Annotated in this window: 63 protein-coding genes; 31 read left to right on the plus strand and 32 right to left on the minus strand. The window is 52.6% G+C overall.

What is annotated here, in order from left to right; genetic code table 11:
* Nucleotides 1–198: 198 nt before the first annotated feature.
* Nucleotides 199–1257: an MraY family glycosyltransferase gene (locus H6G13_RS10910; protein ID WP_190483373.1), complete on the minus strand. Its 1059-nt coding sequence runs from the start codon at nt 1255–1257 to the stop codon at nt 199–201.
* Between the two features lie 310 nt (nt 1258–1567).
* On the minus strand, nt 1568–2851 hold the full coding sequence (glyA, locus tag H6G13_RS10915; protein ID WP_190483248.1) for a serine hydroxymethyltransferase: 1284 nt from the start codon (nt 2849–2851) through the stop codon (nt 1568–1570).
* Between the two features lie 331 nt (nt 2852–3182).
* On the opposite strand from glyA, the gene pds reads away from it, so the two are divergent.
* Nucleotides 3183–4607, plus strand: coding sequence for a 15-cis-phytoene desaturase (gene pds, locus H6G13_RS10920; RefSeq protein ID WP_190483249.1), 1425 nt, complete (start codon nt 3183–3185; stop codon nt 4605–4607).
* Between the two features lie 182 nt (nt 4608–4789).
* A complete protein-coding gene (gene crtB / locus H6G13_RS10925; RefSeq protein WP_190483250.1) occupies nt 4790–5719 on the plus strand; it encodes a 15-cis-phytoene synthase CrtB in 930 nt (309 codons plus the stop codon).
* A 113-nt stretch (nt 5720–5832) separates the two neighbouring features.
* Here the strand turns inward: crtB and H6G13_RS10930 are convergent, their stop codons facing one another.
* From H6G13_RS10930 to H6G13_RS11010, 17 genes are all read right to left on the minus strand, one after another.
* Nucleotides 5833–6303 carry an RNA-binding protein gene (locus tag H6G13_RS10930; RefSeq protein WP_190483251.1) on the minus strand — a complete coding sequence of 157 codons (471 nt, stop codon included), beginning with the start codon at nt 6301–6303 and terminating at the stop codon, nt 5833–5835.
* A 696-nt stretch (nt 6304–6999) separates the two neighbouring features.
* Nucleotides 7000–9528 (minus strand): M48 family metalloprotease, encoded by a 2529-nt coding sequence (locus H6G13_RS10935; RefSeq protein ID WP_190483252.1) that lies wholly within the window; start codon nt 9526–9528, stop codon nt 7000–7002.
* A gap of 132 nt (nt 9529–9660) precedes the next feature.
* Nucleotides 9661–10932, minus strand: coding sequence for an exonuclease SbcCD subunit D (locus H6G13_RS10940; protein WP_190483253.1), 1272 nt, complete (start codon nt 10930–10932; stop codon nt 9661–9663).
* Between the two features lie 97 nt (nt 10933–11029).
* Nucleotides 11030–12130, minus strand: a complete 1101-nt coding sequence (gene prfA / locus H6G13_RS10945; RefSeq protein WP_190483254.1) for a peptide chain release factor 1 — start codon at nt 12128–12130, stop codon at nt 11030–11032.
* 82 nt (nt 12131–12212) lie between these two features.
* Nucleotides 12213–12455, minus strand: coding sequence for a 50S ribosomal protein L31 (gene rpmE, locus H6G13_RS10950; protein WP_190483255.1), 243 nt, complete (start codon nt 12453–12455; stop codon nt 12213–12215).
* Nucleotides 12456–12619: 164 nt separating this feature from the next.
* Nucleotides 12620–13033, minus strand: coding sequence for a 30S ribosomal protein S9 (gene rpsI / locus H6G13_RS10955; RefSeq protein WP_190483256.1), 414 nt, complete (start codon nt 13031–13033; stop codon nt 12620–12622).
* A complete protein-coding gene (gene rplM / locus H6G13_RS10960; protein WP_190483257.1) occupies nt 13033–13491 on the minus strand; it encodes a 50S ribosomal protein L13 in 459 nt (152 codons plus the stop codon). The genes rpsI and rplM overlap by 1 nt, the downstream gene beginning before the upstream one ends.
* 77 nt (nt 13492–13568) lie before the next feature.
* Nucleotides 13569–14450, minus strand: a complete 882-nt coding sequence (gene truA / locus H6G13_RS10965) for a tRNA pseudouridine(38-40) synthase TruA (protein ID WP_190483258.1) — start codon at nt 14448–14450, stop codon at nt 13569–13571.
* A gap of 31 nt (nt 14451–14481) precedes the next feature.
* A complete protein-coding gene (gene rplQ / locus H6G13_RS10970; protein ID WP_190483259.1) occupies nt 14482–14832 on the minus strand; it encodes a 50S ribosomal protein L17 in 351 nt (116 codons plus the stop codon).
* A 97-nt stretch (nt 14833–14929) separates the two neighbouring features.
* Nucleotides 14930–15877 carry a DNA-directed RNA polymerase subunit alpha gene (locus tag H6G13_RS10975; RefSeq protein WP_190483260.1) on the minus strand — a complete coding sequence of 316 codons (948 nt, stop codon included), beginning with the start codon at nt 15875–15877 and terminating at the stop codon, nt 14930–14932.
* A gap of 50 nt (nt 15878–15927) precedes the next feature.
* Nucleotides 15928–16320, minus strand: a complete 393-nt coding sequence (gene rpsK / locus H6G13_RS10980) for a 30S ribosomal protein S11 (protein ID WP_190483261.1) — start codon at nt 16318–16320, stop codon at nt 15928–15930.
* A gap of 176 nt (nt 16321–16496) precedes the next feature.
* Entirely contained in the window at nt 16497–16877 is a 381-nt protein-coding gene (gene rpsM, locus H6G13_RS10985) for a 30S ribosomal protein S13 (protein WP_190483262.1), read from the minus strand.
* A gap of 128 nt (nt 16878–17005) precedes the next feature.
* Nucleotides 17006–17119, minus strand: a complete 114-nt coding sequence (rpmJ, locus tag H6G13_RS10990) for a 50S ribosomal protein L36 (protein WP_190342481.1) — start codon at nt 17117–17119, stop codon at nt 17006–17008.
* 207 nt (nt 17120–17326) lie between these two features.
* The gene (gene psb27, locus H6G13_RS10995) at nt 17327–17728 is read right to left on the minus strand and encodes a photosystem II protein Psb27 (protein ID WP_190483263.1); all 402 of its coding nucleotides are present in this window, start codon (nt 17726–17728) and stop codon (nt 17327–17329) included.
* A gap of 179 nt (nt 17729–17907) precedes the next feature.
* Nucleotides 17908–19662: a R3H domain-containing nucleic acid-binding protein gene (locus H6G13_RS11000; protein WP_242028272.1), complete on the minus strand. Its 1755-nt coding sequence runs from the start codon at nt 19660–19662 to the stop codon at nt 17908–17910.
* Nucleotides 19663–19779: 117 nt separating this feature from the next.
* The gene (locus tag H6G13_RS11005) at nt 19780–21102 is read right to left on the minus strand and encodes an LdpA C-terminal domain-containing domain (RefSeq protein ID WP_190483265.1); all 1323 of its coding nucleotides are present in this window, start codon (nt 21100–21102) and stop codon (nt 19780–19782) included.
* A gap of 116 nt (nt 21103–21218) precedes the next feature.
* Nucleotides 21219–21695, minus strand: a complete 477-nt coding sequence (locus H6G13_RS11010; RefSeq protein ID WP_190483266.1) for an NAD(P)H-quinone oxidoreductase subunit N — start codon at nt 21693–21695, stop codon at nt 21219–21221.
* 563 nt (nt 21696–22258) lie between these two features.
* On the opposite strand from H6G13_RS11010, the gene rplC reads away from it, so the two are divergent.
* The 21 genes from rplC to infA all read left to right on the plus strand — a co-directional run bounded on the left by rplC (nt 22259) and on the right by infA (nt 33682).
* Entirely contained in the window at nt 22259–22894 is a 636-nt protein-coding gene (rplC, locus tag H6G13_RS11015; protein WP_190483267.1) for a 50S ribosomal protein L3, read from the plus strand.
* A gap of 73 nt (nt 22895–22967) precedes the next feature.
* Nucleotides 22968–23600, plus strand: coding sequence for a 50S ribosomal protein L4 (gene rplD / locus H6G13_RS11020; RefSeq protein WP_190483268.1), 633 nt, complete (start codon nt 22968–22970; stop codon nt 23598–23600).
* Nucleotides 23593–23898 carry a 50S ribosomal protein L23 gene (locus tag H6G13_RS11025; RefSeq protein ID WP_190483269.1) on the plus strand — a complete coding sequence of 102 codons (306 nt, stop codon included), beginning with the start codon at nt 23593–23595 and terminating at the stop codon, nt 23896–23898. Before rplD ends, H6G13_RS11025 begins: the two co-directional genes overlap by 8 nt.
* A gap of 78 nt (nt 23899–23976) precedes the next feature.
* Nucleotides 23977–24840 carry a 50S ribosomal protein L2 gene (rplB, locus tag H6G13_RS11030; protein ID WP_190483270.1) on the plus strand — a complete coding sequence of 288 codons (864 nt, stop codon included), beginning with the start codon at nt 23977–23979 and terminating at the stop codon, nt 24838–24840.
* 62 nt (nt 24841–24902) lie between these two features.
* On the plus strand, nt 24903–25184 hold the full coding sequence (gene rpsS / locus H6G13_RS11035) for a 30S ribosomal protein S19 (protein WP_190483271.1): 282 nt from the start codon (nt 24903–24905) through the stop codon (nt 25182–25184).
* 29 nt (nt 25185–25213) lie between these two features.
* A complete protein-coding gene (gene rplV, locus H6G13_RS11040) occupies nt 25214–25576 on the plus strand; it encodes a 50S ribosomal protein L22 (protein WP_190483272.1) in 363 nt (120 codons plus the stop codon).
* A 62-nt stretch (nt 25577–25638) separates the two neighbouring features.
* Nucleotides 25639–26370 carry a 30S ribosomal protein S3 gene (gene rpsC / locus H6G13_RS11045; RefSeq protein ID WP_190483273.1) on the plus strand — a complete coding sequence of 244 codons (732 nt, stop codon included), beginning with the start codon at nt 25639–25641 and terminating at the stop codon, nt 26368–26370.
* Between the two features lie 52 nt (nt 26371–26422).
* The gene (rplP, locus tag H6G13_RS11050; protein ID WP_190483274.1) at nt 26423–26839 is read left to right on the plus strand and encodes a 50S ribosomal protein L16; all 417 of its coding nucleotides are present in this window, start codon (nt 26423–26425) and stop codon (nt 26837–26839) included.
* Nucleotides 26840–26842: 3 nt separating this feature from the next.
* Entirely contained in the window at nt 26843–27088 is a 246-nt protein-coding gene (gene rpmC, locus H6G13_RS11055; RefSeq protein WP_190483275.1) for a 50S ribosomal protein L29, read from the plus strand.
* A gap of 61 nt (nt 27089–27149) precedes the next feature.
* Nucleotides 27150–27401, plus strand: coding sequence for a 30S ribosomal protein S17 (gene rpsQ, locus H6G13_RS11060; RefSeq protein WP_190483276.1), 252 nt, complete (start codon nt 27150–27152; stop codon nt 27399–27401).
* Nucleotides 27402–27419: 18 nt separating this feature from the next.
* On the plus strand, nt 27420–27785 hold the full coding sequence (rplN, locus tag H6G13_RS11065) for a 50S ribosomal protein L14 (RefSeq protein WP_190483277.1): 366 nt from the start codon (nt 27420–27422) through the stop codon (nt 27783–27785).
* Nucleotides 27785–28132, plus strand: a complete 348-nt coding sequence (rplX, locus tag H6G13_RS11070) for a 50S ribosomal protein L24 (RefSeq protein ID WP_347277465.1) — start codon at nt 27785–27787, stop codon at nt 28130–28132. Before rplN ends, rplX begins: the two co-directional genes overlap by 1 nt.
* An 89-nt stretch (nt 28133–28221) precedes the next feature.
* Nucleotides 28222–28767, plus strand: a complete 546-nt coding sequence (gene rplE, locus H6G13_RS11075) for a 50S ribosomal protein L5 (RefSeq protein WP_190483278.1) — start codon at nt 28222–28224, stop codon at nt 28765–28767.
* 26 nt (nt 28768–28793) lie between these two features.
* Nucleotides 28794–29195 carry a 30S ribosomal protein S8 gene (rpsH, locus tag H6G13_RS11080; RefSeq protein WP_190483279.1) on the plus strand — a complete coding sequence of 134 codons (402 nt, stop codon included), beginning with the start codon at nt 28794–28796 and terminating at the stop codon, nt 29193–29195.
* A gap of 77 nt (nt 29196–29272) precedes the next feature.
* The gene (gene rplF, locus H6G13_RS11085) at nt 29273–29812 is read left to right on the plus strand and encodes a 50S ribosomal protein L6 (protein ID WP_190483280.1); all 540 of its coding nucleotides are present in this window, start codon (nt 29273–29275) and stop codon (nt 29810–29812) included.
* 3 nt (nt 29813–29815) lie between these two features.
* Entirely contained in the window at nt 29816–30175 is a 360-nt protein-coding gene (gene rplR / locus H6G13_RS11090) for a 50S ribosomal protein L18 (RefSeq protein WP_190483281.1), read from the plus strand.
* Between the two features lie 124 nt (nt 30176–30299).
* Nucleotides 30300–30821 carry a 30S ribosomal protein S5 gene (gene rpsE, locus H6G13_RS11095; protein ID WP_190483282.1) on the plus strand — a complete coding sequence of 174 codons (522 nt, stop codon included), beginning with the start codon at nt 30300–30302 and terminating at the stop codon, nt 30819–30821.
* Between the two features lie 25 nt (nt 30822–30846).
* Nucleotides 30847–31293 carry a 50S ribosomal protein L15 gene (rplO, locus tag H6G13_RS11100; protein ID WP_190483283.1) on the plus strand — a complete coding sequence of 149 codons (447 nt, stop codon included), beginning with the start codon at nt 30847–30849 and terminating at the stop codon, nt 31291–31293.
* A 94-nt stretch (nt 31294–31387) separates the two neighbouring features.
* On the plus strand, nt 31388–32701 hold the full coding sequence (secY, locus tag H6G13_RS11105) for a preprotein translocase subunit SecY (protein WP_190483284.1): 1314 nt from the start codon (nt 31388–31390) through the stop codon (nt 32699–32701).
* On the plus strand, nt 32701–33255 hold the full coding sequence (locus tag H6G13_RS11110) for an adenylate kinase (RefSeq protein ID WP_190483285.1): 555 nt from the start codon (nt 32701–32703) through the stop codon (nt 33253–33255). The genes secY and H6G13_RS11110 overlap by 1 nt, the downstream gene beginning before the upstream one ends.
* 202 nt (nt 33256–33457) lie before the next feature.
* Nucleotides 33458–33682 (plus strand): translation initiation factor IF-1, encoded by a 225-nt coding sequence (gene infA / locus H6G13_RS11115; protein ID WP_006276978.1) that lies wholly within the window; start codon nt 33458–33460, stop codon nt 33680–33682.
* Between the two features lie 13 nt (nt 33683–33695).
* On the opposite strand, the gene H6G13_RS11120 is transcribed toward infA, so the two are convergent.
* From H6G13_RS11120 to H6G13_RS11130, 3 genes are read right to left on the minus strand one after another with little or no spacing between them, the layout of a single operon-like run.
* Nucleotides 33696–34745 carry a DUF1611 domain-containing protein gene (locus H6G13_RS11120; protein WP_190483286.1) on the minus strand — a complete coding sequence of 350 codons (1050 nt, stop codon included), beginning with the start codon at nt 34743–34745 and terminating at the stop codon, nt 33696–33698.
* The gene (locus H6G13_RS11125) at nt 34732–35784 is read right to left on the minus strand and encodes a dipeptide epimerase (RefSeq protein ID WP_190483287.1); all 1053 of its coding nucleotides are present in this window, start codon (nt 35782–35784) and stop codon (nt 34732–34734) included. Before H6G13_RS11125 ends, H6G13_RS11120 begins: the two co-directional genes overlap by 14 nt.
* A 19-nt stretch (nt 35785–35803) precedes the next feature.
* Nucleotides 35804–37042, minus strand: a complete 1239-nt coding sequence (locus H6G13_RS11130) for a VWA domain-containing protein (RefSeq protein WP_190483288.1) — start codon at nt 37040–37042, stop codon at nt 35804–35806.
* A gap of 291 nt (nt 37043–37333) precedes the next feature.
* On the opposite strand from H6G13_RS11130, the gene H6G13_RS11135 reads away from it, so the two are divergent.
* From H6G13_RS11135 to H6G13_RS11145, 3 genes are all read left to right on the plus strand, one after another.
* Nucleotides 37334–38020, plus strand: coding sequence for an ATP-dependent Clp protease proteolytic subunit (locus H6G13_RS11135; RefSeq protein WP_190483289.1), 687 nt, complete (start codon nt 37334–37336; stop codon nt 38018–38020).
* Between the two features lie 67 nt (nt 38021–38087).
* Nucleotides 38088–38717: an ATP-dependent Clp protease proteolytic subunit gene (locus tag H6G13_RS11140; protein ID WP_190483290.1), complete on the plus strand. Its 630-nt coding sequence runs from the start codon at nt 38088–38090 to the stop codon at nt 38715–38717.
* A gap of 100 nt (nt 38718–38817) precedes the next feature.
* Nucleotides 38818–39468 carry a DnaJ domain-containing protein gene (locus tag H6G13_RS11145; protein WP_190483291.1) on the plus strand — a complete coding sequence of 217 codons (651 nt, stop codon included), beginning with the start codon at nt 38818–38820 and terminating at the stop codon, nt 39466–39468.
* Between the two features lie 22 nt (nt 39469–39490).
* On the opposite strand, the gene H6G13_RS11150 is transcribed toward H6G13_RS11145, so the two are convergent.
* From H6G13_RS11150 to H6G13_RS11160, 3 genes are all read right to left on the minus strand, one after another.
* A complete protein-coding gene (locus tag H6G13_RS11150; RefSeq protein ID WP_190483292.1) occupies nt 39491–40573 on the minus strand; it encodes a glycosyltransferase family 4 protein in 1083 nt (360 codons plus the stop codon).
* Between the two features lie 14 nt (nt 40574–40587).
* A complete protein-coding gene (locus H6G13_RS11155) occupies nt 40588–42051 on the minus strand; it encodes a peptidoglycan-binding protein (protein ID WP_190483293.1) in 1464 nt (487 codons plus the stop codon).
* A 461-nt stretch (nt 42052–42512) separates the two neighbouring features.
* The gene (locus H6G13_RS11160; protein ID WP_190483294.1) at nt 42513–43523 is read right to left on the minus strand and encodes an EamA family transporter; all 1011 of its coding nucleotides are present in this window, start codon (nt 43521–43523) and stop codon (nt 42513–42515) included.
* A 339-nt stretch (nt 43524–43862) separates the two neighbouring features.
* On the opposite strand from H6G13_RS11160, the gene sppA reads away from it, so the two are divergent.
* Together sppA and aroH are read left to right on the plus strand one after the other, a co-directional pair.
* On the plus strand, nt 43863–44753 hold the full coding sequence (gene sppA, locus H6G13_RS11165; protein WP_190483295.1) for a signal peptide peptidase SppA: 891 nt from the start codon (nt 43863–43865) through the stop codon (nt 44751–44753).
* Between the two features lie 304 nt (nt 44754–45057).
* Nucleotides 45058–45441 (plus strand): chorismate mutase, encoded by a 384-nt coding sequence (gene aroH / locus H6G13_RS11170; protein ID WP_190483296.1) that lies wholly within the window; start codon nt 45058–45060, stop codon nt 45439–45441.
* Nucleotides 45442–45538: 97 nt separating this feature from the next.
* On the opposite strand, the gene H6G13_RS11175 is transcribed toward aroH, so the two are convergent.
* Nucleotides 45539–45766 carry a hypothetical protein gene (locus H6G13_RS11175; RefSeq protein ID WP_190483297.1) on the minus strand — a complete coding sequence of 76 codons (228 nt, stop codon included), beginning with the start codon at nt 45764–45766 and terminating at the stop codon, nt 45539–45541.
* A 270-nt stretch (nt 45767–46036) separates the two neighbouring features.
* Complete coding sequence (crtR, locus tag H6G13_RS11180; protein ID WP_190483298.1) at nt 46037–46927, minus strand: beta-carotene hydroxylase; 891 nt, start codon at nt 46925–46927, stop codon at nt 46037–46039.
* A 289-nt stretch (nt 46928–47216) separates the two neighbouring features.
* Between crtR and pyk the strand changes: the two genes are divergently transcribed.
* Together pyk and H6G13_RS11190 are read left to right on the plus strand one after the other, a co-directional pair.
* Nucleotides 47217–49004 carry a pyruvate kinase gene (pyk, locus tag H6G13_RS11185; RefSeq protein WP_190483299.1) on the plus strand — a complete coding sequence of 596 codons (1788 nt, stop codon included), beginning with the start codon at nt 47217–47219 and terminating at the stop codon, nt 49002–49004.
* 275 nt (nt 49005–49279) lie between these two features.
* Nucleotides 49280–50032 (plus strand): metallophosphoesterase family protein, encoded by a 753-nt coding sequence (locus tag H6G13_RS11190; protein ID WP_190483300.1) that lies wholly within the window; start codon nt 49280–49282, stop codon nt 50030–50032.
* Here H6G13_RS11190 and H6G13_RS11195 read toward each other — a convergent pair.
* The 3 genes from H6G13_RS11195 to bcp all read right to left on the minus strand — a co-directional run bounded on the left by H6G13_RS11195 (nt 49998) and on the right by bcp (nt 51862).
* The gene (locus H6G13_RS11195) at nt 49998–50870 is read right to left on the minus strand and encodes an alpha/beta hydrolase (RefSeq protein ID WP_190483301.1); all 873 of its coding nucleotides are present in this window, start codon (nt 50868–50870) and stop codon (nt 49998–50000) included. The genes H6G13_RS11190 and H6G13_RS11195 overlap by 35 nt on opposite strands.
* A 64-nt stretch (nt 50871–50934) precedes the next feature.
* Complete coding sequence (locus H6G13_RS11200) at nt 50935–51390, minus strand: NUDIX hydrolase (RefSeq protein WP_190483302.1); 456 nt, start codon at nt 51388–51390, stop codon at nt 50935–50937.
* Nucleotides 51391–51397: 7 nt separating this feature from the next.
* Nucleotides 51398–51862, minus strand: coding sequence for a thioredoxin-dependent thiol peroxidase (bcp, locus tag H6G13_RS11205; RefSeq protein WP_190483303.1), 465 nt, complete (start codon nt 51860–51862; stop codon nt 51398–51400).
* Between the two features lie 236 nt (nt 51863–52098).
* Here bcp and H6G13_RS11210 point away from each other — a divergent pair, with 236 nt between their 5' ends.
* Entirely contained in the window at nt 52099–53136 is a 1038-nt protein-coding gene (locus H6G13_RS11210; protein ID WP_190483375.1) for a hemolysin family protein, read from the plus strand.
* Between the two features lie 88 nt (nt 53137–53224).
* On the opposite strand, the gene H6G13_RS11215 is transcribed toward H6G13_RS11210, so the two are convergent.
* Both H6G13_RS11215 and H6G13_RS11220 read right to left on the minus strand, forming a co-directional pair.
* On the minus strand, nt 53225–54043 hold the full coding sequence (locus H6G13_RS11215; RefSeq protein WP_190483304.1) for an inositol monophosphatase family protein: 819 nt from the start codon (nt 54041–54043) through the stop codon (nt 53225–53227).
* 14 nt (nt 54044–54057) lie between these two features.
* Complete coding sequence (locus H6G13_RS11220; protein WP_199305854.1) at nt 54058–55524, minus strand: BCD family MFS transporter; 1467 nt, start codon at nt 55522–55524, stop codon at nt 54058–54060.
* Nucleotides 55525–55657: the final 133 nt, after the last annotated feature.

Below are 55657 nucleotides of genomic sequence, written 5' to 3' on the forward strand. Positions count from 1 at the left end.
ATGACCCTGGAGCGGTTCCATGAGCAGCCTGAAATCACCGACAGCTACCGGGAAAACTTTGCAGCAATAGAAGAGATCGCCGCTATTCCCATTACCCGAGGCGGGGCCGAGACAGAGGTCTTTCATGTGTACCGGGCGACGCAGTTTCTCCAGCCCTATCAATATCCCTACTGAGCCAGGAATTTTGAGCCAGGGATTCTAACGGGAGTGTTGTTTGACGCGCCAGCCGGTGTAGCTCAGCAATACCGTTGCCCCTAGAGCATAGGCTACGCCGCTGGGCATGCCAGAAAACGCCAGAGCCAGACTGCCCACCCACAGCGTCAGCACGTAGATGAAGAGAACCGTCACCCGGTGGGATAGCCCGGCCTGAAGCAGGCGGTGATGCAGGTGCCGCTTGTCAGCTACAAAGGGAGAGGCCCCGCAGCGTATGCGGTCAAAAATAACCGCTGACATATCCAAAATTGGCACTGCCAGGATCAGGTAAGGCAAAAAAACAGCCGCCGTGGTGACGCTCTTAACCAGGCCAATAATGCCTACCCCCGCTAAGGTAAAGCCCATAAAGTAGGCCCCCCCATCACCCATGAAAATTTGGGCTGGGTTGAAGTTGTAGCGCAAAAAGCCCAAAGCGCCGCCAGCTAGGGCTGCAGCAATCAGGGCCGCAGCAGGCTGATTCATAAACAGAGTCGCTACCAGCATGATGATGGCAGCAATGCCAGAAACGCCTGCGGCCAGTCCATCTAGTCCATCGATCCAGTTGATGGCGTTGGCCATGCCGACCAGCCAGACAATTGTGACGGGCAGGCTGACCCAGACCGGCAATGAAACCAGGCCATAGAAGGGAATCGTTAGAAAATCGATGCTGACCCCGACGTGCCATGCGATCGCAGCCACCGCCGCCTGCATAAAGAGACGACTAAACGGAGACAGGCCAAATAGGTCATCCATTAGGCCGATTAGAAAAAAGGCCAACCCCCCAATGGTGACGCCCCAAATGGCAAATTCCTCCGGCGGAGCCAAATGCTGGCCGGTGGCATCAATGAAGCCGCCCGTGGCCCAAACTATCATTAGTGCAGTCAGCGTGCCCAGAAAAATCGACACGCCTCCCAGCCGCACCATTGGCTTGTTGTGTACCTTGCGGCCTCCCGGTAAATCGACTCGTCCACTCCTCAACCCGATTCGTCTCACAATGGGTGTACTAGAGAGCACCACTATTGCTGAAACGACAAAGGCGAGGAAATGATAGAGATGAGATGGCATCAGGACTCCCATGGCAAATGGAGGGTTTTGGGCATCAGTCAAGCTGGTATTTCAGGAGAGGATTGAGGATTGATGTATCAAAGCCGATCTAGCGAACTTGCTTTGACAGGGCCAATCGCTTCCTGACGACCTGAAAAGCTATTTTTTTCAGGCTGCCAAAAAATCCCAATGGATGTTACTACAAAAACTCCATGCAGATTATCACAGATTCTTAAGCACTCGGCTTAAATCTCCTGTTCAATCCCATGGAGTTTGTGAGGTCCTAATCCTTTACAAGGACCTTGAACCTAAATCCTGATCAGAATTTGCGCTAAACCATTGCGGGCACTAAACCGCCTAGGTGGGGATAAAGGGGAAACTGTTGGCAGAGCGCTGCCACTCGCTGACGGCAGGTTTGTGCCACTCCCTCATCTTCTGGAGACAGCAGACGCTCGGCAATAATGTCGGCAATTTCAGTAAAGTCGCTGGTGCCCAACCCGCGCGTGGTCATAGCTGGTGAACCCAACCGCAAACCGCTGGTGACAAAAGGCGACTCCGGATCAAACGGCACCGTATTTTTGTTAGCGGTAATGTTGACCTCACTGACTAGCTGATCGGCCCGTTTGCCGGTGAGGCCAATGGAGCGCAAATCAACCAGCACCAGGTGATTGTCAGTGCCGCCCGAAACCACCTTGCAGCCCCGCACCTGAAGCTGAGCCGCCAGCGCTTTAGCGTTCTCAATTACCTGGGCAGAGTAGGTTTTGAAGTCTGGCTTGAGGGCTTCTCCAAAGGCCACAGCCTTAGCGGCAATGACATGCTCTAGAGGGCCACCTTGGTTGCCGGGGAAGACAGCTTTGTCGAACTTTTTGCCCAGCTCAGCATCACGAGTCAAAATCAAACCGCCTCGGGGTCCGCGCAGCGTTTTGTGCGTGGTGGTGGTCACCACATCGCAGTAGGGCAGCGGATTGGGATGATGGCCTGTGGCCACTAATCCCGCAATGTGGGCAATATCAGCCAGCAGGTAAGCGCCTACTTCGTCTGCAATTTGCCTAAACCGGTCAAAGTGAATTGTGCGTGAGTAGGCTGAATAGCCACAGATCAGCAGTTTAGGACGATGCTGCAGGGCCAGCTCTCGAATTTCGTCGAAGTCTAGCTGCTCTGTTTCACGGTTAACGCCGTAGTGCTGGACGTTGAACCACTTGCCAGAGACGTTGACTGGGGAACCGTGGGTTAAGTGACCTCCGTGGGAGAGATCCATGCCCATGATCGTGTCTCCGGGCTGGAGCAGGGCGAGAAAGACGGCAAAGTTGGCCTGTGCGCCTGAGTGAGGTTGAACATTGGCATGGGCAGCGCCAAAGAGTTCTTTGGCGCGATCAATAGCCAGTTGTTCTGCCTGATCAACAAATTCGCACCCCCCGTAATAGCGCTTTCCGGGTAGGCCTTCTGCGTATTTGTTGGTGAGGACTGAGCCCTGAGCTGCCATCACCGCAGGAGAGGTGAAGTTTTCGCTGGCAATCAGTTCTAGGTGATCCTGCTGGCGCTGCAGTTCGCGGTGCAAAATATCAGCAACTAGCGGATCCGATTGAGCTAAAAAGTCAGAATTAGTCTTAGTCACAACTATGGCCCCTAGCAATCGCGGTAATATCGTGGGCTAGCCAAACGCAGTTAGACGCAAGCTGACTCAGACCCACTTAACTGCGCAGCGTACTGAGTCGCTAGCCACTTCCAGAATCCATTATTCTACTGCTTTACCAGGTGCGCTGCGACGTTCCCTGAGGCTTCTAGGTCACAGCTTTTCTGGCACAGGCTGGGAAAGCGGAGATGGATTTAGGGTCTTTGGCAGAACCGAAATAAATAATGAGGCAAATGTAACGGATTGCAACATATAATTGTTGGAACGTGGAATTTTGATGAAGCTGTTCAGCAATTAAGGGGTTGGGCGAGTCATGCGAGTTGCGATCGCAGGTGCAGGTCTGGCTGGGCTAGCCTGTGCAAAATACTTAGTTGATGCAGGCCACACGCCTGTTGTCCTGGAGAGCCGGGACGTTTTAGGAGGGTTGGTGGCTGCCTGGAAAGATCAAGATGGAGACTGGTATGAAACCGGCCTGCATGTCTTTTTTGGTGCCTATCCCAACATGCTTCAACTCTTCAAAGAGCTGGGAATTGAAGATCGGCTGCAGTGGAAAGAGCACACGCTGATTTTTAACCAACCAGACAAACCAGGAGTGTTGTCACGCTTTGACGTGCCTGACATCCCATCCCCTTTCAACGTCATCATGTCCATCCTGCGGAACAATGACATGTTGACCTGGGAGCAAAAGATTCGCTTCGCTGTAGGCCTGCTGCCTGCTATTGTTCGGGGACAGCAGTACGTCGAAACGATGGATCAGTACTCGCTGCTAGACTGGCTCCGCCTTCAGGGTATTGATGAGCGGGTCAATTCAGATATCTTCATCGCTGCTTCCAAAGCTCTGACCTTCATCAATCCGGAAGACGTCTCGGCCACAGTTCCCCTTACCGCTCTAAACCGCTTTCTGCAGGAGCGCTACGGCTCCAAGATCGCCTTCCTCGATGGCTCTCCTACAGAACGTCTGTGTCAGCCTATTGTCGACTACGTCACTGAGCGAGGTGGCGAAGTTCACCTCAAGAAGCCGCTGAAGCAAATTCTTCTGCACGAAGACGGTTCAGTTAAAGGATTTATGATGCGGGGTCTAGACGGTGCAGCTGACGAAGTTGTGACCGCAGATGCCTATGTATCGGCAATGTCAGTAGACGTGGTCAAGGTTTTAATGCCAGACCTCTGGAAGAAAGACGAGTTTTTCCAGAAGCTAGAGAACCTAGAGGGCGTGCCTGTGATCAACCTGCATCTGTGGTTTGATCGCAAGCTGACCGACATCGATCAGCTGCTGTTTTCACGGTCGTCGCTGCTAAGCGTGTATGCCGACATGAGCAACACCTGCAAGGAATACGCCAGCGCCGATCGCTCCATGCTAGAACTGGTGCTTGCACCCGCAAAAGACTGGATTGATAAATCGGAGTCAGAGATTCTAGATGCCACTATGAAGGAACTGGAGAGGCTCTTTCCGCAGCACTTCCAGGGCGAGAATCCTGCTAAATTACTCAAGTCGAAGGTCGTCAAAACCCCTCGCTCTGTCTACACAGCTGCTCCAGGACGGCAGGCTAGTCGCCCCACCCAGGCGACACCCGTGGCCAACTTCTTCTTAGCAGGCAGCTACACAATGCAGCGCTACCTAGGCAGCATGGAAGGGGCCGTTCTCTCTGGTAAACTTGCTGCGCAAGCGATTGCCGAAAGTAAGATACCAAGAGTCGATGAAACGCCCCAACTACCTCTGCAGGAAGTGCCTGCCTAACGGTTCTGGCCAGGTTGTGAGGGTTGCTGTCGCAAGAGCAACATTGATTAGGTGTAATCTTGGATGGGCAACACTTGCATACACGTGATGATTTGCTTAACTCTCTGGGTTCTAGCTATCGTCTTTCGCCAGTGAACCTGCTGTCTGTTTAGGACATCCTAGATTCTCCAACCTGGTCATTGATGCTGCAATTGTCTGACTCTCCCCCTGCAAAACCCCTGGCTTCTGTCGAAGATTCTTATGAGCTTTGCCGCCAAATTACGGCAAAGTACTCAAAGACTTTTTACATGGGTACCTTGCTCATGTCGCCGCTTAAACGACGAGCAATCTGGGCCATCTACGTCTGGTGTCGCCGGACTGATGAACTGGTGGATGGTCCCCAGGCTCAATACACCAATGAAGCCACCCTGGATCGGTGGGAGGCCCATCTAGAGTCCTTGTTTGGGGGCAATCCTCAAGACGATGCTGATGTGGCGATAGTCGATACGCTTGAGCAGTTTCCCCTAGAGATTCAGCCATTCCGGGACATGATTGCAGGCCAACGGATGGACTTGTATCGCTCCCGTTACGAGACTTTTGAGGAGCTAGAGCTTTACTGCTACCGGGTAGCGGGTACGGTCGGTCTCATGTCGACTACTGTCATGGGCATCGACACGCAGCAGCATACAGCTCCCTGGCATCCTAAAGATGCTTCACCTAATCCAATCCAGGAGGCTATTGCACTGGGCATTGCCAATCAGTTGACTAACATTTTGCGCGATGTTGGAGAAGACGCTCGCCGGGGCCGAATTTATCTGCCGCTTGAAGATCTAGCTCTCTTTCGGTACAGCGAAGACGACTTAATGCGGGGTGTGATTGACGACCGCTGGCGATCGCTAATGCAGTTCCAAATCCAGCGAGCCCGCAAATTTTATGCAGAGGCAGAAAGGGGAATTAGTGTACTCAGCCCTGATGCTCGCTGGCCAGTGTGGGCTGCCTTGATGCTCTACCGCAAAATTCTAGACGTGATCGAAGAGAATCAATACGATGTCTTTAATCAGCGGGCTTATGTTCCCTCTTTGCGTAAGCTGTCTTGCTTGCCCGAAGCTTTACTTAAGGCCCGAGTTTTTTAGGGGGTTTTCTCCTCCTAAAAAAACGTGAGCACAAAAAAGGATTTAGCAACTTTGCTAAATCCTTTTTTGTGCTCACGTGAGCTGTCTTCTACGAATGCTTCTAGTAAAGAAACTTACGAAGACGTCGTTTGAGTCGCTAGAAGCTGTTTTAGTTTCTCCAGTTCGCCAGCCCAACGGGGATCGGGTTGAGCGGCTGCGGTTGAATCACCTACCGCTGCAGGGCTCTTCCGCGCGCCTCCGCCTCCCTTGCCGCCACCACTAGGAGCGGTAGTGGTGCGACGACGAGGACTGCTGGTTTCAGAAGCTTCGGGAGCTCCTTCAGGCTTACTCTTGCTGCGAGGCAGCGCCTTCTCAACCTTAAGTACAGCATCGCTGAGCTCATAGCCATTAAACTGCTCGACTAGCTCATCTGCTTTTTCGTCAGTTTTGACCGTGACAAATCCAAAGCCCCGGCACTTGCCCGTTTTTTTGTCAGCAATCAGCTTGACTGACACCAAATCTTCAGAGTGTTCTGAAAAAAGAGCTTCTAACTCTTCACGCTCAAGTTCCTTGGGGAGATTGCCTACATATAGACGAATTGACATTTAGATACCTCTAACTCTCTCAGCTAAACATAAAGATGCTTTTTTATGATTTCCTAAACGCTTTGCCCACAAGCTTCCACAGAAGTCATATCAAGGGAATAAAAATATTCTTTAGGGGTTTAACGTGAGATTAGCCCAAAAAACTGTGGAGTGTAGCAAAAAGCATTAGCAGCATGAATGATGAATTGATACTCTTCAAGCCTATTCTCAAACTATCTTGATAAGGCCATTTTTCGAGATTTTCTTCTCAAGGCTCTTGACACTCTTTTGCGAAGGATTAAATTCACTCTCGAATTACGCCCTCGAATCGTGCTGCGTTTATTCCCTATCTGTAGACTAATCCCTGCGCTTGAAGACGGTAATCTACTTTAAGTAGGAAGGTTTCGCATACTCAGACCATTAATTAAGGTAACACGGTATCTGAAGTGGGGGTAGCCTGAGCCTCTTTTTTCCAAGGAAATATTCAAAATCTTTAAGATAAAACCAGCCGTCAAGCGGCTGGTCAATTTGCTGTGTTGAGAGTAGGAGAACCTGATACCTATAACCTGCAAAGCAGGGTAGCTCAGCCGCCCAAAAGAGCAGCCAGATTAGGCTTACTGGAACTCTGTAAACTAATGTAACACTTCTGGCGAAAATGTTGCAATATTTCTTTACCAAGACAATGGTCTTGGGCAATATCAGGCTATACCCTCTACTTCAGTAGCCTCTAAAGAGGATATAAACTCCCCAAGCGCAGCATGCAAGGCTTAAGAGAGTTGCCCAGAGAGGATGATTGGCAATCTGCAGGATTTTTCCCGATTGCTGGAGTCGATCCACGTCTACCCACAGAGTCGCTCCTCGACGAACCCACCCGATGACGCCTCCTGTGCGATCGCGCCAGGTGGTTGGATGGGTTATTGGAGAGAAGAAGTTACCAATCGGGCCAAGCGTACTCAGAATGTGCAGACGCACTAGGCCAGACGAAGTCTTTAGCATGACGTCTTGACAGAGCCAGTTAGCGATGCCTCTGCGCCCAATTAGGGTGCCCTGAAGCTGAACAGGCTGGCTGTCTGTGGGCAGTGCTAGCGGGTTTTTCAGCAAATTTTCTAAGCTGGGGTTGGTTAGGACATTTCCCGACCGGATATCTGGGAACAGGCGGTTGACGGGCAGCATGAGGCCAATACCCAAACCTAGAAAGGCGATTCCCTTTAGAACGCTGACGTCCCGGTAAAGCCAGCTGAGAAACCAGCCATCAAAAGCCTCCATGACCCCGCCCAAAAACCATAGAAACATAGCCACAATCAGCCCGATCAGTAGCCCAACCAAAGGCGCTCCCTGAGCTAGCAGGGTAGGTAAGTACTGGCCCCCCGTCGGCTTACTCCCAATCTGGATTCGGGTTGATGCGGCGTCGGCGGGTAGTAAACCTAAGGACGCTCCGGCCTGTTCTAGGGCGGCTAACCGTTCTCCTAGTAAAGCTTGGGGAATATTCCAGGATAGCCACTGACGATAGGGGTTTTGCCGGTCCCAGGCAGTCAAGGAAGCTAAGTTGGTTGAGCTTAAGCAGCTACCGGGACTGAGCGCTAGCTGGTGACTGAGTGGGGTCAGCAAGTCCAAGCTTTCTAGCAGGGCGGGAGTATAGCCCTGCTGCTCGATATGGGTAGCAATGCCTTGGGTTAATTTGAGCAGACTTTGGCTATAGCCTGCTGGATTATGGGTCAGCTCTACGGCGGTGCGATCGCAATACAGGCTACGCAGCCGAGATAGCCAGAGGCCGACCTTTCGCAGCAGCCAAAAAAGCGCATAGCAGAGGGACGCAAAAAGCCCAAGCAGCGCGCGCAAAAATGGCTGTCTTTGGCGGTCGCCCCACTGGGCAGTCTGCCAATAGCCTTGATAAACCAGAAATAAGAGAGTGCCTAGGCCAGACATGACCGGCAAATCCCAACATCTCATGTGACCCAGTTCATAGGCGTACAAAGTCGCCAACTCTGAGTCCTCCATCTGATCAATTAGGCCTTGGCTCACAACAATCCGCATATTGCTAGGCAGCCAGCCATAGCTGAAGCAGAGCGGGGCCTCCGTTGGCAGCAGCTGCAGTTCTGGCAGCGTCCAACCCCACCGCAAGCAGGTCTGTCTGACCGTTCTTAAGGCTTCTGGGTAGTTGGCTTTGAACTGTCGGGGTGAAAGCGGTGTCTGCCGGTAAAGCCGCCTGAGCAAAAAGTCCATTACCCAGGGACTAGCCAGCAGCAGCGCGATCAGAAAAACGCCAACAGCAACGGCATAGCTATCTTGGAAGGAAATGAGGGGAGCCTGTGGCGTCAGCTGGTAAAGCCTTCGAGACAGGCTGCTGATCAGGCCCAGTGAGCTGACTAAAACGGCATTCACAACCCACAGCAGCGCTACAAAGGTTAGTCCTATAACGAACCATAGCTTGAGGAGTGGCAGGGGCGGCAGCGATCTGACGCCAGTGCTGGTACCAACAGTTCCTGAGGCAACCCCCTCAGTCGGCTCAACGAATTCAGAGGCTAGCGGTATTGTCTCCTGGGGCGGCTCTAGCGAAGGAGAACTCGAACTGAGCCTGTTTGGTGGCTCGGGGCCAGTATCGTTACTGTTTAACTGCTGGTAGTGAAATAGGGAAGCGGTTGGAGAATCGTTATCAGAGGGATTGAGAGGTGAGATTTGAGAGTCATTCATGCGAGCGGCGGCAGATGAGCTGGCTTGATCCTCTGACGCTGTAGTGAGGTGTGAGGTTTCAGGGGCCGATGAAGCCAGAACCGGAGGGGAGGAAATCGAGCCGGAGGTGGAGGGTTTGGAAGAAATTGGAGTAAAGCCGCTAAGATCGGCAGCTAATGGACCGACCTCAGGGGCTGCTGTTGATGGATCAGCAATCCTATCGTTGACAACTGTTGGTGGAGTGGCTGAATCAGATGAGCTGGTCTGTAGGGTTGCCAGTGTCCGACGAGCCCATTCCTGAACCTGTGGGTTGCGGTGTGAAGTCAGAGGGCGACAGAGGTCTGCTGCGGTCTGCTGCTCTCCCAGATGCCGGTAAGCACGAATCAAGCCCATCTGGGCCTGCAGGTGGTACGAGGGCGAAGCGTTGGCCTGCTGCAGTGCGGTGAGGGCTGCAATGGCGGCTGAATAATCCTTGGTCTTAATAGCCTGCAGCCCGGTTTGCAGCAGTTCCTCTGCTGACGGCAAGGGCTCGGCAGGCTGCAAAGATTCAGAACGTGGCTCAAAAGACTCGGCCATAAAGCGATCAACCTACTCTGCTGCAGTAATAGGGTACACGGGAGCTTTTATGATGCGATCGCATCTACCCAAACTTTCCCTGGAAATTTCCGGATACGTCACATTTTGGAAATTTCAGCCTGTAAGCTGCTTCTATGCCTTCCCTGGCGAATCTTCTAGCATCGCTTGGATAAATTGGTAGAGGTCAGGTTCTACAGCCCCAGTAAGTTGCCGATCTTTGAGATCCATTAGCCCTTTTGCCAAGGTCGTACAGCGGCCTTTGTAATCTCGATGGGCTGCTAGCAGATCAGTAAAAATAGTTTCTTCAATCTGCATGCGGTTAGATAGCTCAGAAACTGGGGTGCTGTAAGCAACCGCTTCAACGTTGTACTTCAGCAGAAATATTAACGCGCCGCTTTGCTGCTGTAACGTTGCCTGCAGCTGCCGGATATCGAGATCCAGGCGGTCAAAGCCTACCTGACCCTCAATCCGCAGCTCTACGATAGGACCAGCAGTCGGATCTAGATCTCCGGTTGCGATCGCAGCTTGCACGGTTTTTTCGGCGGCCTCAATCAGGTCTTCCTGACTTTCCTGACCCCGCAAAGTCAGGCTCAACCGCACTACAGGCCGCTGGTAATAGTCGGTTTTGAGGTCGGCCTGGACGCCCTGATCATCGATTTCTACGCAGTAGGCTCCGCGTTGAAAGCTCGCCTCCTCAATGTTGTTGGCTGCTAAGGAGCCTGGATTAAAAACCCAATTCTCAACACTATATTGCTTGTGAATGTGGCCTAGAGCTAGATAGTCCACGCCTACCATTTTTAGCGGCAACAAATCTGAGTACCTGAGCGCGCCAGAGTATCGCGCAATTTGCCCCTCTAGTCCGTGATGAAACATTAAGACAGTATGCTCTGGCCCTGGCGGCAGCGCCTCAATAGCAGTTGCAATTTGCTCAATGGCTTTGGGGGCCGCTGCGCCATACCAGTTGGCTCCAACCACCCGCACTCCACAAGCCAAATCTACATAGCCTCCCCGGCGGGTATTGTCGTCCCAAGGGAAATAAAAAGGTTCTCCTGCCGCCACATCCCCAGGTTCCAACAGCTTCAACAGTCCCCACTCAGATAAGTATTTAAGCCAGCTAGTGCGGGTACCGTAGGGGCGGTTATCGTGGTTGCCCTCAATCGCCAAAACTGGAATACCTGCTTTCTGAAGATCCTGCAGGCAAAGCTGAGCCTGGTTTAGAGTGGCGGGCTGGATGTTGCGGTGCTCAAATAAGTCCCCAGCAATCAGCACAAAGTCCACCCGCTCTTCCACGGCATAGCGCTGCAGCACATCCTGCAAGGCTAGAAAAAAATCTCGGGTGCGCTCTCGGCTGTCATAGCGATCAAAGCCCAGATGGATATCTGCAATGTGGAGAAACTTCGCCATAGGAGGGGTTGCGATCGCGCTATCAACGTAAAAGTGCCCTGGCTATTTAGTATAGCCAGGGCCTCGAAATGTTTGCTTTGTAAGGATTTTCAAACCCTTAAACCGTCGCTGATTCTGCAGCTAACTCTTCCAGCTGTTCCTGCTGGTCCTGAGAAATGCAGGACTGGATAATTTCTTCTAAGTCGCCTTCCAGAACCGGTGTCAGAGTGTAGTTGTGATTCAGGCGATGGTCCGTTATACGGTTGTCTTTGTAGTTATAGGTTCGAATTTTCTCAGAACGTGCGCCTGTGCCTACCTGAGAGCGTCGCATGGAGGTTACCGCCTCCTGCTGTTCCCGGAGCTTTAGCTCATAGAGCTTAGCCCGCAGAATTTGCATTGCCCGTTCCCGGTTCTGCAGCTGGGACCGTTCTTCCGTACAGAAAATTCGAATTCCGGTCGGCTTATGGAACAAATCCACGGCCGTCTCCACCTTGTTGACGTTTTGACCGCCTGCCCCGCCCGAACGAGCCGTCGTCAGCTCAATATCCTTAGCGTCAATCTCAACTTCCACATCATCTACTTCAGGCATCACTGCCACGGTGGCCGTAGAGGTATGAACCCGACCTCCAGCCTCAGTGACGGGTACTCGCTGAACTCGATGTACGCCCGCTTCAAATTTGAGCTTGCTATAAACTTGGTTGCCCTGAATCTCTAGAATGGCTTCTTTGAAACCACCCATGTCAGCGGTCGATTCACTAAGCAGCTTGACTCGCCAATTTTGGCCTTCAGCATAGCGCGAATACATCCGCACCAGATCTCCAGCCCAAATACTGGCCTCGTCTCCGCCAGTACCTGCCCTAATTTCCAGCATGATGTTCTTGTCATCGTTGGGATCTCGGGGCAGCAGCAAAATTTTCAGCCGATCTTCTAGCTGATTGAGCTGCTCCTGCAAAGCTTCCACTTCCATTGCCGCCATCTGGCGCAGCTCAGGATCGCCACTGGCATCCTTGTAAACCTCACGAGCCCCACCCAGTTCTTCCCTCGTCTCCTTCCACTGCTCGTAAGTTGTGACAGTTTCTTCAAGAGAGGAGCGAGCTTTGGCGATGCGTTGGAACTCATCCGGATCTCTAGCGACATCCGGATCAGCTAGACGACGGGTCAGTTCCTGAAACGTCTGCTCGACTGAATTGAGTTTTTCAAGAAGATACCCTTCAGCCATACTGTCAGTCCGCAATTGTGATTACAGAAACCCCAAAACTAGAAAAATCCCCTAGGAAACCCTAGGGAACTTTAACAGCAAACTATTCCTTCTCGTCTTCCTTAGGAGCCTGAGAAGTATCAACCATGCCGTATTTCCTAAGGAACCGCTCAACCCGACCTTCGGTGTCGATAATCTTCTGGGTACCCGTGTAAAACGGGTGGTTGCCAGACCAAATATCAACGTGGAGCTCTGGCTTGGTAGAGCCCACCGTCATGATCTCTTTACCATCACAGTACACCTTGGCTTCGGGGTACCAAGTAGGATGAATCTCTGACTTAGCCATAATTGCCCTCGTAACAAAAAGCTGTTTGCCTTACTTCAATCTTAGTTTTTTCACCTGCCAACCGCATCATGTCCCAAGGGTTAGATCGACTGAGCTAACGCCAAAGAAAGATAGAGTACAGACAGGTAAGGCGTCTGAAAACTGGTTCGCCAATTCCCAACGGTTTAACGCTTGGAGAACTGAGGCGCTTTCCGGGCTTTTTTCAAGCCGTACTTCTTCCGTTCCTTACTACGGGGATCACGGGTTAGGTAACCCTCAATCTTGAGCGGCTTACGATTGTCAGGATCAAGCTGGCATAGTGCCCGAGCAACCCCAAGGCGAATAGCATCGGCCTGACCGGTCAAACCACCACCCCGAACGTTAACCAGAATGTCATATTCACTCTCAAGACCCAGGGCCTCAAGGGGAGCCTTAGTTGCTGAGAGGTAGCCGGGATTGAACTGGAGGTGCAGATCTCCTGGTTTGCCGTTGATCTTGATTTGGCCATTACCGGGCACTAAACGAACTCGAGCAATTGCCGTCTTACGACGCCCGGTGCCCCAGTACACGACGCGATCAGTCTGATCGGTTGCCTGCATTACTTATCTCCTTCTGGAATAGTATTAATCACAAGATTTTGAGGGTTTTGGGCCTGGTGGGGATGTTCTGCTCCTGCGTAAACTTTCAGCTTGGTGAACAGCTTGCGTCCCAGGGCGTTTTTCGGCAACATGCCGCGAACCGCTTGCTCCAGAATTCTCTCTGGTAAACGGTTTTGTAGCTGAGCAAAGGTTTCTACCTTCATCCCACCGGGCCGCCCAGAGTGACGACGATAAAGCTTTTGATCTTGCTTGCGGCCAGTGACAACCAGCTTGTCGGCATTGACGACAATAACAAAATCACCAGTATCAGTGTTAGGGGTGTAGATTGGCTTGTTCTTGCCTCTTAACACCTTAGCGATTTCGCTGGCAAGTCGGCCTAGCCGCTGATCGGCGGCATCAACGACATACCACTGATGTTCAATGTCTTTTTGGGTGGGTACGTATGTTTTAGTAGTCATAGCAAATCTCGGGGTATTGGCGGAAACTCGGAAAACCTTTTAGTGGCAGAGCTTAGTGATAGGGACACAGATTGAAGTTACACAGCAGCGTAGCCAACAGGCGTATTTAGGCAGAACAGCGGTTGAGTATCAAACCAAATGTCCGGCGCGAAGGGAAACACCTCATATCCCACTCGTAGCAGACATAGGCCCTGGGCAGGGGCAGAATACTTTACCTGATCTCGCTGGCGATTCTTCCAGAGCGCTGTAAAACCGTCTACAGACAGCTGCCCCTTGCCAACCTGCACCAGCAAACCCATAATCAGCCGCACCATGCCGTATAAAAACCCGTTGGCCTGTAGCTCAACAGTCACGAAAGCGCCTTGCCTACTACATTCTGCTGCCTGAACGTCTACCCAAGAGTGAGAACGGCCTGAGCGGGAGCGATGAAAGGCTGTTAGATCATGGTATCCCACCAGCGGGTCTAGAGCTCGCTGCACCTGCTGGGTATCAATAGGCTCGTAGTAGTAATGCCAAACAAAGGGCCGCAAAAATAGGTTGGGGCAAGGATCGGTATAGAGGGTATAGCGGTAACGCCGCCAGCAAGCTGAGAATTGAGCGTGCCAATCGTCGGGTACCTGGGCTGCTGCCCGGATCAGGACATCGCTAGGAAGACGGCTGTTTAAGATATCTGCCCAGCGATGGGCAGGAATCAGCGCGGGAGCCATGAAGTGGGCTACTTGAGCAGCGGCATGAACCCCTGCATCCGTTCGTCCGGCCCCATGGATACTCACGGGATGCCCCAAGACTGCCTCCAGGGTGGCTTCTATTTCACCCTGTACGGTGCGATCGCTAGCCTGACGCTGCCATCCATGAAAACGAGTACCTACGTACTGCACCACAAGCGCAACTCGCTGATTCTTAGCAGAATCGGCGAGGTTAGCTGTGGCAGCTTGGATTGAAGGCAACGTCTGGGACATGAGGGAGTTTGCTGGCTGCTTTAAACAGGCACTAGGTCAATTCAATGATGGCCATTTCCGAGTTATCACCCCGCCGTCTGATGGTGCGAAGAATACGGGTATAACCCCCCTCTCGCGTAGCATAGCGGGTCGGAGCTTGATCAAACAGGGCATGTACCAGCTGCTTGTCGTAGATATAGCCCATAGCTCGACGGCGAGACGCTAACGAACCATCTTTCGCTAGCGTAATCATCCGATCAGCTTCTTCTCGAACCGCTTTGGCGCGGGCCTTGGTCGTTGTAATTCGACCGTGACGAATTAGTTCGGTAGTTAGCGCTCGAAGCAGAGCCTTACGCTGGTCTGCTGGCTTTCCAAGTTTATGTACACGGCAACCATGACGCATGACACTTAACCAGAGGTAACAACAATTAGACAGAAAAAAACCGAAGCCTACTGAGCTTCGGGAGGCGTCTCCTTGGTTGGCCAAGGAGTTTGAGCGCCTAGGAGGATTTGGCCGATTTCTCAAACGGCAGGGTGATGCCCAACCGTTCCTGAAGAGCTTCAATGACCTCTTCAGCAGACTTCTGACCAAAGTTCTTTATTTCGAGCAGATCTTCCTGCGTGTAGTCGAGCAAATCGGCTACAGAGTTGATCTGTGCCCGCTTCAGGCAGTTGTAGGCCCGCACAGACAGGTGCAGTTCCTCAATCGGGATCTGATTGCTGGGGTCTTCGTCCTTAATGTCTTCCTCGGGCTTCGGCTCAAGCGTCACATCCTTCAGCGGATTGAACAAATCCACCAAAATAGCAGCTGCTTGGCTCATAGCCTGCTGTGGAGACAGACTACCATTGGTCCAAATGTCCATAGCCAGGCGATCTTTCTGCAAAGAACCGGCTACGATTACATCTTCAACCGTGTAGTTAACTTTCCGCACCGGCATAAAGACGGAGTCAATCTGCATGAAGTCGAGGGCAGTGGCATCATCTTTGCTGCGCTCGACAGCTCGATATCCCTGTCCTCGCTCGATCCGAAATTCCATCTCCAATGTATGACCGTCGGCAATCGTGGCTACGTACTGGTCGGGGTTAACGACTTCTACTTCAGACGGCAACTCAAAATGAGCGGCAGTAATTTTAGTAGGGCCTTGAACCAGCAAACGTCCAATCTGAGGTTGATTGGAGTAGCTCCGCAGCACGATCTCTTTCATGTTCAGCAAGATGTCGAGAACATCTTCCCGAACGCCTGGAATAGTTGAAAACTCATGGGTCGCGCCGGCAATGCGAACCGCTGTAATGGCAACCCCTTCCAGGTTTGACAACAGGACTCGTCTTAGCGCATTGCCTACTGTGATGCCCTGGCTTCGTTCCAAAGGCTCAATGATGAAGCGACCGTATTGACCCTGATCGTCTTCAATAATCGACTCAACGCATTCTACATGGAACTGTGCCACGACCTGATCTCCCTTCTCCGCTGTGCAACTTTGAGGAATCGAACCCAGTGCTAGACTCTCCGACGCTTGGGCGGACGGCACCCGTTGTGAGGAATGGGAGTCACGTCACGGATGAGGGTAATTTCTAGGCCAGCCCCCTGCAAAGCCCTAATAGCAGTCTCGCGACCGGCTCCGGGGCCGCTTACCATGACCTCGATTTGACGCATACCCTGGTCAATTGCTCGACGGGCAGCTCCATCAGCTGCTGTTTGAGCGGCAAAAGGAGTTCCCTTTTTGGCTCCCTTGAATCCGCTAGAACCCGCTGAAGCCCAGGAAATGGTTTCCCCGCTCTGATCGGTGATGGTAACGATTGTGTTGTTGAAGGTGGACTGAATGTGGGCAACCCCACTGGGAACATTTTTCTTTTGCTTGCGGGGACCCGATTTCTTGGTTGGTTTTGCCATGACTTCAGACTATTTAACTTAATTAGAAAAGGTTGTACCGGCGGCGAACTTACCTGGAGCTCAACCTCAGAAGATCCAAATCTGAGAAACAAGAAAAGCTTGGTAGAAATGCGAACTGACAGCCCTGCGAGCTCCCAAACATTGGCACTGCAGGGAAAGCATGACTTACCAACAGGCTACTTCTTAGCAGCCTTCTTTTTGCCAGCAACAGTTCGCCGAGTACCCCGTCGGGTGCGGGCGTTGGTTCGGGTGCGCTGCCCCCGGACCGGCAGTCCTGCCCGGTGGCGACGCCCCCGGTAGGAACCAATGTCCATCAGACGCTTGATGTTGATGCTCTCAAGTCGTCTGAGATCACCTTCAACCTGATAGTCACTCTCAACGGTGTCTCGCAGCTTGGCAACGTCTTCGTCGCTCAAATCCCGCACCCGGATGTCAGGGTTGACACCCGATTTCTGCAGAATTTCTTTGGATCGGGTCAGACCGATTCCGTAAATATATGTCAGGCCAATCTCTACGCGCTTTTCACGCGGAAGATCAACACCAGATATCCGTGCCACCTACACTTTCTCCCCTAACGCTGCCTGAATTTCAATTTGACGACCGAAAATACTAATCTGTACCGACGGTGCGGGTTTATTCCCTTAAAATGGATTTCCACAAGTGGATCCATTTGTCGTTTATTTGATTACCCTTGGCGCTGTTTGTGCTTAGGGTTGCTGCAAATCACCATGACCCTGCCACGGCGGCGGATCACACGACACTTTTCGCAGATTCTGCGAACAGACGCACGGACTTTCATGTCCAGCTCACACTCTCAGTACTACAGAATTGCTATGCTAGCAAACTTATCCTAGCTTAGTCAAATGTTTTTCTGACAGCGGGTGTAGATAAGAGTCCGATGTGTTAACAGGAGCTAGACAACTTCCCTTTAAAGCTGATTTGCTGCGGCAATTAATTGCCGCAGCAAATGAAGAATGGGCTGATTTAGCCTCAATGCCAGTTTCCGTTAGGCTTCTCGCCTCAGGGCTGATTCTACTTGCTTAAACTCTTGTTCAACGCGCTTCTTCAGCTTTTCGGGGAGGGGGCGATTGGGGTAGGAACTATAGTGACCAGCGATTGCATTGAGCGCTGTGCGCATGGTCGTGAAGGAACTGAGGTTGCCTACAGCGGGGTCTCGCCGATAGCGGGAGGCAAAATCATTGATTAGATCTTTGGCTTCAGACTGAGCTGGAGCTTTTGCGGGATCTTCGCTAGGAAGTTCGATGGCGGTTCGAAGGCTGGTGATGACCATCAGCGTGTCCTGCCGGTAGTCGCCGGTCAGTTTACCGCTGGTACCGGTGCTACAGCCAGTCAGCCCAATGACGGCTACCAGCAGCACTGCAAACAGACGAGCGATCAGGGTTTTCATAAACTTCAAGATAGATAGGGATTTTTCGAATGGGGCTGCTTCGTGAAGCTTCTTATACCATCCGCGCTGTGTTCATCTTATTATCTTGAGGTGTGAATCGGCCCAACTCCCCCAGAAAGTGGATTTAGTAGACCATTCACGGGGAAGGGCTGGGCGATTTTACCGTTCAACGGCGTTCCTTAGGCTGGGTATATCCGCAGTCGGCGATTGGGCTCTTCGCCAAAGCTTAAGGACTTCAGCCGATAGTGTTCAGCCAACTCGTGCTGCATTTTACGGATACGGGCAGAGCGGGGCAGCAGCTCTACGGGTTGACCTTTAGGGATGACAATTTGTTCGACTGCCAGTCTTGCTTCTTCTAAGGCTTCTATCTCGTCATCGTTGCCGCTTTGGGCAAAAAGCTCGAGATTGACGGCGGTAGAACTGTCATCTAAATCCAGCAGGTGCTGCAGGGAACGAGTAATCTGAGGAATGCTGTTGGCCTTCACGGCATAGATTGGGATCTGGTGCCTTTTAGCGAACTGTCGCAGCTTGGTGTGGTTTTTGATGTGCGATCGCAATGCCAAGATAGCGTCTGCGTTTTCCAAATCTTTAGTCAAATAAATTGGCAGTGAGAGGGTGCGAACGACATGATCAAGCTGATGCCGACTAATGCCATAGGGGTAGACCTTGACAATGTCTTCTCCATTTTCGCCCAGCAGGGGTTCTTCCCCATAGTTGGCATCTAAAACCGGTAAGGCGTTAGGAGCGCCACCCGGATAGTCCAACAATTCCTGAAACTGTCTGTGCTCGGGCAGCGTAAGCGGGGCCTGTGAGCTGATCAAGGGCTGAGTAGCCGATGGAACGGCCTGAAGTGGAGGACGCATCTGTCCAGAAGCACGCCAACCTGAGCCCGAGCGGGTAGCTGCGCTAGGAGTGCCAGGAGTTGGCAGTTCGTGGGTGATCGTTACCTTGCCCTGACTGTCGGTTGCTCTAACCTGCAGCGTAGGTTGACGGCCTCGTAGGAGATAATCAACGATGTCTGATACATCCTCATGGACAATCCAGCGCTGCCGCTCTAACATCTCCACGGCAATGTCGAACGTAGGAGGGGCTTTTCGCTCTAAAACGCTTTTTTGGCTGCCTCGTCGACGGGCTTCATCATCCCCGAGTGTGACAGACTGAATGCCGCCAATTAAGTCCGACAGTGTAGGGTTCTTAATCAGGTTTTCTAACCGGTTTCCGTGAGCTGTCCCTACCAGCTGTACTCCCCGCTCTGCAATGGTGCGGGCGGCCAGTGCCTCCAGTTCTGTCCCGATCTCATCAATGACGATGACTTCTGGCATATGGTTTTCTACCGCCTCAATCATCACCTGATGCTGCTGCTCCGGACGGGCCACCTGCATACGGCGAGCGCGGCCAATAGCGGGGTGAGGAATATCGCCATCACCAGCGATTTCATTAGAAGTGTCAATGATAACGACCCGCTTTTGCAAGTCGTCAGCCAGTACTCGAGCAATTTCCCGCAGGGCTGTGGTTTTGCCGACGCCTGGACGACCCAGCATCAAGATAGACTTGCCGGTTTCTACTAGGTCTCGAATCAGACCGATAGTGCCCATGACCGCTCTACCAACCCGGCAGGTGAGACCAATAATCTCGCCTGAGCGATTGCGCATAGCGCTGATCCGGTGCAGGGTTTTTTCGATACCGGCCCGGTTATCTCCCCCAAACAGCCCAACTCCCTCAATACAGTGCTGCAGATCAGACTGGGAAACAGGCTCTTCAGACAGATACTCGGCTTGACCTGGAAATCGGGCCTCAGGTCGCCGACCCAGATCTAAGACAACCTCCACTAGCTGACTGCGTTGGGGATGGTTCTCTAAACTGGTTCGAATAGCGCTGGGTAGAATGGCCAACAGTTGGGCCAGATCGTCCGTAACTAAAAGATCTTGGGGCATCGCTTGGGGACTGGAAAGGGAACTTTCAGTCGAAGGGCTGGTCGGTGAAACCGGTTCGCGATTGGGGTTGACCATAAAGGGGAGGTACAGTCATCAAAAAAGCAGGTTGAGCAAGCGTCAAGACGGCAGGGCTAACAGTGCACCGCCAGAACTGGGAGAAAAGTCTTCAGGAAATGGACTAGAGCCTTTGAGCGGGTAGACTAAATCTGCCGCTGCTCGAACTGCAGCCAAAAGTAGTTCGGGGGCATCTTCTAAATACACTGCGTTTGAGTCCATTACTTCTAAGTCTATTGCTTTTGAATCTATTGCTTCTGGCGGTGAGAACGAAGAGAGCAAATTGGGCTTGTCAGATGAAGCTTGCGAGAGAGCCAGGCCAGGGAGACGCCCCAACGCTGCTGTTTCAGGTTGCCGAGTCGCCAGCTTAGATTCTTGAGCGTCAAGCATTTCTAGAATGGGCGAGAGTAGTTTGCGGGCGTAGCTGCCGTAGGCAATGCCCGCAACGGCAGCCGGACGGTGTGTTAATTCAGCTTGGGCAGATGGGTGAACAGCATTGTTGAGCAGCCTAAGGGCCCTGAGCTTTTGCACCGTAGAGCTGTTAGTTCCTCCGGCTAACTGAACATAGCCAGGTAATCCTGCCTGTAAAACTTTTTCGCCAAAACGAACAGCGGCTGCAGTTGCACCTTCGCCGATATCGCCACTCATGGGCCGTCCGTCAGTTTGCCAGATTAACGGCAGAGACAAAGGACTGACAATAGCCCAAAGCCGCCAAAGATATTCAATCACCCCCTCTCCATCAGGACAGCTAATGGCAATCAGCTTGAGGTGCTTAGTCTCTGGTTTAATTGCCTGCCACAACCGTTGAAACTCTTGCTCGCGACCAACTTGAGTATGAATTTCGACTGCATCAACAGCAGGAAATATTTGGGGTGCGATCGCAGCTGGCGTAGATACGTAGGAACGAGCGTAGATCTGCTCGATTGGACAAACGGGCAGGCAGCGGCCACAGCCATAGCAGCGGCTGTCGATCACCCCTGATTGACCCTCGTGTTGCGAGAACACAATAGCTTGGGCTGGACAAACCCGCTCACAGGGACGGCTGCAATCTGTCGGACAGCGTGCTGGATCAAAGGCCGCTTTGCGAAAATGGGGGTCTTCACCATCGTTGAGGCTCACCATTAACCAAGGACCATCGGCTAAGAGGCGAGGCCGGAAAGTCGTTGTGGCAAGGGCGCTAGCAACCCGACGGGCCGCCTGTACGCCTGAGCGAGCCGCAGCAACAATAGCTGGATCGGCCGCTAAATCGATGCAGTCTGCGCCTGCCAAGGTGTACGCCAGCGCTAAATTGCGAATAACAGGCAGGTGGTGATAGCTGGCCCCGCAAATAAGCTTGAACCAGTGTCCCTCTTGTAGCGATGTGAGAGGTGAACGCGGAATAGTCACTCCTTTATGCTAGTGACAATCGGCAGAAATGACGAGCAGCCTGCCTGTGCATCTGCTAGAAACCTCAGTCCCTAGCAGACAAGTTTGGCTGAAATGCCTAGTCTAAACTTATGAAATCAGGCGCTTTGCAGCAGACCACTCAAGGGTTCCCACTTAAATTCCCGACTACCGCCAACCTCTAAAACAATGCGAACTCTAGGTTCTATGCTGGGCAGATTGACTAGATAAGCCAGTTCCTGCTGGGAGAGAACGTGCCCTTCAATCATCCAGACAACCAAGCCCTTAGATTTAACGGGTAGAGCTTCCAGGCGATAGTTCAAAATTGGCGGCACAAAGTACGTGAAGCCTACAGCTGCCTGCTGCCCAATCGTCTTTTTACCCAGGTGGGGCGGACGCACCCCATGTACTTCAGTGAGGTAGGCAGCCAAATCGCCTAGGCCCCGAGCCGTCATATTCATCGATTCATAGCCAGTGGCTCGCAGGCGACGCTGGTAACGTCCCTCAAATCCACCTTCTAGGGGTACACGGACTGCGATCGCACCGACCCTTTCTAGATCCCGAATGAAGGATTTTCCCGTTGCCAGCAAAGCCATAATGTCCTCTCAAGCAATGTTTATTACAAATGATATCGCCTGAGCACCCTTCTCAGAGTTGCCCACTCTGTCCTACTATGTTTTATGTGCGTGCACACATTTTATCTTCTATAGTCTCATTCCTAGTCTTAAAAATATTTATCTGAGCGATGGTGTGAGCAAGGAGCCGCTTCCGGGAGGCAGTAGCTAACACCGTCTCCCGATCGAAATAAAAAGGCTCTGGCAGTAGACACGATACTTATATGTGTGTATGATATTTAATTGTCGCCAAACGGATACTGGACTGCTTGCGGTTCAAGTCTAGGCGATTGGGTGAATCAGTCAGCATAGAAGCTGTTGGCCTGCCCAATCAAGGGCCGACTCTCTGCTCAAGGTTAAGCTGACTTCACTTGGATTTACTGGTGATTTAGCCAATAACCGCACTGGTTTTGAAAGCACGTGTTGCTGAGTAAAACCTGTGCAGTCTTTGTGCGTGTGCATCGTTAGTCTGAGTGTTCGGCACTTTTAGAGTTGTCGTATAGGGCACCCCACATCTGTTGTTGGCATGTAATGGAGACGAGGCTGTGGTAGTCGGTATTCTCGGCACCAAGTTGGGCATGACCCAAGTTTTTGATGAGGCGGGTAATGCGGTTCCTGTGACTGTCATTCAGGCCGGACCCTGCGTAGTGACTCAAGTCAAAACATCTCAGACAGATGGCTACTCGGCCATCCAGGTTGGCTTCAAGAGTGTTCGTGAGAAAGCTCTGACCAAGCCCGAATTAGGGCACTTGGCCAAAGCCGGTAGCGAACCCCTACGCCACCTGCAGGAGTACCGTGTGGACTCTACGGATGGTTTTGAACTGGGACAGTCGCTTACTGCAGACCTGTTTGAGTCTGGGCAGTTAGTAGATGTTGTGGGTGCTAGCATCGGTCGCGGCTTTGCCGGCTATCAGAAGCGTCACAACTTCAGACGGGGTCCGATGGCCCACGGTTCCAAAAATCACCGTTTGCCAGGTTCGACCGGAGCCGGTACTACTCCTGGCCGAGTCTATCCCGGCAAGCGTATGGCAGGTCGCCTGGGTGGTGGCCGCGTGACAATCCGCAAGCTGCAGATTGTCCGAGTCGATGCGGAGCGTAATCTTCTGCTCGTCAAGGGAGCTGTCCCCGGCAAGCCCGGTGGCCTTGTCAGCATTGTCCCCGCAAAGTGGGTAAAAGCCTAAGTCAGCTTTCTAGCGCTTTCTCCATAAGTCATGCTGAAAGCGCAAATCTCAGTAGTTGCAGCAGGAAAGGTCAATGGTCGAGTGTGTCGTAAAAGATTGGGAAGGTCAAGAGACGGGCACAGCTTCCCTAGAGTTAAAAGTAGCTAGTGAAGAAAACGCTGCTCACATTGTTCACCGGGCGCTAGTGCGTCAGTTGGGCAACGCCCGTCAGGGAAATGCCTCCACCAAAACCCGGGCCGAAGTCCGTGGCGGGGGCCGCAAGCCTTGGCGGCAAAAAGGAACGGGTCGCGCTCGAGCAGGCTCTAACCGTTCTCCCCTCTGGCGTGGTGGTGGGGTTATCTTTGGCCCCAAGCCCCGTGATTACAGCGTCAGCATGAACCGTAAGGAGCGTCGGCTGGCCCTAAGAACCGCCTTCTACAGCCGGTCTGAGGATTGGGTAGTGGTTGAAGATTTTGGTGATAAGCTGCCTCAGCCCAAAACCAAAGACCTGCTAAATGCGATCGCTCGGTGGGGTATTTCAGTCGACGCAAAGATCTTGCTGATTGTGTCAGAGCGAAACGAAAACGTTTATCTCTCTGCTCGCAACGTGCCTAATCTGAGAATGATTTCGGCTTCAAACCTCAACATTCACGACCTGCTAACCGCTGACCGTCTGTTGGTTACATCCTCTGCACTCCAGAAAATTCAGGAGGTCTACGGTGACTAAGTTCTCTGACATTCCAACTTTGGCGGACATTATTCGCCGTCCTCTGGTAACCGAAAAAGCAACTCTGCTCCTGGAAAACAATCAGTACACCTTTGAGGTAGATCCTAAGGCAACCAAGCCCCAGATTAAGTCTGCTATCGAAGAACTGTTTGATGTCAGAGTCGTTAGCGTTAACACGCTCATGCCACCTCGTAAGAAGCGTCGTATGGGTCGCTTTATGGGGCATCGGGCTCAGTACAAGCGCGCGGTTGTAACTCTGGCTTCCGGTAGCACAATCACCCTCTTTCCCGACGTCTAGCCCTCCAGTCTTTGGAGTGCCTTATGCTCGTCTCTTGACGTTCGAAATTCTTCAGCAGTATAGCCAACGGTTAGATCAATGGGCATCCGTTCCTATCGGCCATATACTCCGGGAACCCGCGAGCGAACTGTTTCTGAGTTCGCTGAGGTTACTCGCAATGAGCCGGAAAAATCCCTGACCCGCTCTGTTCACCGTCCTAAAGGGCGCAATAACCGAGGCGTGATTACCTGCCGCCATCGCGGTGGTGGACACAAGCGTCTGTACCGGGTAATTGACTTTCATCGTAATAAGCTTAATATCCCTGCCAAAGTGGCTGCGGTCGAGTACGACCCCAACCGCAACGCTCGGATTGCCCTGCTTTATTACCAGGATGGCGAAAAGCGCTACATCCTACATCCAGCAACTCTGGCCGTTGGGGCAACAGTGGTAGCTGGCCCAGATTCTCCTCTGGAGATTGGCAATGCGCTGCCACTTTACAAGATTCCTTTAGGAACTACGGTTCACAACGTGGAACTGGTTCCTGGCAAAGGTGGGCAAATGGTGCGAGCTGCGGGCTCTTCTGCTCAGGTGGTTGCTAAAGAGGGAGATTACGTCACCCTCAAGCTTCCCTCTACAGAAGTTCGTATGGTGCGTCGGGAGTGCTATGCCACCATTGGTCAAGTGGGAAATGCTGATGTTCGCAATATCAGCCTAGGTAAAGCAGGCCGCAAGCGGTGGTCAGGACGTCGCCCTGAAGTTCGAGGCAGCGTTATGAACCCGGTCGACCACCCCCACGGTGGTGGTGAGGGACGCGCTCCTATTGGTCGTTCTGGCCCTGTAACTCCCTGGGGTAAACCCACGCTGGGGTATAAGACTCGGAAGAAGAAGAAAGACAGCGACAAGTTCATTGTGCGTCGCCGTCGTCGAGTCTCCAAGCGCGGTCGGGGTGGACGGAACGCCTAACCAATACTGGTTGGCCTTGCGTTTTGAAAAATAGTCGGATTACTGGGTAGGTTGGCAAAGTCATGTCTCGCTCATTGAAAAAAGGCCCTTTTGTGGCCGATCACTTACTAAAAAAAATCGAAGTCCTCAACTCCAAAGGGGATAAGCAGGTCATTAAGACCTGGTCAAGGGCATCGACCATCCTTCCTCAAATGATTGGTCACACTATCGCCGTTCACAACGGTCGTCAGCATGTGCCTGTCTATGTAACAGAGCAAATGGTTGGTCACAAGCTTGGTGAATTTGCCCCTACCCGGACTTTCCGTGGGCATGCCAAGAGCAGCGATAAGAAAGCCCGTCGATAGGTCGATAGGGATATTAGGAGGAAGAAACGATGGCTGTTGACACCTCTGCCCAGGTAAAGGCAGTTGCCCGATACGTCCGAATGTCACCCCGCAAAGTTCGCCGGGTGCTTGATCAGATTCGCGGTCGAACCTACCGAGATGCCCTGATCATGCTTGAGTTCATGCCCTACAGTGCGTGTGAACCCATTATTAAAGTTTTACGGTCTGCTGTTGCCAATGCTGAGCACAACAACGGAATGGATCCGGTGGGCTTAGTCGTTAGTGAAGCGTATGCCGATGTAGGGCCAACCTTAAAACGGTTCCGCCCTCGAGCTCAGGGACGAGCCTATCAAATTCGAAAGCCGACGTGCCACATTACTATCGCTGTTGCACCGGCACCTGAAACAGAGTAAGCGATTTAACCAGTGACCTTGTCAGCCAGTAGTACGCAGTTTGATTGCAGAGGAAGGAGACCGTGGGACAAAAGATAAATCCAGTTGGCTTTCGCTTGGGGGTCATTCAAGACCACCGCTCACGGTGGTTTGCTGAGGGCAACCACTATCAGGACTTACTTCAGGAAGATTACAAGATCCGTAAGTATGTCCAAAAGAATCTCAACAATGCTGGCATCGCTGATATTCGGATTGAGCGCAAAGCCGACCAAATTGATCTAGAGATCCGCACGGCTCGTCCGGGTGTCGTCGTAGGCCGGGGCGGTACTGGCATTGAATCTCTTCGTGGTGGCCTTCAACAGGCTCTAAAAGACCCAAATCGGCAGATTCGTATCAACGTTGTCGAAGTGGCGCGGGTAGATGCTGATGCTTCCCTAGTGGCTGACTACATTGTTCAGCAGCTGGAGCGGCGGGTTTCCTTCCGGCGGGTTGTGCGTCAGGCAATTCAGAGAGCTCAGCGGGCTGGTGTTGAAGGCATCAAGATTCAGGTTAGCGGTCGTTTGAACGGGGCTGAGATCGCCCGAACCGAATGGACTCGTGAAGGCCGCGTACCGCTGCACACCCTGAGAGCGGATGTCGACTACGCCTATCAAACCGCTCAAACAACCTATGGCGTTTTGGGGATCAAGGTCTGGATCTTCAAAGGTGAAGTAATTCCCGGACAAGAGGAGCAGCCTGCGAATAACGCTGCTCAGCCCCGTCGTCGTCAGCCTCGTCGTCGCCAGCAGTTTGAAGATCGCTCTAACGAGTCTTAGCGGCTGCGTTGATTTCTGTTCCTGTTTGTAGTCAATTCTTGGTAGCTAATCCATGCTGAGTCCTAGACGAACTAAATTTCGCAAACAGCAGCGCGGCCGCATGCGGGGCATGGCCCAACGAGGTAGTTCGCTGAGCTTCGGTGATTTTGCGCTGCAAGCCACAGAACCCTGTTGGCTGACCGCACGTCAAATTGAAGCTGGCCGTCGAGCCATGACCCGCTACATCCGTCGGGGTGGCAAAATTTGGATTCGGGTGTTTCCAGATAAGCCTGTAACCATGCGTGCTGCCGAAACCCGGATGGGTTCGGGTAAAGGTAACCCTGAGTACTGGGTTGCTGTCGTTAAGCCGGGTCGCATCATCTTTGAAATTTCGGGTGTGCCGGAAGCAACGGCTCGGGAAGCGATGCGTCTTGCTTCTTTCAAGCTGCCTTTCAAAACTAAGTTCATTAGCCGTGAGACGGAGGTGTAACCTATGGCGCTACCCAAGATTGCGGATGCCCGAAAGCTAAACGACGAAGAGCTCCTTGACGAAATTGTGGCGACTAAGCGTAGGCTCTTTCAGCTGCGTTTCCAAAAGGCAACCCGTCAACTCGATAAGCAGTTTCATCAGTTCAAGCACGAGCGTCATCGGTTGGCCCAACTGATGACTGTCCAGCGAGAACGACAACTGGCGGCTGTGGCAGAAGAAGCCCAAGCGCCAGCTGCTGTGGCTGAGTAGGTCGGTTCTGGACAGTTCAGTGAAGCAGCATAGCGTGAGTGATTTAGGAGATTAGGTGCTGATGGCGGTTAAAGAAAGGGTTGGCTTAGTCGTTAGCGACAAGATGCAGAAGACAATTGTCGTTGCAGTCGAAAGTCGTCGGCCTCACCCAAAGTACGGCAAGATCGTAGTTCAAACTAAGCGGTATAAAGCCCACGACGAAGAGAACAGTTGTCAAATTGGCGACCGCGTCAAGATTCGTGAAACCCGGCCTCTTAGCCGGACCAAGCGATGGGTTGTTGCAGATATCCTCAGCCGTGCGTCTGAGGCCTAGTGTTGAGGGAAATTCATCGTGATTCAGCAAGAAACTTATCTCAATGTGGCAGATAACAGCGGTGCCCGGAAGCTGATGTGCATTCGGGTGCTGGGAGGCAACCGCCGGTATGCCGGGGTTGGAGATGTCATTATTGCGGTCGTCAAAGACGCAATTCCCAACATGGCGGTTAAAAAGTCAGACGTAGTTCGGGCTGTTGTAGTGCGTACCCGCAAGGGCCTCAGACGCAGTAGCGGTATGAGCATTCGGTTCGATGACAATGCGGCTGTAATCATTAACCAGGACGGTAACCCTCGAGGAACTCGGGTGTTTGGGCCGGTCGCTCGGGAACTGCGGGACAAGAACTTTACTAAAATCGTTTCTCTGGCCCCGGAGGTGCTCTGATGGCAACAAAAGCAAAAACACCTGTGCGTCAGAAGATGCACGTCAAGAAGGGAGACACCGTTCAAATCATTGCCGGCAGGGATAAGGGCAAGGTAGGAGAAATCCTCTTGGTCAATCCCAAAAAGAGTCAGGTTGTGGTTAAGGGTGTCAACATTCGCACCAAGCACGTTAAGCCTCAGCAAGAAGGGGAGTCGGGCCAGATTGTGACCCAGGAAGCTCCCGTTCACAGCTCTAACGTCATGCTCTACTCCGAGAAGCAGAAGGTGGCTAGCCGGGTCGCCTATACCTTCACTGAGGATGGCCGCAAGGTGCGGATGCTCAAGAAGACCGGCGAGATCATCGACTAAGACTAAATTGCTACGTTCAGTTATTGGCTTATCACTGATTTTGTTGAGTCTTCCTGACCAAGCCCAGGAAGCATAAGAGGAAACTAGACATGGCGGATCAACTGAAGACGTTTTACCGCGAAACGGTTGTCCCGAAGCTGATGGATGAGTTTAAGTACACCAACATCCATCAGGTTCCTAAAATCGTTAAGGTTACGGTTAACCGGGGTTTAGGGGAAGCTTCACAAAATGCTAAGGCGTTGGAGTCTTCTTTAACAGAATTGAGTTTGATCACAGGTCAGCGGCCAGTGGTAACTCGGGCCAAGCGTGCGATCGCAGGTTTCAAGCTCCGTCAGGGAATGCCTGTAGGGGTCATGGTAACCCTCAGGTCCGACCGGATGTATGCCTTTTTAAATCGTCTGATTAATCTGGCCCTGCCCCGTATTCGAGATTTTCGAGGCATCAGCGCCAAGAGCTTTGATGGCCGGGGCAACTTCACGCTAGGACTTCGTGAGCAGCTAATCTTCCCAGAAATCGAATACGACAGCATTGAGCAAATTCGAGGGATGGATATCACTATTGTGACGACCGCCCAAACTGATGAGGAAGGTCGGGCTCTGCTCAAGGAATTGGGAATGCCATTCCGGCAAAACTGAGACAGGTTTATTGGATAAAGAGGACTATGGCGGCTAACGACACGATTGCGGACATGCTCACACGCATCCGAAATGCTACCCTGGCGCGGCATCAGACGGTTGAAATTCCTTCAACCAGAATGACCCGTAGTATTGCTCAGGTTCTAAAGGATGAGGGATTTATCGCTGATGTTGCCGAGACCGGCGAAGATATCAAGCGAATGCTGGTAATCTCCTTGAAATATAAGGGGCGGAATCGGCAACCCATTATTCGCAATTTGACGCGGGTGAGCAAGCCGGGACTGCGCGTTTATTCCAACCGTAAGGACCTTCCCAGAGTGCTTGGCGGTATTGGTATTGCCATTATCTCCACCTCCAGCGGCATTATGACCGATCGCGATGCTCGGCGTCAGGGTATTGGCGGAGAAGTCCTCTGCTATGTCTGGTAATTCAGCCTTGAATTGCCGTCACTTATCCAGCGAGGTCTCATTTACTATTCAGCGCCGTCATTAGGAGTATTGAAATCATGTCTCGCATTGGCAAGCGACCTATTCCCATCCCCTCAAAGGTAACCGTTAACATCGATGGGCAAGCTGTTAACGTGAAGGGACCGAAAGGAGAGCTATCTCGTACATTGCCCGCTGAGGTCGTGATCGAGCAGGAGGGAGATACCCTTCTGGTTAAGCGTCGTGATGAATCTCGTGCGGCGCGTGAACGTCATGGTCTCTGCCGTACCCTGATCGCCAACATGGTTGAAGGGGTTTCCCAGGGATTTCAGAAGCGTCTGGAGATTCAAGGCGTAGGTTACCGAGCGCAAGTTCAGGGCAGAACTCTAAACCTCAGCCTAGGGTTTAGCCATCCGGTCAAGTTCGACCCCCCCCCAGGGATTGATTTTGTTGTTGAGAATAACACCAATGTCGTCATTAGCGGCATTGATAAAGAAATAGTTGGCAACATTGCTGCCAGCATTCGGGCGACCCGTCCCCCAGAACCTTACAAGGGCAAAGGGGTACGATACGCTGGCGAGTATGTCCGCCGAAAAGCTGGTAAGGCAGGGAAGAAGTAAATCATGAAGGCAAGTCGTAAAGAACTCACACGTCGTCGCCACGCTCGCATTCGTCGGCGGGTCACGGGTACCACTGATAGACCCCGGTTGGCAATTTTCCGATCCAACCAACACATCTACGCTCAAATTATTGATGACTCCAATCATCATACGCTAGTAGCCGCGTCGACTTTAGACGCCGATCTCCGGCAGGACAAGGCAGGGGCAACTAAAGATGCCTCTGCCCAGGTCGGTAAACTTGTTGCTGAACGGGCATTGGCACAAGGCATTAGCCAGGTAGTGTTTGACCGAGGAGGGAACCTGTACCACGGTCGCGTTGCCGCTCTCGCTGATGCTGCTAGAGAGGCGGGTCTTACTTTCTAGGTTCTACTCCTAGAGAGTTTCTCCCAATCTGCACTTTCAACTGTGGCTGTTTGAACTGTGAGTGTTGTACGGGCGCTGCCTAGTCAGCTCACCCGGTTAGGTTAGACGAAAATTAGGCAAGAGTATGGCAAACCGTAAAAAAGAATCCCGCAACCGGGAAAAAAAGACTGACTGGCAGGAACGGGTTGTACAGATCCGCCGGGTTACCAAGGTTGTCAAAGGGGGCAAAAAGCTCAGCTTCCGAGCCATTGTGGTGGTTGGCAACGAACGCGGCCAGGTGGGCGTGGGCGTGGGTAAAGCGGGAGATGTCATCGGCGCAGTAAAAAAAGGGGTCGCTGACGGTAAGAAACATCTCGTCGATGTTCCCTTGACCAAGGCAAACTCTATTCCCCACCCCACTACTGGCCAAGGGGGCGGAGCTAAAGTATTCATGCGGCCTGCTGCTCCTGGTACCGGGGTAATTGCTGGGGGCGCTGTGCGAACTGTTCTTGAGCTTGCAGGAGTGCGGAACATTCTGGCCAAGCAGCTAGGATCCAACAATCCTCTCAACAATGCTCGGGCTGCGGCTGATGCACTCGCCTCTTTACGGACCTTTGCTGAAGTCGCTGAAGAGCGTGATATTCCCGTCGAAAACCTCTATGTCTAGAGCTTGTTAACAGGAGTCGATAGTTATGAGACTGAATGACGCTCGACCCAAAGAGGGGTCTAAGCATCGCCGCCGCCGAATCGGTAGAGGAATTTCGGCAGGTCAAGGCGCTAGCGGTGGTTTTGGTATGCGGGGTCAAAAGTCCCGTTCTGGACGGGGAACTCGGCCTGGTTTTGAGGGAGGACAGATGCCTCTCTACCGTCGTGTGCCCAAGCTGAAGCACTTTCCTCTGGTTAACTCCAAAGTCTTTACGGTCGTCAATGTCAAAAAGCTGGCTGATTTGCCCGCTGGCACGGAAGTCAACTTAGCCTCCCTGATGAAGGCTGGCATTGTGACTGCCAATGACGGTCCGCTTAAGATTCTAGGAGATGGAGAAATTTCTGTGGCGCTTACAGTGCAAGCTGCCGCCTTTACCCAATCAGCTAAGGCTAAGATTGAAGAGGCAGGGGGAAGCTGCGAAGTTGTTGCTTAGCAGGTCTACCACTGTCATTGAATCCTGACTTGTTTTGCCGCAAGTTGCAGGTATGGAGTATTCCAGTCGGTTAGCGAGGCTGAGGGAGCAGTGAATGGTTGTTAGTCGTGGCAAAAATCCAAGTGCTCAAGAGACTTTTGTACAGATGGCGCAAGCCGCTGGGCTAAGAAGTCGCTTGTTGCTCACAGTGGGTCTGTTGATCCTGGTTCGGTTGGGAATTTTTATTCCCATGCCGGGGATCGATAGGTTAGCTTTTTCTGAAGCCATCAGAGGCGGCAACCTGGGGGGTGTCGTTGGGTTTGTAGACATTTTTGTAGGCGGTGGTCTGTCCGCTCTGGGTATTTTTGCTCTGGGCATTTTGCCTTACATTAACGCCTCCATCATCATGCAGCTGCTGACAGCGGCTATTCCATCCCTAGAGGATTTGCAGAAGAATGAGGGAGAAGCAGGACGGCGGAAGATTTCGCAGATTACTCGCTATGTCGCCCTGGGTTGGGCAATTCTGCAGAGCACGCTTCTATCTAGCTTTCTGCTGGCTCAATTTGCGCAGCAGCCAGGACTGTTCTTCATTATTCAGACTGTAATCGCCCTGACCGCCGGCTCCATGTTTGTGATGTGGGTGGGAGAGCTGATTACTGAGCGGGGGGTAGGTAACGGCGCGTCCTTGCTGATTTTTCTGAATATTGTTTCTACGCTGCCTCGTTCCCTTGGGCAAACGATCGAGCTGGCTCAAAGTGGCGATCGCAACTTGGTCGGTGGCATTGTTGCGCTGCTGCTCGTTTTTCTGGCGATGATCGTGGGGATTGTCTTCGTTCAAGAAGGAACACGGCGAATTCCTATTATCTCTGCTCGCCGTCAGGTGGGTCGGAAACTCTATTTGGAGCAGAGCAACTATCTGCCCCTGCGGCTTAACCAGGGCGGGGTGATGCCGATCATTTTTGCCTCTGCTGTTCTTGTGTTGCCGCTATCGCTGACCCAGTTCATCCGCAATCCTGAGATCAACCAGTTTGTGGCGGCCAACTTCCGGCCAACCTCATGGCTGTACGTCAGTCTCTACCTGGTTCTTATTGTTTTCTTTAGCTTCTTCTACTCCTCCCTCATCATCAATCCAGAAGATCTTTCTCGGAACTTGAAAAAGATGGGGGCAAGTATTCCTGGAATCCGCCCTGGCAAAGCGACCAGTGACTATATCGGCAAGGTTCTGAATCGACTGACTTTCCTGGGAGCTATTTTCCTAGGTTTGGTTGCAGTAATTCCTAGTGCAGTTGAAAGTCTGACTCGCGTACCAACATTCAATGGTTTAGGGGCAACTTCTCTACTTATTTTGGTGGGTGTGGCCATTGACACCGCTAAACAGGTTCAGACCTATGTGATTTCCCAGCGTTACGAAGGGATGGTGAAGCAGTAGTGACTCGATTGATTTTTCTGGGACCCCCAGGCGCTGGCAAAGGCACACAGGCAGCAGCCCTCGTCAATCTTTTTCTAGTTCCTCACATTTCTACAGGAGATATTCTCAGGACTGCTGTGGCTGAGAAGACTGAACTGGGTCAGAAAGCTGAGACCTACATGAATGCGGGTGAACTGGTGCCTGACGATCTTATGTTGGGCCTGATTCGAGAGCGTCTAAACCAGGAGGATGCTCAGTCAGGCTGGATCTTGGATGGGTTTCCCCGAAATGTCGCTCAAGCTGAGTTTTTAGACTACTTGCTAGCTGATATCCATCAGCCCTATGACTTTGTGGTTAACCTAGACGTTCCAGACGAGGTTATCTTGGCTCGCTTACAGAAACGCGGTCGCCAAGATGATAATGAGTCTGTGATCCGCCATCGGTTAGATGTTTACCGCAGCCAGACCTCGCCCTTAATTGAGTTTTACCGAAGCCGGCAAAAGTTGATTTCCATTAATGGTAATCAACCAATGGAAACGGTAACGAGCGATTTAAAGCAGCTAGTTAGCATTTAGGCAATTAGCAAAGCTACGTGGCGGGTAGGTGAGATGTACTGAGGCTCCCTACCCGCTTCTCGGTGGGCAACACCTCTCAAGCTTTTGCTAATCTTAAAGAAGAGCTTTACACGTGTGTTTGTATTTGGGGCGGCTTTTCTGGCTTAGTGCTATAAAGACTAGGCCCCTTCTGAAAGAAAAATTGTAGTGAGGAAATTATCGTTTGTCTAAGCAAGATTTGATTGAAATGGAGGGTACCGTGACGGAATCCCTACCTAATGCAATGTTTCGAGTGGACTTGGATAATGGGTTTAACGTACTAGCCCATATTTCTGGCAAAATTCGCCGCAACTACATCAAGATTCTGCCGGGAGATCGGGTGAAAGTAGAACTCACTCCCTACGATCTTACTAAGGGCCGGATTACTTATCGTTTGCGGAAGAAATAATTGGCAGCTTAATCTAGGGTTTGTCAGCCAGAACTGCATCTAGCAGCAAATCGGCACCTAATCTTACGACGTCGGTTGTCGGCAGCTGAGTTATTTCCTGGGTTTCTGCAATTGCTCTTTTAGCATCGGCATCATCTAAATGCCCAGTATTTAAGGCGATGCCGACTATTTTGGTATTTGCAAAAGCACCCCCAGCAGTGGCAACTGCTTCATAGAGGGAGATTACCTCTGGCAGGGGAGGAATGGGAACCTCAGGGAAATTTTGAATGTGGTTTTGCCCAGCCCGGTGAACCAGAATTAGATGGGTCGGTTGGGATCCTCTTAGCAAGGGCAGTGTTGCGGTTGAGGCGGGATTTAGCAGCGACCCTTGGCCCTCGATGTAGAGAATGTCTACGTCGTTACCGTAGCGCATAACCTGTTGTTCAACGGCTCCTGAGGCGAAATCAACCCGCACCGCATCTAGGGCGACTCCGTCATCTCCTAGCATTAGGTTGGTTTGCCCTGTGGCAATCACCTTCGAGCGGAGACCGCGGTTTAGGCTGGCTCGATGCAGTTCTAAGTTCGCAGACATCTTGCCGACAGACATGTCTGTGCCGACCGCTAGCACTCTTTTGCACGAGAGCCCCCGGGCTTGCCCTGTTCCTACGGTCAGACCGGGGGGCTCTCGACGAACATCCCAGATCCACTGATGAGGCTGCAGCTGACTCTTTAAAGCGGGATCTTCGGCCATTGCCGTATGCAGCCCGTTGACTAGACTCAGTCCGGCTGCAATGGACTGCTTCACTTCCTCGTACCAGGCTTCAGGTAGGCCTCCGCCTGAAGGGGCTATGCCGATAGCCAGTACGTCAGGGGAGTAGCTCAAGGCGTCTTTAACGGAGGCGACAATGGGAACGTCTCTGTTGATTTTGGTCAGTTGAGGTAGGGATTGTCCGGCGCACGTATAGTCAATAACGGCCACTATCGGTATGGCGCTATAGCGCAGCATGGCTAAACCCGTTTTGCCCCGATTGCTGGTGGTGCCCTCATGCATTAGAAGGGCAATCCGATTATCAGTGCTTAGCATGGTAGCTCAGTCCTAATCCGGGGGCGCGGTTGGGTAGGAGGTGTCCGTCTTGGAAGCTGGCCCCGCTGAAGGGGTCGTTTACGAGGTTGAGATGGCTATCGAGATCTAAATGAGTGGCCAGGGATGAAAGGTGTGCCAGAGCTGTGTTTGAAAGGCTGCTGTCGGAGTAGCAACCGAACATGACCTGAAGACCGCAGGCGTGAGCCGTATGGATCATGCGATAGGCTTCGCTGAGTCCGCCTGATTTCATGAGCTTAATATTGATGCCGTGAACCCGATCTGCTAAGGGTGGAATGTCGCGGCTGGTGAAGCAGCTTTCATCGACAAAGATGGGCAGGGAGGATTTTTCGTAAAGGATCGCTAGCTCGGCTGCCCGATCTACAGGCAGGGGCTGTTCTAAATAGGTAACGCCTTTGTGGGCGAGCCATGTGCTCATAGTTAGGGCGTCACTAAGCGACCATCCTCCGTTGGCATCTACGCTGAGTTGGGTGTGGGCAGGCAGCTTTTCTAGAATGGCGATAATCATTGCTTGATCAGCATCGATCCCCTCAGGGCTGCCTAGTTTGACTTTAACTGCCTGGAAAGGCCCCTGCTGTAGCCAATCCTGCAGTCGTTGTTGGGCGGCAGTCGGTGAACTGATCCCGATGGTGACTGAGATTGGGGCAGCGGGCTGGCACGCCAGTCCCCAGATCTGCCAGAGAGGCATTGCCGTTTGTTTGCCTAACCAGTCGTGCAGCGCAACATCTATAGCGGCTCGAACGGGCGAACTGGTCCGAAGCTGGTCTAGATGGCGGTGGATGGCTTGGCGATCGAGGGGATGGTAGGGAGTTAGCTCTGGGCTGAGGTTGGTTAGCTCGGCTGCGATCGCATCTGTCATAAAACTCAAAGAGCCGATGGAAAAGGGCGTGGCCTCGCCCCAGCCCTCTAGGCCATCTTGCTCAATTTGCACCCAAAAGTTGGTGGACTGGCTGTGGGTGCCTCGGCTAATCGTCAGAGGAACCCGCTTCTTGACGGTGAACGGGCGAAAGGTCAAGCGCATGGATTCTGGCGAAGAAGATTTAGTGGAGCACAGTTTTGGAAACGATTCGGGTTTGCTTGCGATCTCGCTCTGTCAAGTCCTGCCCCGACTGAAGTCGGGTGGCGTTGTCCTGCAGGACAGTCGCGGCCTTGGTGTCTCCCATCTGCAGAGCTGTTTTAGCGGCCGACTGGAGTAGCGTTACGGCTCCCTGGCGATCCCCTAGCTGGAGCTTTTGCTCGGCAATCTGAGTTTGGCGGTACTTAGCCAGCGCCAAAACATGCCGCTGCACCTGAGAATCGGGCTGAGGTTGATAAACCGACTGCCCTGTAGCCGTCACCGTAACTAAATCTGAAAGGATGGCGGCACCGCTCTGCAAGGGATCGTCGTACTGTACCTGGGCCTGCAAAATCGGGTAAGTACCGGCAGGCTGCCGTCCAATATAGAGATTTGCCAGCACAATGCGAGGTACCTCAACCATCAGATCCCCCAGGCGCACACTGACCTGACTAGCCTCCTGAATGGTGGTTAGTTCAACGGTTTCGGGCGCGACCTGAGCAATTGGCTTGAGTTCGGCTAGCCGCACCCCTGGCAGCAGATTAAAGATGAGATGGGCATTGGTCAGGCTGACGGACTGGATGCGGGTGAACAGACGGCTAAATTCTGCGATCGCATCCTCAGGCTCCTGAATATAGGAGAGGCTGCCGCCACCAGCATCTGCGATCCGCTCTAGCATGTCCTGGTTCCAATGGTCGCCAAAACCCAAAGTGCTGAGCGTCAAATTATAGTCGGCTGCCAAATGAGCCAGTTTGAGGCATCGCTCGTTATCCCCGTGTTCATTTTCTCCATCAGTGAGGAGAAAAACTTGGGAAATGCTGCCCTCTCTGCCTTTAGCAACTTCCTCAATGCCAAATTTAAGACCTTCATCAATGGCCGTTCCGCCGCTGGCCCGAATGCCTTTAATTTTCTGCTTGATGTTGTCTGGGGATAGAACTGGCTGCTGGGGTACCAGCACCTTGGCCTGGTGATCAAACAGCACAATCGTCAGCCGATCCTCAGGTGTGAGGCTATCGACAATTCGGCAGGCCGCCTGCTGCACAGTTTTGAGCGGCTGTCCGGCCATCGATCCACTGTGATCAAGAACCAAACAGAGATTAAGAGGGACATTAGCACTGCGGCCCTCGGGTAAGGCAGCCACCGAAACAGCTAGCTGCCGTTGGCTGCTGGCCTGGGTGAGGTCAAGGTGGGAATCGCTTAGTACACACTGCAGGTCAACTTTCAATACCTGCTCTCCTTTCGTTGGACAAAGCCTAACGGATAAAGTTCAACTGGACAAAGTCGAAACCACACTGAATCAAAGGGCCAGCAAATAGGATAAACCCAGTAAAGCGGCCTCTATATCTAGATTAGGGGGGTTTTCTAAGGGGCGGGAGATTCCGCAAGAATTTCTTAGGAAGGCTTCACAAAGCGTAGACTCTGCTGGGTGGGGATATCCGCCAATCCTAGTAACTGGCAACTCCAGTCCACACGTTACACTGTAAAAAAGCGCCACCTGCGTAGGCACAAGGGTTCTATGAGTTCAGTGATTAAAGCAGTGCAAACACCTTATTACGGCGATGCTTACTACCGCACGCCGCCGCCTGACCTCCCTTCTCTTTTGTTGAAGGAGAGAATTGTCTACCTGGGGTTGCCGCTCTTTTCCTCAGACGACGTCAAGCAGCAGGTGGGCATTGATGTGACTGAGCTAATTATTGCTCAGCTACTCTTTCTGCAGTTTGACGATCCCGACAAGCCAATTTATTTCTATATCAACTCGACGGGAACGTCTTGGCACGACGGCAATATGATCGGCTACGATACCGAAGCCTTTGCGATTTGCGACACGATCAGCTACATCAAGCCACCAGTTCACACCATCTGTATTGGTCAGGCAATGGGAACGGCAGCTGTAATCTTGTCGGCGGGTACCAAGGGATTTAGGGCCAGTTTGCCCCATGCTCGCATTGTTTTGAATCAAGCCCGTAGCGGTGCTCAGGGACAGGCCACTGACATCGACATTCGGGCTAAAGAGGTTCTCCTCAATAAGCGGTCCATGATGGAAATCCTAGCCAGAAACACCGACAAACCGGTGGAGAAAGTCATGAAAGACTCCGATCGGATGTTCTACATGAACCCAGCGGAGGCAAAGGAATACGGCATTATTGACCGAGTACTTGAGAGCCGCAAAGACCTGCCCAAAATTCCGGCTGGAATCAGCTAGGCGTTGCAGCAATCTGCTACTTCAGCCTGTTTTCTATCGTCAACCAACCTGCGTTTGAGAAAAAGCTATGCCCATCGGCACTCCTAAAGTTCCCTATCGTTTACCGGGTAGCCAATATACCCAGTGGATTGATATCTATACCCGCCTTAACCAGGAAAGAATTGTCTTTCTGGGCCAGGAGGTTACAGACTCGCTAGCCAACTCGATCGTGGCCGCTATGCTGTACCTGGATTCAGAAGACAACAGCAAACCAATCTATCTCTATATCAACTCCCCAGGCGGTTCTGTGACGGCTGGCATGGCAATTTACGACACCATGCAGTACATCAAGTCCGACGTGGTCACTATCTGCGTGGGTCTAGCTGCCTCTATGGGAGCATTCTTGCTGTCAGCGGGCACTGCCGGTAAGCGGTTGGCCCTGCCCCATGCGCGGATTATGATTCACCAGCCGCTAGGAGGTACGGGGCGTCAGCGCCTACAGGCGACAGACATCGCCATTGAAGCTAAAGAGATCCTGCGGGTTCGGCAAGAGCTCAATGAAATGATGGCCAGCCATACGGGCAAGACGATCCAGCAAATTGAGAAAGACACTGACCGAGACTACTTTATGTCGGCCCAAGAGGCGATGGAGTATGGTCTGATCGACCGGGTGATCGAGGAGCGAAGCCAGGAAGTAGCGGTGGCTGCAACCGTTTAACCCTGTCCTCAGGAATTCTTAACGGATTCTCTGGTCAAGTTATTAAATAAGTCATCAAATTAGTGGCAGAATTCAAAGCAATTCTGCCACTTTGCTATCCATGAGTCTTGCGGATCATTATCGGGTGCTGGGGTTAAGAAGTGGGGCAGCTTTTACTGAGGTCAAAGTTGCTTATCGTCGCCTAGCGCGGCGCTACCACCCAGACGTCAATCCTAGCGACCAGCGGGCTAAGGATAAGTTTATTCAGGTGACGCAAGCCTATCAGGCTTTGGCGGAACTAGCTGCACCGGAGATTGCCTTGCCTCCGGCTGCGGTGTCCGTCGCATCGCCTGAGGTCAGTTCGGCGGGGAGTTCACAAGAGAGCGCTAATGCCCAGCCTGCTGCTCAACCCCCTGACTTGATTCCTCGGGTCCAGGTTAACCCGAAGCTATCTCAGGTAGACCAGCTCCTCAAGCAGCAGCTTTATGAGCAGCTGCAGCAATTCCTCCAGACGCAGCGCTTGCCGCGGGCGATCGCACTGGTCGAGGGTCTTTCCCAACGCTTTCCTCAGGACTTAGAGGTGCGGCAATGGCAGGCTATTACCTACCAGCGCTGGGGCCGTCATCTGATGGAGCAGCAGGAATGGGATAAGGCCGAGCGATACCTACAAAAAGCCCTGCGTACTGACCCCCACAACAAGTCTCTGTGGCGGGCAGTGAGCCAGAACCTGCAGGCCCTTAAACAGGCACGGGGGCAGGTGCCTCAGGCTTGAGTCTGGGCGGTACTGAGGATAGCTAGCGAGTGCTCAGCACCTCAGAGAACCATTGCTCAAATCGATCGCCTAGCGCATCGAGAGAATACTCCCTAACCGCCTGTTCACGGCAGGCGCGGCGACTTAGTTCGTCCACTTTTTGCATCGCTTCTACCAGTTCGGCTACACAATCGGGTTCTACCAGCCAGCCGGTTTTACCGGGCTGAACGATCTCTGTCGGCCCGCCTCGGGCATAGGTAATCACCGGCACGCCACAGGCAAGGGCTTCGATCGCCACGTTGCCGAAGGCTTCTACCCAGCGAGGCGTCATTAAGAGGGCCCGGCATTGCCGCAGAACAGCTTGTAGCTCGGCCGTCGGCAGAAAGCCTAGGTACTCAACTGGGGCTTCGGGATAGGTATCTAGAATGCGCTGCCAGTAGACAGTGTCTTCTAACTTGCCGAGAATTTTCAGCGGGATACCGCTAATCTGAGCCGCTGCGACTGCATCTTCTAAGCCTTTTTCTGGCGAGATGCGCCCCATCCAGGCCATCCACGGACCGGGCTGGTCGCAGTATTCGTATAGGTTTAGATCAACGGCGCTGCCCAGAATGCGGCACTGCTGGGCAAAGGAAAAGGTATCTGCCTGGGTGTGGGTGTATACGCCTAGCGTTTTGGGGAACTGCTCGGCGACCTGACCAATAACGGCATCCATCGCATCGCTGAGCGATCCCATACTGATAAAGTGTGCGATCGCACGATCAAAAAACGGCGTCAGATAAAAGGGCAGCCAGTCGTAGGCGAAGTTAACAATCAGGTCGTAGCTAGTCTGGGCCTGGTGGGCGTAGGCGCACATGTTAGCCAGCACAGCGTCGCTTGGCAGGGTAACTGGCGTTTGGCGACCCTGGGTATGGGCGGTGGGCTGTAAGGCTCCAGGCAGCTCAATTAGGGCCGTGTTGTTGACGCTGGAGCCGGTAGGGGCTGCGATCGCAATCCGATGCCCCCGCTTCTGCAGCACCTGGCAGAGATTAGTGAGGGTCAACTCGACTCCGCCTCCCAATCCCGAACCCAGCGGCCCTACAGGTGTCGAAAGAAAGAGCAGGTTGAGTTTGTGACTGGGGTCCACCATGAGTTGAGCGAGGTTTAGGAGGGCAGTGAATGAGAAGTATCCTCTGGCAAAGCCGTCTCCTGGGCTTCCTGAACTACAGGATAGGCAGGGCCAGCTAGCTGGCGAATTCTGCCCAGCTGACTCAGCGCCCATTGAGCAGTTTCTTGAACTTCGCTATCGTGATCCTGAGCTGCTCGGCCCAGCATTTGACTCAGTTGACCGACCAAATCATAGACCCGCATGAGATCTCGGATGGCATTCTTACGAACTTCGGGATTCTCATCCTGCAGCGATAGCGCCAATGCCTGATTCATTGGTTTTAGAGTGCGTACACCAATTTCCGAAAGTGCCGCCAAAATTAGGCTGCGCTCTTTAGAGTCGGCATCAATCATGGTTTCAACTAGGGCAGGCACGGCATTAGAATTTCCTCGCTGGCCCAGTTCCCAAATGGCCTTGCAACGAATTGAGGCATCTGGGCTGTGCAGCGCTTCCACCAGTTCATCACTGATATTGACCCGCGCTAGACGAGTCGTTGCCTCAGCTGCTGATGCCCCATCGACGACGGTACCTGAAACATCTACAACTTGGCTAGAAGTGCTTTCTACCAATCCGTTTTGAACCGATCTAAGTTCACGGGTTTGGCTCTGACGATAATCTGGGCTTGCCTCGGCCTCTGAGGTAGTAAAATCATCCCCTTCAGGCTCTACCTCAGTCTGACCAGCAGCCTTTTTTGAAGCTCGCTGCCAAATGAAAAGCGCTAAGAACACACTGCTGGTTAAAACCATCAATAGGCTTAGCAAGGCTAGTATCCGCCACAGACTTCTGTCTTGGTCACCAGCGCTAGGAGCCGTTGGAGCGGAGCTGGCTGGCTGCTCCAAAGTCGCTGTAGAATCTGCCGCCGAGGCTGGAACCGGTGCCGTCGGGGCTAAGCTGGTAGGTGGTGTACCAGGAGTTTGGCTACTGGTGTTAGCAGGGTTAGTGAGCAGGTTAGCAGAGCTGCTGCCTTCGGGTGCGGGGGCCGAAGCCGTGGCTGAGTTAGCCTCTCCTGCCGAAGGGTTGGGCCAAAGCTGAGGAACCTGCATCTGGGCCCAAGTCTGCCGATCCAAAGTACCGGTTGCGGGTAGATAAGCCTGCTGCTGAAATGCCTCGACTGCACGTCGGGTAGCAGGCCCATAGTTGCCGTCTAGGGCACCCTGGTAGTGGCCAAGCTGCTGTAACTGACGCTGTAGCAACCTGACATTGTCGCTTTGGGTACCCGGAGCAAGCAAGACAGGGTTAGCAACACCAACTGTGCTGGGAGAGTCAGAAGACCCTGCAGGTTCGGCAATGGCCCCATTGCTGCTTTGAGCCAGCAACCTAGGCCAAGCCGCTGTAGCCGCTGCAAGCTGGGGATGATCGGTCGAACTGCTAGCCTCTGCTACTGCTTCAGAAATGACTGAACTGACTACGTTGAAGCTTGTCAAACAGGTGAAAAGAAATACGGTGACGCGCTGGAGCATGCTCAATGTCCCTCAGGTGGGATTTTCCTCTCAACCTATTGACCCTTTTAATGTTGATGACTAATTCTGACATAGCAGGTTTCATCCCTGGCTGAGTTGTCAGCACCTTTGCTTAACCCAGGCTTGCCCGATCAATCGGCACTAATTCTACTCAGAGACAGCCGTTATAGAAAGAATAGCTGTCTCAAGGTTGTCTACCCTAGCTCTACTCGATAGTTTGCCCAGACTGAATAGCTGTCATTAACCAAAAACTAGAACTTCTTTGAGGGGAACCTGGCTTCTGTCGCAAAGCTGTCTGACTGGCTTGACTTTTCCCCAGATCTGCAGATCTGGGGAAAAGAACCTTGACGTGTAGATGTGATGAATGACTGTAGAGACGATAACCGCTTAGGTTTGGTCTTTGACCATCGCACCCTGTTCGAAAATTTGCAACGGTTAGAGCTTCAGCTAAAACGCTTCAACTAAGAGGCGCTGTCGGAGGGGGCTGACTTTGACCCCCAGCTCGCACTAATCTGGCGCAGATTGGCCAGCAACACCTCACGCTGATTGATGAAGTAAATGCTCATCAGGGTAAATCCTACCCCTACCCACTGCAGCGGGCTCAACACTTCTCCTAAAAAGAGATTGCCAAACAGCAGTGCAAATACTGGCGTCAGGAAAGTCAAAGCGCTCAGGCTCGTGAGATTGCCCTGAGCTGCCAAATAAAAGAACACACCATAAGCAACGGCGCTGCCAAGCACGGTTGAGTAGGCAATCGCCATCCAGTTAGACCAGCCCAAAGCCTGCCACTGCTGGGTTTCTCCCAAACCAGACAGCACAAACATGGGCAAGCCTCCAATGACCATATGCCAGCCAGTCGCGACGACGGGGTCAACATGGCGGCAAACATAGCGAATCATCACTGTGCCAACGGCCATTGAAAGAGCAGCCAGTAGCATCAGCCACTCACCCCGATTCATCAAAGCTTCTAGCAGCGTGCTGTCGCCTAACCAGTCCGTTTGGCCTGCCATTAAAGCTGTTAACCATTCATTGGGAATACCCAAAAGCGCAATCCCAAACAACCCTAAAGCCAGCCCTACCCAGCCCAACATGCCCACCTGCTCATTGAAGAGAAACCGGGCCATTAAAGCCACTGCCAACGGCTGAGAGTCAATCATGACTGAGCCTAAACCAGCCCCGGTTCGAACTAATCCCTGCGCTAAAAAGCCCTGGAAGAGGGCACCGTCAACTAGGGCAAAAGCACCAATCCAGAGCCAACCGCGCCAAGAAGACGGTTGAGGTCGGCCCATCCAAAGGGCTGCCAGCAGCACTAAAATACCCGCTGGCAGTAGCCGCACCCCGGCCAGAAAAAACGGTGACGTCAAAGGCATGACACCTTTCATTGCGACCATTGCTGTACCCCATAGAAAGAAAGGGGAAATCAGCAGCAGCGCATTGCGAGATGTAGGAGACTGACTGGCGTTGGCGTCCATGAAAAGAGGCGTTTTTCCTTAGGGAGTTTCGAGCGTTAAGAGAAGTCTTAGAAATATCTTTGTTTATCTTAAGGAATGTAAACGTAATTCGCACTACCGTTTCTTCTGTCTCTGCCTAAAGCGGCAGAGTCTTCACCTAAAAAGCGCGATCTGGGCGCTCGATACAATAGTTCGTGGCCCTACTCTCACCTTGAAAATCAACAGGTGTGGGAATCGCGCTGCCGCCAAGGGGGTTCTAACCCCGCACCCTGCACTTATTTCAGGGAAGATTGAAATGTTACGTCTCTTAGGGGGCTGGAACTCCTAAGGTTGAGCACTACTCCATAGCGTGTTTAGTTTATGATTTGGCCCTTCAAACCTCGCTTTCGCAAGTCTATTGCCCGTATAGAAGTCTCTGGTGTGATTGGCGCTCCAACGCGCAAGACGGTGTTGGAAGCGCTCAAAGAAGTGGAAGAGAAGAAATTTCCAGCACTGCTGTTAAGAATTGACAGCCCTGGGGGAACCGTCGGGGATTCTCAGGAAATTTACCAGGCGCTCCTGCGCTTGCGAGAAAAAGTCAAAGTCGTTGCTAGCTTTGGCAATATCTCAGCATCGGGCGGGGTCTATATCGGTATGGGAGCCGATCACATTGTGGCGAACCCTGGCACGATTACCGGCAGTATTGGGGTAATCTTGCGGGGTAATAACCTGGAACGCCTACTAGATAAAGTCGGAGTGTCTTTTAAGGTCATTAAATCAGGTCCTTACAAAGACATTTTGAGCTTCGATCGGGAACTGACTGAGCCAGAGCAGCAGATTCTGCAGGAGCTGATTGACGTTAGCTATAGGCAGTTTGTCAAAACGGTTGCCGATGCCCGCAAATTGAGCGAGGACACGGTTCGCACTTTTGCTGATGGTCGTATCTTTACCGGCGAGCAGGCCCTACATCTAGGGGTAGTTGATCGCTTGGGTACAGAGGAAGATGCTCGCCGCTGGGCTGCCGAACTGGTGGGCTTAGATCCAGAGAAGGCTGAGTGCCTGACTTTGGAGGAGCGTAAACCTGCTTGGCGCAAATTTCTGCCGGGGAACTCTAGCAGTCTGGGCGGGGGCGCTTACGCTGGCGGATCGAGGGAAGCTGGTGCTGGCAGCTATTTAGCTGGATTGAATGTGTCTACTGTCAATGCGACTTTGGACTGGCTCGATTTTGAGCGAACCACCAGTGGTCTACCGCTTTGGCTGTACCGTCCTTAAATCGGGTTAGGGTGTCTCCAGAAATGTCTTGCTAGGGCAGTCTATATCAAGTCCACTTCAGGAGCTGGAGCTTCTTTTTCTGGAGCTTCTCTTTAAAGCAAAACTCCAGTTACTGGCTTGGATAGAGATCGTTTGCAGCAGATCAGGTCGCTAAATTCTCAGAGGTGCCTGGCCGCAAATCTCGGGTGAGGGGAATCTTGCCTGATAGGATTGAACTGATGTCTTTCTACCGGCAGGGGCTGTCAAAAGTGCTGTTGGTTTGGTAAGAGAACTAGCAAGCTTAAGTAAACTGGAGGACTACAGCGTGGACTGGCGAGTTTGGGCAATTCGAGGCGCAATTACTGTGACTGAAAATTCAGAAGCTGCAATCGGAGAGGCGGTCACTGAGCTTCTAGATGCCCTGGAGACTTGCAACCAGCTGGATCCTAGCCACATTATTAGTGCAACGTTCTCGGTTACTCGCGACCTGGATGCGGTGTTTCCGGCTGCGATCGCACGTCGCCGCCCCCGGTGGGACTCTGTGGCCCTTCTTGATGTACAGCATATGCATGTTGAGGGCAGCCTGACGCACTGTATTCGCCTGCTGATTCATGCCCAACTGCCGGAAATGCAGTGTGAGGTGCAGCATGTCTACCTGCGTGCAGCGCGGGACTTGCGGCCCGATCTAGAAATTGCTCCAATTCACTAACGTTCGGGCTGCCTTAAGCTGGGTGCCGCAGAGACTAAAGATAAAAATCTGTGCCTTAGAGACGATGCCAGCAACGTCTCTAGGCATGAGTTTGGCTTTAGGCGCTTTTAACAACCTCGCAGACGACCTTGGTGCCTTTTAGCGAAGGCTGGTTCCACAGGTCGTAGTCCTTGGCAAAGCTGACAAAAGCCCGGAGTAAGTACTCATCCTTAAATGAGAGAACAATGCTTTCCTGAGCGTCACACCAGCGAATGCTGCCGTATTTGCGAGTGATGTTTTTGACGTATTCAGGTAGAGACAGGACGAAGTTGAATTCTTGGTGCATGAGTACTAACTCCTAGCCTTTTGGAACCGGACGAGGGGCAGGCCTTAAGCTTGCCCAGAAAAATAACCTCCTAAACAGCGTCTCAGATCAAGCTCATCCGGAGAAATGCAGGATTGGGTCGATTGAACCTCTCTAAAGAAGAACCCCTCCATCTGAGATAGGTGGAGGGGTTCAAAGCTTATGAAATCAGAAAAATTGAAAGATTTAGGCGGAAATTGTGAAAAAGGTCTTTTGACGCAATAAATTAATCTAACTTAGGGTAGAAAAAACCTACGACTTAGGGTGGAAGCGAATGCCTAGGAAGACGTCGTAAAGAAAGCTAAAAAAGTCTTTTCCCTGAAGCAGGCCTAGAGACTGGGGTGACCCTTTGGAGTCTAGTAGGGGCTTCATGACCTCATAAGCAGGCTTGTACTTGTACCAGGGTATGGAGGGCCAGAGGTGATGCACCAAGTGGTAATTCTGCCCCATGATCAAAATGTTGAGAATAGCTCCTGGATAGACCCGAGCGTTTTTCCAGCGATCGCGATCTTGGAAAGGGCGGTGAGGCAAGTAGTCAAAAAATAGGCCTAAGGCAATGCCAACAACCAAGGCAGGTGAAAACCAGAAATTGAAGATGTAGCCGAGAAAACCAAATTTCCAGGAAGTGAGAACTAGAGAGACGACGATCAAGCGAGCCAAAAGCCACTCAAGCAGCTCTAGATCACGCCAGAGACGACGCTGGAAAAAATAGATCTCGTGGTAAAAGAATCGGGCTGCGATTAGCCAGAGGGGACCGCCCGTCGAGACAAAATGGTCTGGGTCGTTTTTGGGGTCGTTCACATGGGCATGATGCTGCAGATGAACTCGCATGAAAACGGGAAAAGAAAATCCCAGGATCAGCGCACTCCCATGACCCAGGGCTGTATTAATAGCCCGGTTACGATGTGCTGAATTGTGAGAGGCGTCATGTATTACCGTGCCTGCCAAATGCAAAGCCAGCACGTTCATACAAAATGAGCACCAATCCACCCAGTGCCAGAAAAAGTAGCCTACTGTCGAAGTCGAAATAAGCCCTACTGATACGAGAAACATCAGCAGATTAGGGCTGAGACCGCCCTCCGTCTTAAGCAATTCGGAGGGAACTGTTTTGGGTATCGTCAGAGGCTCGGCTGCCGCCGACATGTTGTACGCTCCTACACACCTGTCTTTGGTAGTATACGTTACGGCGCAGCAGTAATAAAGTTTTGTGAAACTTGCTCATTTCACGAGGCCTGGGAGGCGCGAAATCCAGGCTAACTATTTCTTTATTCTCGCTGCAAAGGGTTCAGTCAGGACGATTAATGGTCAGCAGGAGAATCTGCGATCGCACAATCGTGCTAGTATCCCTGTTGCCTTTGTTTCAGCCAAATCTGAAAATTTCTTTAGGTCACTTTCCATCTGGCCCCATCCTCTTGTCCTCGCCATGACGCTTATGCAACTGCGAACCGCCCTGCGCCGTACCAAAATTGTGGCTACTATCGGGCCTGCTACCCAGGAGCCTGATGTCTTGCGGGCGCTGATTGAAGCCGGGGCCACTACCCTACGCCTAAACTTCTCCCACGGTACCCACGAGGATCACCAGCGTAATATTCGTCTGATTCGTCAGCTCTCTTTTGAACTCAACCAGCCTGTTGGCATTCTGCAGGATTTACAAGGTCCTAAGATTCGCCTAGGCCGATTTGAGCATGGGTCGATCCAGCTGCAAAAGGGCGATCCCTTCACCCTGACCAGTCGCCCGCTCACAGGAACTCAGGACATCTCTTCTGTCACCTATGACCGTCTATCAGACGAGGTGCCAGCAGGCTCCACCATTCTGCTAGACGATGGTCGGGTGGAAATGGAGGTGGTATCGGTAGATCCGGACCAGCAGGAGCTGCACTGCCGGGTGGTGGTGGGCGGCATTCTCTCAAACAACAAAGGCGTCAACTTTCCAGGAGTGTATCTGTCGATTAAGGCGATGACCGATAAGGATCGCCGGGATCTGGTGTTTGGCTTGAACCAGGGCGTCGATTGGGTAGCGCTGAGCTTTGTGCGAAATCCCCAGGACGTCTTGGAGATCAAGGAATTGATTGCCAATGCCGGTAAGCAGGTGCCCGTCATTGTCAAAATCGAGAAGCATGAAGCCATTGAGCAGATGGAGTCGATTTTGTCTCTGTCGGATGGAGTTATGGTGGCTCGAGGTGACCTAGGGGTTGAACTGCCGGCAGAAGAAGTGCCCATTCTGCAAAAGCGATTGATTGAAATTTCTAATCGGTTGGGCATTCCTGTCATTACGGCAACTCAGATGCTCGATAGCATGGTGAGCAATCCCCGCCCGACTCGGGCAGAGGTGTCTGACGTGGCCAACGCCATCTTGGACGGCACTGATGCTGTGATGCTCTCAAACGAAACTGCGGTGGGTCGTTTCCCAGTAGAGGCTGTGGCCACGATGGCGCGAATTGCCCTGCGGGCTGAGCAGGATGCCTCTCCCCGATTGCTGGGTGAGACCTCAGGGGCTCGCTCTATTCCCAACGCCATTAGCCAGGCAGTGAGCAAAATTGCCTCTCAGCTCAATGCCTCGGCCATTATGACCCTGACAAAAACTGGGGCTACAGCTCGCAACGTCTCCAAGTTTCGTCCCCGCCCGCCAATTCTGGCGATTACGCCCCATGTAGACATTGCTCGACAGCTACAGTTAGTCTGGGGGGTCAGGCCGCTGCTGGTGCTGGATCTGCCCTCAACCAGTCAAACCTTTCAAGCAGCGATGAATGTAGCTCAGGAAAAGGGCCTGTTAAGGGAAGGCGATTTAGTCGTCATGACGGCTGGTACGCTGCAGGGCGTTTCTGGCTCGACCGATCTGATTAAGGTTGATATAGTAACGGCTGTTTTAGGACGGGGTGTGGGCATTGGCGAGGGCTCTGTCAGCGGTCGCGCTAGAGTTGCTACCAGCGGTCTAGATGTCAGCAATTTCAATCCTGGTGAGATTCTAGTGGTGCCTCGCACCAGCGCCGATTTTGTAGATGCTATTCGGCGAGCGGGCGGCATCATCACAGAGGATGACAGTCTTACGGGCCATGCGGCGGTCATTGGCCTACGGCTGGGGGTGCCTGTTATTGTCGGGGTTAAAAACGCAACGGAGATTATTCGAGACGGCACCATTTTGACGCTAGATACGCGGCGCGGGCTGGTGTATTCGGGGGCCGTGGGACCTATGAAATCTGAAACGGCGGTAACGGTTTAACCTGGGAGTGGCTTTTGCTAAGCGTAGAGACACGATTAATCGCGTCTCTACGCTTTTTTGCGGCATATTTAAGGCCATTTGGCAGGGCTGGCCTGAGACACGGAAAGGCGGAGAAAACTTCACTAAAATGCCACGGCTGTAGAAAGACTTTGTTCATCGCTCAATGCTTTTTGAAGGACAGGGCATAATAAAAAATACCGTCGTGAAATTACCTGCACTCGCTTTTCAAGCAGGTTGGTCTACGTGTTCTCCTGTTGTAAGCCCCGGACAATTAGATGCCCCGCCGAATTTTTATTGGAGATGTGCACGGCCATTATGACGGTCTTATGCGTCTTTGGGATGCGATCGCACCGGCTAGCACCGACCAGGTCTATTTTGTCGGCGACCTGATCGATCGGGGGCCAAAAAGCGCCCAGGTGGTCAACTTTGTCCGTAAATACGCCTATGGCTGTGTGCGGGGCAACCATGAACAGCTTTTGCTAGACTCTTTTGTCGGCGGCAACGTCAATCTGCCAACCCTACAAGGCTGGCTCCATAGTGGCGGGCAGGCTACCCTGTCGAGCTATGGAGGCTCGGCGGAAGCGCTAATGGACCACATTGACTGGCTTCGTCGTCTGCCGCTCTACATCGACCTCAACGACATCTGGTTAGTCCACGCTGGAGTCAACCCCAAACTCGACATTGCCAACCAGAGCAGCTATGAGCTGTGCTGGATTCGCGACACGTTTCACAGCAGTGAACAGCCCTACTTTGAAGACAAACTGATTCTCACTGGCCACACGATTACCTTCACCTTTCCCAACATCAAGCCAGGGCAGCTGGTGCAGGGGCGGGGCTGGCTCGATATTGATACTGGCGTTTACCATCCCCGCAGCGGCTGGTTGACTGCTCTGGACTGGGATAACTGTAGGGTTTACCAAGTCAATGTGTTTGAACCCGAGCTGCGGGTACGCACCCTCAGTGAAGCTGTCACTCATATCGCCCCTGAGCAGATCAAGCGCCGTCAGCGAGATACGGTGAGTAGGTAGGGGTTGGATCGCCCCTCTGGTGTGTTTCTGCGATAAATGCGCTTAATGCCATTGCGGTAGGCTCCAAGGCTAGTCCCCAGGCCGTTTCGTCGCTGGGTAAGCTGATGAGTTCGGTCGTGGGCAGCGATCGGATAAAGGCTTTGCCCAACGCCTCACTGATGGGCGTGAGCGTTTCTGACACCAGCAGCGCAACAGGCATTCTCAGCTGAGCGAGTTGAAATTGAACCAGCTCTCTCTTGATCTCAGCCGTGCGCCGCTGAAAGACTGTGCGGCAAGCGGCAGGACAAGCCCTCAACTGCTGTCTGAGAGCAAAGACCCGACGCAGCCAGAGCTGGCCGCCCAGCAGCCGAATTAAGGGGGCACAGGCTTTAACCACAACGGCAAAGGGGGAGCAGCCTGCTAGCAGGCGATGTAGCCGCCAGCGGTGCCGATCAAGCGTAGGCTCTAGCCCCTCAGGTTCGAGGACAATTAACCTCTGAACTAGGCCGGGGTACTGCAGGGCAAACTGAGCTGCTACCCAGGCCCCCAAGGAATGACCCACTAAACAACAGCGAGAAATGCGTAAACTCTGCAGAAAGACGGCCAGCGTGTCTACCTGCAGCTGAATAGAATAATGGCTCTGATTTCCTCTAGATTCGCCAAACCCTAAACAGTCGGGGGCAATACAGTGAAAATCGTTGCTTAGCACCTGCATCAGCGGTACCCACTGCAGGCTGTCTTGCCAGGTGCCGTGCAAGAAGACTAGGGTTTCCCCCTGCCCGACTTCATGCCAAAACAGCGTACCTGAGTTGAGCTTCAATCGCCCTGTACGGACATTTGGATCTCTACTGATTTTCATGTGCAACCTGTGGGTAGATACCAGTCGGGAGCGGCAGAGTGGCCCCAAGGAGGTGGGTGTTGGCCTAAGCCAGCACAGTCTCTCCCCTGAGATAATCCTGCAGCTGGCGACAGTGATCGTGGGAAAGGGTTTCCTGCAGCGCCATTTGCGTTGAGAAGGCTTTGATATCGAGAATCTCACGGGGGTCGGCAATGCGGGGAGTGCCCTCGACACGGGTTGCGACGGCCACGCAAATAGAGTGAAAGCGAGGATCGCGGTTTGGGGCAGAGTAAACGCCTACAAGTCGCTCAATAGCAATAACCGTTAGCCCGGTTTCTTCCATCAGCTCTCGCTGAGTAGCTGTAAGCACATCTTCGCCCCAGTCAATTAAGCCACCGGGCAAGCCCCATTGTCCGGTATCCCGGCGGCGGATCAGAACAATTTGACCGTCTGGCAGTACAGGGATAACGCAAGTTCCCAGCAATGGCCGCTTGAGAATTAGCCCCAGCAATGTCTGAACGGAATACCAGAAGTAGCGCATAGAGTACCTAGAGGGCTGCTAGGTCGGCCAGAATCTCATTGGCATGAGTTTCGGGTTTGACCTTGCGATAAATCTTTTCAAGGGTGCCGTCAGGCCCAATGACAAATGTGCTGCGGCTAATGCCTATATACTCTTTGCCCATAAACTTTTTCGGGCCATAGCTCTCGTAGGTGCTGGCAACCTCTCCGCCTGCGTCGATCAGCAGCGGAAACGGTAGGTTGAATTTAGTGGCGAACTTGCCATGGGACTTGGCATCGTCAGTACTTACCCCCAGCACAGCCACATCTTTGCTTTGGTAGGTGTCGTAGGCATCTCGAAAGCCACAGGCCTCCTTGTTGCAGCCAGGGGTATTGTCGCGGGGATAGAAGTAGAGGACAACCCGCCTGCCCCGAAAATCGGCCAGACTGACGGGGTTGCCCGATGCATCGGGCAAGCTGAAGTCTGGGGCGGGATCTCCGATCTGTAATGCCATTGCGATCGCTCTGTAAAATGCCTGACGATTCAACATCTTAAAAATTGTAAGCGACACCCAGAGCAGTTTATAAATCTGCCCTGTTACCGCAGCAATTGAAACAGCAGAACGCTATCATCACACCATAGTGTTGCTGTTGGTCTATCTTCCCCATCCCTTTGCTAAGTTTTGCTCTGCTGTTCCCCTTTGACCTGCTGGCCCAGGTCACGCTGCAACCGCTGCTTGGCACGGTTGGCATGGATATTACAGTGCTCTTTCTGCTGCTGGGTCTCTCTGCCTTTTTCTCAGGCTCGGAAACCGCTATTACCTCTCTTGACAACCTGAAACTCAGGGCCCTGATTCAGGAAAAGGGAGATCCGACTGGGGTGTTTTCCCTGGTGCTCAAAAGCCGCACCCGTTTTATTACTACGCTGCTGGTTGGCAATAACCTGGTCAACAACCTCTCAGCGATCTTAACCAGCAACCTTTTTGCCTTCTGGTTTGGCAGTGCGAGCGTAGGTCTAGCCGCAGGCGTTGTAACGCTGCTGGTGCTGATTTTTGGGGAGATCACGCCTAAATCCCTAGCTATTCAAAACACGATTCCGTTCTTTACCTTTTCTGTCCGTCCGATATACCTGTTGTCTAGAGTGCTCACTTGGCTGGGCGTGATTCCTTTGCTAGAGACTCTAACGCAGGCCGCAATCCGCAGCTTTCAGACTGGGGCATCGCCGCCGACCGAATCGGTCAAAGACCTGCAGCTTTTGATTGAGGTGTTGGGTGGACGGGGGCATCTCGATCTGTACCGCCATCAGCTGCTGAATCGGGCGCTGCGGCTAGATCGGGTGATGGCCAAGGATGTGGTCAAGTCCCGCCTAGATATGCAAACCATCTCCTATGAGGCATCCCTGACAGATCTGGTTAACCTCTGCCTAGAAACGGGCTATTCTCGCATTCCGGTGCAGGAAGTGTCTAAAGATGAGATTGTCGGTGTAGTTCACCTCAAGCGGGCACTCCAGGAGCTGAGCCAACTCCGAAAGACGGGCCAAACCGACGGGCCGATTCTCACGGCAATGGATGCTCCAGTTTATATCCCGGAGGTCAAGCCTGTAGCCAGTTTGCTCAAGGATATGCTGCAGCAGCATTTTCATATGGCCATTGTGGTTGATGAGTATGGCGGTACCGTCGGGTTGGTGACCCTGGAAGACATTCTGGAAGAACTGGTGGGGGAAATTTATGATGAAAGCGATTTCCCCTCGCGGCTGGCAGCGAACCGGGCTCGTCTGGTGGCTCGATGATTTTGAGGGCAGAAGGTGAAGGGTAGAAGGTTGAGGGCAGAGAACAGAAAGAAGTAGGGATGGAATAGATCAATCTCAGTCTTAATCTTTACTCTTGACTTTTTACGACTGACTGAACTAAGGGCTGAAACGTATCAACCCACTTAGTCTGGCTGCTGGCTAGGGTAGGGTAGGAATGCTGAGCGTAGTTTTTGCCGACTGTTAGGGGGAATAGGGGGGCGTTATTTAGGGCTGTCCAGTGGCCGCCCGCTGCCTGCACAATGGCCCAAACTGCGGCGATATCCCAGATTTTGGGGGTTGCTTCTACGGCTCCTAAGGTGTAGCCTGCGGCTACGGTCAGCAGATTATAGGAGGCGACGCCCAGCATGCGAATTTTGCAGGGAAAGGGGTGGGCCAAAACTCCGGTGCTGCGGGCACAGAGGCTAAAGAACTGATTTTTGCCAGGGGCTGCAGGACTAGTGTGAATGGGCTGACCATTGAGGTAAGCTCCGGTAGGGCTGTTTAGGCTAGATTGACCCGGCCAGTACCCGTGAAACGCCTGCTGCAGCGGCGGGATATAGACATAGCCAAATACCGGCGTTCCTCGGTAGAGCAGCCCTAGAGAAATGGCCCAGAGGGGAATGCCTCGCGCGAAGTTGGTGGTGCCGTCGATGGGGTCAATAATCCAGCACCAGTCGCTGTCTGGAAAGACGTGGGCGACTTCCTCACTCAGCACACCGTGATCAGGAAAAGTCTGCTGAATCGCTGTTCTTAAAGTTTCATCGGCCCAACGATCGGCGGTGGTGACTAGACTGCCATCGTCTTTTTCTTCAACTTTGGCTTGGCCCAATGTCTGCAGCAGGTGCTGACCGACGCTCAGCGTAGTGTCTTGGGCGAAAGTGAGAACGGTCGTCCAAAAGTCTGTCATGGTATCAGGTTCTACTAGTCCATATCGCTTTGGAGAGCGGCTGCGATCGCATCTTTAGCATTAGCCTGAAACTCCTGAATATTGACCCGACTCAGCAAAAAGATTGCCAAAATCATGCCCGCTGCCTGGGTCAAAAACACTAGCGCATAGGCGGGCAAGAACTCACCCTGGGCTGCTGCTGCCCCTGATACATGGAAATTTCTGACCAACGTTTTACCTAGGTCTAGCAGACCACCGCCGAGAACCGTAGCGCTGCCTCGAGCAATCGCTTGAGCCAGCCCCCAAGCGCCGATAAACGTTCCTGCCGTTTCAGCTACAGTCAAGTCCAGCATTAACACAATGGCCCCTAGTGTCAGCACGCCCGAGGCAATGCCAAAGCAAAAAACCGCTGTCATGAGCAGGGCGGGTTGCCCGGTTATGCCCGATAGGCTCAGCAGCACCAGACAAATTGCAGCCCAGACACAGCCCAAAGTCACGGTGCGCTTCTTACCGATGCGAGGCACCACAAAAAAGCCTGTGAAAATAATCCCCAGCAGGGTGCCCATGCCAAAGGCAGCATTGAGCTGAGTGGTTTCTGCAATCCGCATCCGGAAAACTTCACCGCCATAGGGTTCTAAGATGGCATCCTGCATGAAAAGACTCAGGCTCAGCACCAGCAGAAAGGTGAAAAAGAGCCCGGTCTGGCGGCTGGCCGTGAGAATTTTCAGGGCACTGCCCAAAGTAATGCTGTCCTCCCGATTCGCCAGAGAAGACCGTCTGCTGAGCCGCGAGTATTTCTTCTCAATGCCGTAGGTGCTGATGAAAGCCAGAAAGCAGACCACCGCTGGCGCAACTATAAAGAGTCGATTAATTGAGGCTCGCACTTGCTCTAGCGGCGCATCGAGGGTGATAGGCCGCAGCACAATGGTGGAGATAATCACGCCGGTAATAATGCCCACCATTAGCATGGCCCAGCCGATGCCTACTAGCCGAGAGCGGCTGCTTTCATCAGAAACATCAACGAGCAGAGCGGTAAAGGGCGTAGAGGTAGCGCTTAGGGCTAGCCCATAAATCGCAAAAACGACTGCCAGCAAACCCACCCAAGGGTAAGCCTGACTGCCCCAACCCACAGTTTCAACACTGTTGCCCAAACGCCAGACGACCTGTACTGCGATAAAGGAAGTCAGGGCCACAGTTGTAATCCCGAGCCAGATATAGCCACTGCGGTGATAGCCAAACAGAGGTTTGGAGTCAGAGAGCTGGCCAAACCAGACTCGCGCTGGTGCCATAAATTGATGTACCGCGATCACCCCAGCCGCGATCAGGGCAGGCACCTGCAGTTCCTCAATCATGACCCGGTTTAAAACACCGAGGGTGAGCAGGGACATAATGCCCAGCCCCATATTAAAGACGCCCAACCGCAGCATAGTGAGGGTGGTTAAATCTGGCTTAGCGTCGTCTGGGGGCGCTCCGAAGGTGGGGGGCAGATCACGGGTAGTCATGGTCTTGCACTGCTTCATAGGGCACTAGCAGGGAACATGGCCTGGGTCAAAACATACGCTCTTAACCCGCAGGTATGGCCCCTGCTGTTAATCAGCATATCGGTTGAAGGAGACCTATGGCTGCTGTTGCCCT

It is taken from the genome of Pseudanabaena sp. FACHB-2040 (genome assembly GCF_014696715.1).
Taxonomy (GTDB): Bacteria; Cyanobacteriota; Cyanobacteriia; order Phormidesmidales; family Phormidesmidaceae; genus JACVSF01.

Coding starts and splice junctions, on each gene's coding strand:
- H6G13_RS11175 (WP_190483297.1), bottom strand. CDS start 45,766: ATGCACCAAGAATTCAACTTCGTCCTGTCTCTACCTGAATACGTCAAA.
- crtR (WP_190483298.1), bottom strand. CDS start 46,927: ATGTCGGCGGCAGCCGAGCCTCTGACGATACCCAAAACAGTTCCCTCC.
- rpsH (WP_190483279.1), top strand. CDS start 28,794: ATGGCGGCTAACGACACGATTGCGGACATGCTCACACGCATCCGAAAT.
- rplB (WP_190483270.1), top strand. CDS start 23,977: ATGGGCATCCGTTCCTATCGGCCATATACTCCGGGAACCCGCGAGCGA.
- H6G13_RS11210 (WP_190483375.1), top strand. CDS start 52,099: ATGGATATTACAGTGCTCTTTCTGCTGCTGGGTCTCTCTGCCTTTTTC.
- rpsE (WP_190483282.1), top strand. CDS start 30,300: ATGGCAAACCGTAAAAAAGAATCCCGCAACCGGGAAAAAAAGACTGAC.
- rplX (WP_347277465.1), top strand. CDS start 27,785: ATGGCAACAAAAGCAAAAACACCTGTGCGTCAGAAGATGCACGTCAAG.
- H6G13_RS11200 (WP_190483302.1), bottom strand. CDS start 51,390: ATGCGCTACTTCTGGTATTCCGTTCAGACATTGCTGGGGCTAATTCTC.
- H6G13_RS11125 (WP_190483287.1), bottom strand. CDS start 35,784: ATGCGCTTGACCTTTCGCCCGTTCACCGTCAAGAAGCGGGTTCCTCTG.
- H6G13_RS11160 (WP_190483294.1), bottom strand. CDS start 43,523: ATGGACGCCAACGCCAGTCAGTCTCCTACATCTCGCAATGCGCTGCTG.
- H6G13_RS10935 (WP_190483252.1), bottom strand. CDS start 9,528: ATGGCCGAGTCTTTTGAGCCACGTTCTGAATCTTTGCAGCCTGCCGAG.
- H6G13_RS11220 (WP_199305854.1), bottom strand. CDS start 55,524: ATGACTACCCGTGATCTGCCCCCCACCTTCGGAGCGCCCCCAGACGAC.
- rpsS (WP_190483271.1), top strand. CDS start 24,903: ATGTCTCGCTCATTGAAAAAAGGCCCTTTTGTGGCCGATCACTTACTA.
- H6G13_RS11000 (WP_242028272.1), bottom strand. CDS start 19,662: ATGCCCCAAGATCTTTTAGTTACGGACGATCTGGCCCAACTGTTGGCC.
- rplD (WP_190483268.1), top strand. CDS start 22,968: ATGGTCGAGTGTGTCGTAAAAGATTGGGAAGGTCAAGAGACGGGCACA.
- rplF (WP_190483280.1), top strand. CDS start 29,273: ATGTCTCGCATTGGCAAGCGACCTATTCCCATCCCCTCAAAGGTAACC.
- H6G13_RS11155 (WP_190483293.1), bottom strand. CDS start 42,051: ATGCTCCAGCGCGTCACCGTATTTCTTTTCACCTGTTTGACAAGCTTC.
- H6G13_RS10910 (WP_190483373.1), bottom strand. CDS start 1,257: ATGCCATCTCATCTCTATCATTTCCTCGCCTTTGTCGTTTCAGCAATA.
- H6G13_RS11145 (WP_190483291.1), top strand. CDS start 38,818: ATGAGTCTTGCGGATCATTATCGGGTGCTGGGGTTAAGAAGTGGGGCA.
- H6G13_RS11120 (WP_190483286.1), bottom strand. CDS start 34,745: ATGCTAAGCACTGATAATCGGATTGCCCTTCTAATGCATGAGGGCACC.
- rpmE (WP_190483255.1), bottom strand. CDS start 12,455: ATGGCTAAGTCAGAGATTCATCCTACTTGGTACCCCGAAGCCAAGGTG.
- H6G13_RS10940 (WP_190483253.1), bottom strand. CDS start 10,932: ATGGCGAAGTTTCTCCACATTGCAGATATCCATCTGGGCTTTGATCGC.
- rplM (WP_190483257.1), bottom strand. CDS start 13,491: ATGACTACTAAAACATACGTACCCACCCAAAAAGACATTGAACATCAG.
- rplP (WP_190483274.1), top strand. CDS start 26,423: ATGCTGAGTCCTAGACGAACTAAATTTCGCAAACAGCAGCGCGGCCGC.
- rpsK (WP_190483261.1), bottom strand. CDS start 16,320: ATGGCAAAACCAACCAAGAAATCGGGTCCCCGCAAGCAAAAGAAAAAT.
- secY (WP_190483284.1), top strand. CDS start 31,388: ATGGTTGTTAGTCGTGGCAAAAATCCAAGTGCTCAAGAGACTTTTGTA.
- pds (WP_190483249.1), top strand. CDS start 3,183: ATGCGAGTTGCGATCGCAGGTGCAGGTCTGGCTGGGCTAGCCTGTGCA.
- crtB (WP_190483250.1), top strand. CDS start 4,790: ATGCTGCAATTGTCTGACTCTCCCCCTGCAAAACCCCTGGCTTCTGTC.
- psb27 (WP_190483263.1), bottom strand. CDS start 17,728: ATGAAAACCCTGATCGCTCGTCTGTTTGCAGTGCTGCTGGTAGCCGTC.
- H6G13_RS11215 (WP_190483304.1), bottom strand. CDS start 54,043: ATGACAGACTTTTGGACGACCGTTCTCACTTTCGCCCAAGACACTACG.
- rplE (WP_190483278.1), top strand. CDS start 28,222: ATGGCGGATCAACTGAAGACGTTTTACCGCGAAACGGTTGTCCCGAAG.
- H6G13_RS11195 (WP_190483301.1), bottom strand. CDS start 50,870: ATGAAAATCAGTAGAGATCCAAATGTCCGTACAGGGCGATTGAAGCTC.
- bcp (WP_190483303.1), bottom strand. CDS start 51,862: ATGGCATTACAGATCGGAGATCCCGCCCCAGACTTCAGCTTGCCCGAT.
- H6G13_RS11135 (WP_190483289.1), top strand. CDS start 37,334: ATGAGTTCAGTGATTAAAGCAGTGCAAACACCTTATTACGGCGATGCT.
- truA (WP_190483258.1), bottom strand. CDS start 14,450: ATGTCCCAGACGTTGCCTTCAATCCAAGCTGCCACAGCTAACCTCGCC.
- H6G13_RS11190 (WP_190483300.1), top strand. CDS start 49,280: ATGCCCCGCCGAATTTTTATTGGAGATGTGCACGGCCATTATGACGGT.
- H6G13_RS11140 (WP_190483290.1), top strand. CDS start 38,088: ATGCCCATCGGCACTCCTAAAGTTCCCTATCGTTTACCGGGTAGCCAA.
- rpsQ (WP_190483276.1), top strand. CDS start 27,150: ATGGCGGTTAAAGAAAGGGTTGGCTTAGTCGTTAGCGACAAGATGCAG.
- sppA (WP_190483295.1), top strand. CDS start 43,863: ATGATTTGGCCCTTCAAACCTCGCTTTCGCAAGTCTATTGCCCGTATA.
- rplV (WP_190483272.1), top strand. CDS start 25,214: ATGGCTGTTGACACCTCTGCCCAGGTAAAGGCAGTTGCCCGATACGTC.
- rpmJ (WP_190342481.1), bottom strand. CDS start 17,119: ATGAAAGTCCGTGCGTCTGTTCGCAGAATCTGCGAAAAGTGTCGTGTG.
- rplO (WP_190483283.1), top strand. CDS start 30,847: ATGAGACTGAATGACGCTCGACCCAAAGAGGGGTCTAAGCATCGCCGC.
- rplR (WP_190483281.1), top strand. CDS start 29,816: ATGAAGGCAAGTCGTAAAGAACTCACACGTCGTCGCCACGCTCGCATT.
- rplQ (WP_190483259.1), bottom strand. CDS start 14,832: ATGCGTCATGGTTGCCGTGTACATAAACTTGGAAAGCCAGCAGACCAG.
- H6G13_RS10930 (WP_190483251.1), bottom strand. CDS start 6,303: ATGTCAATTCGTCTATATGTAGGCAATCTCCCCAAGGAACTTGAGCGT.
- rpsI (WP_190483256.1), bottom strand. CDS start 13,033: ATGCAGGCAACCGATCAGACTGATCGCGTCGTGTACTGGGGCACCGGG.
- prfA (WP_190483254.1), bottom strand. CDS start 12,130: ATGGCTGAAGGGTATCTTCTTGAAAAACTCAATTCAGTCGAGCAGACG.
- pyk (WP_190483299.1), top strand. CDS start 47,217: ATGCAACTGCGAACCGCCCTGCGCCGTACCAAAATTGTGGCTACTATC.
- rpmC (WP_190483275.1), top strand. CDS start 26,843: ATGGCGCTACCCAAGATTGCGGATGCCCGAAAGCTAAACGACGAAGAG.
- H6G13_RS11150 (WP_190483292.1), bottom strand. CDS start 40,573: ATGGTGGACCCCAGTCACAAACTCAACCTGCTCTTTCTTTCGACACCT.
- H6G13_RS11010 (WP_190483266.1), bottom strand. CDS start 21,695: ATGGCTTTGCTGGCAACGGGAAAATCCTTCATTCGGGATCTAGAAAGG.